Genomic DNA, 57,671 nt, shown 5'->3' with positions numbered 1-57,671 from the left:
TATAAGGGATTATCCAGCTGAAGGAGAAGGTGAGACTAACGTATTAGAACTCGTAAGGCTTGATTTACAAGATGTGAAAATAACTGATATATGGAAAGGAGATGTTGAAATAGAGGTAGGAAAAGGAATAAATGACGAAGTAGAAAGCTTTAGAATAAAGGAAAAGTTAGGCGGGTACTACTATAGAATTGGCTTTAGGATTCCCGGTACTAAGCCCATTAAGAAATTGTCAGAATCAGAGTTATTCTAATTTTTAATTAATTTTTATCAAATAATAATAATTATTTCAATATTTAACAATATATATGTAGCAATGTGTAATTCACGTAAAATCTATCTCATAGTGAAATATTACTTTAGAGTAAACTTATTTTATAAATTATCGTGATAGATATCTATATAGCACGAATATTGTTTCCAAATAATGACAAATTAAGATAAAAACTACGTTTTGTTTCTTCAGAAATTATATGCTAATAGTGACAGAAAAGTTTATAATTCATGTACTAATCTCATTCATAAGGCTGATTAATATGTTTACAAAGAAATGGAAAACATCAGAAAGAATATATGATGTAATAAGGGAAAGAAGCGTGAAGATCAAGGTTTCCGATGGGATATCGTTAGATTGTGATATTTTTAGACCTAATACTGAAGGTAAATTTCCTGTTATTCTTTCGGCACATCCCTATGACAAGTATGGTCAAACTGAACCTATACAAGTAGGAGGATACTCCAACGTAGAAAAGGCAATAGAGGAACGAAGAAGAGGTACATTAGAAGCTGGAGATCCCAATTTCTTTGTACGAAGAGGATATGTCCACGTCATTCTGAATGTGAGAGGAACTGGTGATTCAGAGGGCTATTATGAGTTCTTAGGGCCTAGAGAAGTTCAAGATATATATGAGGTTATAGAGAGGTTAGCTGAATTTCCTTGGTCTAATGGAAATATAGGTACTTTCGGTGTGTCATATTTTGCAATGATTGCCCTCGCTGTAGCAGCAAAAAATCCGCCTCATCTCAAATGTATTTTTGCTCCATGGGGAAGCACAGATCCGTATAGAGATATGTTTTATCAAGGTGGGATATTAGCCGGGAAGTATGTAGTAGATTTTGCTAAATTTTTACAGGAAAGTAATACTAGAGTTAATAAAGAGTTTTCCAGGGATGAATTAGAGAAGATAGACGCTCTTCTTAAAGATCCAGATATCACTGCTCTCCCTGAATTAAGGGAAGCGTTATTAAATCCAGAAAAAGATCTTAACCCGTTTATAGTAAAGATTCTAATTCACCAATTATATGATGATTTCTGGAGAGAAAGAACTGTAGATCTTGAAAAAATAAGAATTCCCTCATATTTAGGCGGAGATTGGGCCAACTATGGTTTTCATCTTCCTGCAGCTTTTAGGGCATGGGATAAAATACGTGCACCTAAGAAATTAACTATTGGTCCACCTTATTTTTTGGATAGGCCAGTTTATCAACTTCAATACGAGGCATTAAGATGGTTTGATTATTGGCTTAAGGGTATTGACACTGGAATTAATGAGGAAAAACCCATAAAAATATTTGTTATGGGCTCTAATAAATGGAGAGAATCAGAAGAGTGGCCTCTTCCAGAAACTAAATGGGTACCCTTCTATTTACATGAAAGGGGAATTTTAAGTGAGCATGAATTTTGGGATAATGAGTCCTCAGATTCTTACTTTGACTCTCCTTGGGCTAGAGGTTATGCAAAGTACGTTACGCCAAAATTCGTCGAAGAAACTGAGATAGTAGGCCCTCCAATTCTAGAATTATTTCTATCAACAACGGATAACGAAGTGTTGCTTTCCATAAGGCTATTAGAAATAGACGAAAAAGGTAACGAAAGGGTATTAACTGGAGCGTGGTTAAGAGGTTCACAGAAACAAATTGATGAAAAGCAATCTACACCATGGTCATTTTATTATAAGCATGAAAATAGAGAGCAACTTGAACCTAATAAAATATATAAATTTAAGATAGAAATTGTACCTACTGCTAATCTTTTCAGACCTGGAAACAGATTAGGACTATTAATAAGTAGCTCTGATCCTCCTAGTTCTCCTTATGAAGCCGGACCTACATCACGTCATATAAAAAGACAACGCCCGTCAAGAATTACCTTATATCATGACAAAGATCATCCATCGGCATTATGGGTTCCTATAATATCAGGTAATATAATTGGCACTTACTTATCCATGTTTTAGAATATCAGTTTTTATTTAATATTTAAATTCTACACCCTGAATGTGCTAGAGTTCCTCAGAGATTTCATCACTCTGCAACTAGGTCTAAGTAATACCGTAAAGTCAGAACTTGTTTCATGTTATCCTTGTTGCAATCTGTCCATTAAGCCTCTAATCTAAAATGGTATTGATGACATTGCAGTAACTTTCAATGTTTGCCTTCATCCAAATAATTTGGATATTATGAAATAAATATTTATTATTTTTTATATGTTATATAATATTTTTGCGTTTTCACCTAATATTTTTTCAATTTGTTTTGAAGAAAGATTTGCTGGTTTAGCTATATTTTCCATAAATAGATTTAAATATTCAGGAAAATACTGGGCTTCAGAAGCATGAGGGTAATCTGCCGCAAAGACAATGCTGTTTTCTAATTTCATTTTTTCAATAATATATTTTATGATTTCTGCAGGTTCATCAGATTCAAGGCTAACGTATATATTACCTTGCTGAAGATATTCGGAAGCTAGTTTCTTCAAATAAGGATAAGGATCTATACCAAATCTTTCCAATGAATATTTCCTCAGTCTAGGACTCTCTATTGCTTCATCTAGCCACCATATCCAATATGGCAACCATGAAGCACCAGCCTCACATAAGTGAACTTTCAAGGTTGGCAAACGTTCAAAAAAGCCTTCTCCTATTAGACCCATCAATGTTATCATCATTGCATATGGATGGCCTACTCCCCTTACATAAAGGTATTTATTAAATAGGAAAACCCAAGGCAATTCTGAACTTGTTGGAGTAATATGTACTACTATTGGCATATTAAGCTCTGATGCTTTTTTAAAAAATGGAAAGTAATCTTCATGGAAAATAGGTTTTAATGCTACGAAGTGACCATCAGAAACAAATGATGGGACTATAACTCCCTTAAATCCTAATTCTTTAGCTCTTTCCATTTCCTTTATAGCTAGATTAACATCTTGAACAGGTACTACTGCATTAGCGTAAACTCTTTTAGTGTACTTAAGTCTAGAAGCAACATAATCATTATAAGCCCTAGCCATAGCGTAGGCCCAATCTTTATCACTCATAAATGGAACTATTAGGCTTGAAGTCGGATTTACAATTTGGATATCAACCCCCATTTGATCTAAATCTGCCAATCTTCCATCAATATCGTTAAGCGAAGCGTCTTTTGCTTTCAATTTAGGACTTGTTTTGCCATAAAATTTGTTAAACGTATGATCTATTAAGCCTCTAGCTTCACCTCCACCAAACCCAAATGGTCTTGTATACATTTTTCCGTCAATGATCCAATATCTAGTTCCACTCACTTCATCTCTTACAATCATAGGCAACCTGTATTTTTTATCCAAAAATTTCTCAATATCTTCAGGATTCTCAACTATATGAGATTCCGCGTCTATAACTATAAATTCTTTGAGTTCTTCCGGCTTACTCATCATTAAGTATATTACTTTGCTAGCATTTTTAAACTTTGCTTATCTTGAAGTTTAAACCGCCCAAAGATCTCTAAAATATTAGAGCTAACTACCTTAACTATACCTTAATAGTTAAGCTTAAATCTTAAATTCCTAAAGATTCGAATATGGTGGAAAAACTCCGTTTAACTCTAGCTTGTTGGAGTTACGATAGAACCATTGCGTTATATGATGGAACCGTAAAGCCAGAAGGACTAGAACTAAATTATCTACCGTTATGGCCTCAAGAGACATTTTATAGAATGTTAAAGTATAAAGAATTTGATATTGCAGAGCTTTCCTTTGGCGCTTATATAGCGTCCTTTTTTGAAGATAAGCCCTTCGTAGCTATACCAGTTTTCCCCTCTAGGTCATTTAGACATAATAGTATCTATGTTAACGTAAATTCTGGAATAAGAGAGCCACAAGATCTAATAGGAAGGAGGGTAGGAGTTCCGGAATATAGACAAACTGCAGCCGTATGGATAAAGGGTATATTAAGCGATATGTACGGGGTTAAGCCGGAATCTGTAACATATTATTCTGGACCACTTGAAGATCCCTCAAGAAGGAGAAAGTTCTTCACAGTCCTAGCGGAAACTGATGTTTTACCCAAATATAAGGAAATTAAAGTAGTTAAAATATCTGATGGAAAGAATTTATCTGACATGCTGGTTAATGGTGAGATAGATGCATTATATAGTGCATTAGTTCCTAGCTCCTTTAAGACTTTCCCAGATAAGGTAACTAGATTATTCAAAAATTATAGAGAACTTGAAATTGAATATTATAAAAAGACTAAAATATTTCCTATAATGCATGTCATTGTAATAAGAAGAGATGTATACGAAGAGAATAGGTGGATAGCCAAGTCCATATATAAAGCCTTTGAAGAATCAAAGAACGTTGCATTTGAAAAGTTTACTATAGCTACTGGAACGTTACATTACTCACTTCCATGGCTTTTTGATCATTATGAAGAAACTGTTAAAATCATGGGTGAAGATTATTGGCCCTATGGTTTAAAGAAAAATTATTATACAATTGAAACCTTTATTAGATATATGTATGAACAAGGAATAATACCCACATTAGTAAAGCCAGAAGAATTATTCGCTAAAGAAGTTACCGATACTTAAAATCTTAAGCGTGAAAACATGATTCCCTCTGAAGAATTGGTAGAGTTAGTATACAAAGAAGCTATGCTACTAGATGAGAAGAGATATGATGAATGGTTAGAATTATTTACCGATGATTCCTTTTATTGGATTCCTGCATGGGAAGATGAGGAGAATATTGTAACTGATCCTGACATCGATGTTAGTATTCTCTATTTATCCACAAAGAGAGAAATGGAAACATACGTGAAAAGAATAACGAGTGGGAAAGCACCAGCATACAATCCTCATCCTCGTACTGTGAGAATGATTTCTAACATTATTGCAGAATTTAATGAAATGGACAATTCGTGGAAAGTAAGATATAATTGGACCTTGTATATTTATAGGAATTTATATAAAAGATTGGAGACTTATGTAGGAGTTACGGAAATGGGGATAATAAAAGATGAAAATGGAAAACTTAAGATAAAATACAAGAAAGTAAATCTCATTAATGATTTTATAGAAAACGGAATTTTACTCCTAATATAATTCTTTACTAAGATTTATCAGAGTTTAGTTTGTTAGAAGCAAAGATCACTAATGCCTCCTATACTAGTCAAAATTATATATGATCTCCATTTGAGGGTATTTTAAAGTTAAATTTTAATATGCTTATATCTTTACCAAACTATGCAAGAAAAGGTAAGTTTCTTAGAGATAAAGAATGAGTTTTCAAAAGTAAGGATCTCGATAGATTTCAGTGGAAATAGTCCTAGGTTCAAAATTGAGTGCATTACAAGTGGGATTACTAGATATATAGATCCATTGACCATGGAAATTTTAATGCAGATACCAGATAATATCCTGGAGAAATATATTTATTCGCAAAACGAAAGATAATAAATAGGTAACTTTGGATGATAAAGAAGGTTGAGTTTATAAAGGCTAATATACCTTTAGAGAAAACAGATCCATTGCAATCTTGGTACAATCAATGGAGTTCACAACTTTTCGTTAAAATAACGAATGATGAAAATATCATTGGATGGGGAGAGATATTAGCAACAACTGCAAATTCTAGAGATATTTACATAATTTTAGGTCAAAAGATCTCTAGAGCAATTTTAAATAAAGATGAAGAAGAGATATGTGAAATAAATGATTTTCTCTTTAAGATCTTAGAGACGGGAAAGGGTGCAGTATCATCTGGAGTAATTTCTGGAATAGATATTGCCTTATGGGATTTAATGGGTAAGAAATTGGGAAGACCTATATATAAGCTCTTAGGATATTCTGGAAAAGATACACCTAGATATATAGCATTATCTCGATATGGGAATATTGATTCTTTAAGAAAGGCAGTAGGAATATTCATTGAAAGAGGTTTTAAAATTATAAAAATTCATGAACATTATAATAGGGCCATTGATGCAATGAAAGAATTAAGGGATATTTATGGTTACTCCCCAAAAATTATAGTGGATTTAAGCTCATCTATACCTAGCCTTGAAAAAGCAAAAGAATTGTTTAATTCTATATCCAAATATGAGCCTATGTGGATAGAGGAACCATTAAGGCAAAGTGATAATTATAAAGCCTTAAAGAAGCTAAATGAAATAGTGCCAATAGCAGGGGGCGAAAATATTTTCACAATAAACGAGTTTAAAAGGGCAATAGAGAGCGAGGCATATACGTATTTTCAGATAGATACAACCAAAATAGGTGGGATAACTGAGGCAATTAAAAGGATCAATTTAGCTAAGTTATATAATGTAAGTCTGTCATATCATCATAGACCAGATAATGGTTGGATAGGTATCTCCGCTAACTATCATGTATCGGTAACTGCACATGATAGTTTCTTACTTGAAACGCCCCCTGACGATCCTTTTAGATATTTTAGGATAGAAGGCAAAATTGGTACAGATTATCTCCAATTCAAAGGTTTAGGCTTAGGAATACAGCCGAAGGAAGATATTCCAAAGGAAGAAGAAGATCAAGATTTTGTGGTATATCAAGAACCCTGAATATAACTATCGAAATTAAAAATCTAATTCTTCCCCAAATACTATCTTAGCCCACCACTTATAAAATCCCCTATATCCCGTATCGTCTGTTCCATGACCTATCATCTCAGCGTTAACTAATTCCAATATTTCATGATACCTAAAATCTCTATGTACACCCCTTGATAAATCATTATACTTGCCTTCTTTTTCTTTTACCTTATAACCCTCCGTAGCTAACTTTAACACCTCGAGATCATCGGGGGTTCCCATTCCTGCAGGACCATAGAATCTTAAGGAAGCTCTTAGTTCCTTCTCTTTGTACTCTTTAGGAGCATTCTTGGGCAAATAATAATACGAGTAGACTTCAGTATAGTTAACCTTAACCGGTCTTATAACTCTAATTGTTGGGCCAGGCGACGCTACATCGAAGACTATAACATTAGGAAAAATTGCTAAATGGAACGTTATTTTAGACGCCCATTTTTTCTCTATTTCGGTCAAATTTCCGTTATTATTGAGATACCAAGGAGACCCTTTCTCATCGACTTCGTAGATTTCGTATTCTCTGAACATAAGATCTACTAAATGCCCCTTACCTAAATAGAGCGATAAATCTTTAGATCGTAAATCTATTCTTCTTCCAGGATTATGTCCTACTGCTTCGAAGTAACTTTCGTGAACAAAGGGTGCATGATAATGGTCTACAGCATTTTCAAATGCTAGTTTCCAATTTATAGGTACTCCATATTTATGATAGCCTCTTAAAACCTCAATTCCACCTGGAAACTTTTGTGCTATTAATCTCAATAACTTACCTGCCTCTCCAATATAATTTTCGAATTCAGGTACATCAGAGGACAGAGATCCAAAAATGAAGCCATAATAATTAACTAACTGAGGAATTTTAAGTAATCCTAATTTCTCCATATTAAACTGCTCTGGATATCCATCCCTATCAGGTACTCCTAATAATCTTCCATCATTGGAATAGGTCCATCCATGATATGGGCATCTGAAGAATTTTGAATTCCCTTTCTCTTGTCTGCACACAAGCGCACCTCTATGTCTACATCTATTAATTAGTCCTAGTATTTTTCCTCCCTCTGTTTTAACTAATATTATGGGGATTTCACCTATGTAGGTAGTAAGATAATCATTAGGAACTTTTAGTTGCGACTCATGACATAAGTAAACCCAACTTTTATAAAATATCTTGTCCATCTCGAGATTAAATAAGTAAGGGTCCGTATAAACCTCTGAACTAAGCTTAAAGAAAGCTTCTTGTTTATCAGCCTTAATATAATCTTTGATAGATTTTTTACTATCATTCATCTTATTATCATATGTTTAATGTGTTATTAAAAAATTAACTACTTGCAAGCAGAGTGTGTTAATAGTGTCGTCACTAAGATATAAATTGTTGTGCTTGTAGGAAATTCCCTTAATCTATTATGAATTTTAGCCCCAAAACTATGAACTTAATTTTTTCAAAAAGTTTGTAACATAATAACGACACTCTTTACATCTGCTAGCTAGATAAAGGCATTAAAAAAGGAATTGGAAACATTATGGATTTCTCTAATCTAAATGTACAAGTATAATCCTAATTTTATATATACAATTACAAGAATAATGAATAGAAGGAGTTAAAAAGTAGCGTTTTTAATATTAGTCTTCTTCATAATAATTGCGATAAAGGAGCATTTCCTAATAGCTTTATTAAAGAACCTTTCATAAAACCCTCGGGTTGCAGTTATTATGAAAAGGTATATCAAGCATAATCTTCTTTAAATCTGGAAATAGATAACATTATATCTAATGAAGAAATATTTGATTATAGGTGAGTATTGATGAAGGCTCTAGTAATTGAAGCACCAAATATGGTGGAAATAACAGATGTAGAGGAGCCAAAAATAGGCCCGCATGATGTTCTAATTAAGGTAAAAATGGTAGGAATACATCCTCAAGATTATTATATGACTAAAGACCTTATTGTTCAAGGGCATAAAATATCTCCTATTCCACATATTCCGGGAGAGGAAGTTGCAGGGATAGTAGAGAAAGTAGGAGATCAGGTTAAGAATCTAAAAAAGGAAGACAAAGTAATAATATATCATAGAATCCATGACGGTACTTGTGATATGTGTATCTTAGGGAATGAGCAATTATGTAGAAACGGTGGGAGATTTGGCATAAATGCCAATGGTGGGCTTGCGGAATACATTGCTGTCCCAGAAAGAAATGTAATAAAAATTCCTGAAGAAATAAGCTGGGAAGTAGCGGCAAGTTTACCAGCCTCTGCTTTGACACCATATCATGCATTAAATAAGGCTGGATTAAGAGCTGGTGAGTATCTAGTAGTATTTGGGGCTTCTGGGAACACGGGAATATTTGCTGTACAATTAGGGAAAATTTTCGGTGGTATCGTTATAGCGGTTTCGAGAAAGAATAGATCATGGTTAAAGGAGTTTGGTGCAGACTATTTAGTTAATCTTGATACAGTAGAAGAGGAAGTCAAGGAAATATCTAAAGGAAGAATGGCTGATGTTGTAATAGATTCTGTAGGTGTTGCCACATGGAATAAGAGTCTTAGAGTAGTAGGTACATTAGGGAGATGGGCAACATTTGGCGCGCTAACAGGTGGTGAATTTAATGAAGAATTTGTGAAAATATCCCCCATATATCTTTATAGGTTCGAGAGAGCGTTAATTGGTGTTCGCGGAGGTAAAAAGTCTGAACTTTATACTCTTATCAATTTAGCTAGTAAATTAAAGGTTAGAATTTGGAGAAAATTTAAATTAGAAGAAGCTTTAAGAGCGCTTGAAGCTATAGTATCTCCAGAAAGAGATGGTAGAGTTTTCGTTGAAGTGTAATGAACAATTTCCTTTTTCCCTTACTTCTTACCATATTACTATTTGAGTTCATGAATTTTATATATATTATTTGTTTCATATTTAGGAAAATTGTGAGGAAAAATATAAATAGCTGGAAAAAATGAAAGATTATATGATGATATAAATGAGTAAATCCAATAAGGAAACTCCATCTTCAATCAGTCCTAAAGATGTAAGAAATGTTGCAATAGCATCATCTATAGGAACATTTATTGACTTCTATGTATTTATCTTAGCCGGTGTTGCATCAGGTACCATATGGCCTTCCCTATATTTTCTACAAGTATCTAAAATAACTGGTGTTGCGATTGCTCTTTCGTTTTTGAGCTTTGGCGCTGCTTATGTAGTAAGACCAATTGGTGGAATGATTTTTGGACATTTTGGTGACAAAATGGGTAGAATGTCGACGTTAGTAGCAACTCTTATAGTAATCTTCATAGGCACTATAGGAATGGCACTAGTTCCACCATATAGAGTTTTAGGAATATTTGCACCGATTTTATTGATTTTATTTAGAATAATTCAAGGCTTAGGTTTTGGTGGTGAATGGGGTGGGGCTTCAACATGGTTAATTGAATACATAGCAGATACTAAGAAAAGGGGATTCTGGTCTGGAATTTTAGGGGCTTCTGCATGGGTAGGAATAGGTTCTGCTGCGGTATCCTTTGGGATAATGTATCTAATCTTTCCACAATCATTTATAGTAAGTACTGGTTGGCGTATTTTATTTGGTATTGGTGCAATTGCAGCAATTATTGGAGGTATTATTAGAGCAAGGTTAAGGGAATCTCCCGTCTTCGTAAACTATATATCTAAACGTAGACCAGCTAAGCTACCATCCTTAGAGATATTTAGAGCCTATGGTGGACGTATTCTTCATGCTGCAGCCTCTTATTTTCTTGGAGTATCTGTAACTGGGGTTGTTATAACTCCTTTTACTCTTCAGTATTTACTGGCTTCTGGTAAGCACGTACTACTTGGAATTCCTACTCCAGCTTTTATACTTTTAATGTTAGGAATAGGAGCATACTTTACAATAATATCCGCTTTTTTAGGTGGATGGGCTTCTGATAAGATAGGTAGAAAAACGGTTATTGTTATAAGTTCAATAGGCGTTGGAGTATTGACTTATCCATATTTCTTATTAATAAGCACGCTAAACGCATATTCTATAATTGTTGCTTTGATATTAATTCAAGTTTTTCAAGGTCTTTCGGTAGGATCAATTGGTGCGTATTTCGTTGAGTTATTTCCTACAAAATATAGATATTCAGGATCTGGATTGTCTTTTCAATTCGCTGGATTTTATTTAGGTGTGGCTACAGCATTTATAATTCCACCTTTAATAGCAGGAGTCCCAATCACACATGCAGTTAACGTAATAGCAGGAGTCCAAATAGCTATTGCTTTAATTTCTCTAATTTCTGTATTATTTCTTAAAGAAACAAGAGGAATATCTTTAGAAGATTAACAAATATTTTTATTAATTCCTTCAACTCCATTTTTCTCAAAAATTAACTGAATGAAGAAGTTCGATATAATATCTGAGTGTAAAAGTACCAATAACTCCTCGAATTTATTCGATTATTTTATATTCCATTTCTCTGCTTTATCTGATAGTAAAGGAAAGAATAAATTTATAAGCTTTCATAACAATAACTTAAAACATGGGATCTAAGGATGTGAAATCTAACAGAGATAGATTTATTGTTACCATTGCAGCAGTAGTAGGTACACTAATAGATTGGTATGATTTCTTTATTGCAGCAACGGCTTCTGCTACAGTATGGCCCATTGTTTTCTTTTCTCATTTACCTACATCCATTGCCGCAGGATTGTCTATTGCAGCCTTCGGAACTACATATCTTACTAGACCTATAGGGGCTGCAGTATTTGGAAATTATGGTGATAAGTTAGGTAGGAAATCAATGATGGTTATAACTATGGTTATAATGGGTATAGCGACTTTTGGGATAGCTTTTACTCCACCTACAACTTCAATTGGAATTTTGGCTGTAATTTTACTATTTTTGTGGAGAATAATATTTGGGATAGGATTAGGTGGAGAGAACACAGGAGCAACTACCTGGGTTATAGAATTTCATCATAACTCAAAATATAGGGCATTTTGGACGAGTCTAGTACAAACTACCGCACCTATAGGAATTTCAATTGCATCCATAGTATTCTCTTTGGTTTCAGCATCTACTGGAAAGAATTTTGTAACCTTCGGCTGGAGAATTCCCTTTATTGCAGGAGGTATCGCGCTAATAGTTGGTATATTAATAAGAGTAATAGCATTTGAGAGTCCCATATTTGACCAACTGCTTAAGAAGGAAAGGTTAGAGAAAACGCCATTACTTACCTTACTTAAAAAATATCCTAAGCTAGTAATCAAACTGGCCTTTATACAAAACATAAATTTAATAGGTCTCACCTTCCTTGTAGAACCTTACTCATTAATATACTTAGGTAGTCTAGGTATAGCGAGAGAATTCTCTACATTTGCACTATTTTTAGGGACTGTAATTGGTGGAATAGTACCTACTTTCATTTTAGGCGGTATTCTCGCGGACAAGATAGGAAGAAAGTTAGTGGCGTTTATCGCTGCCATAGGTCTAGCGATATTCACATATCCCTACTTTCTATTACTGTCCACTAGAAATTCCATTTTAATAGTGATCGCCATGACGTTAATAAATGTATTTATTCAAATGGCATTTGGTGTATATGGAGCTTTAGGCACGGAACAATTTCCCACAAATGTAAGATATTCTGGCTCAGCACTTTCATATCAACTTGCAGCCTTCATAATAGGACTTTTCATAACCTTTTGGGAGCCTTTCCTTATTTCGGCCAGCCATGGTATTATTAGTGCAACACCATTTGTGTCAATTACCGCATCAATCCTTTCAATAATTTCCGCCTTATTATCGTTAACGTTAATAGAAACTAAAGGAAAAGATTTATCCGCGTAAATCTTCAATAATTTTCCAAAATTCGCTAGGACAACTTTTAAATTGGGCAATAGTGTAAAAAGTTATAATGACTAAAAAAATTAGATCTCTAATCATTAGAGGAGGTACTACCAAAGGAGTTTTCATTAGAGGGGAAAATCTACCAAGCAATGTAAATGAAAGAGATGAAATTATCTTAAAAATATTTGGCAGTGGAGATAAATGGCAAATAGATGGCGTAGGTGGGGGAAACCAATTCTCAAGCAAGGTAATGGTAGTCTGGCAATCTAAAGATCCTAACTATGATCTCGAGTACATGTTTGGACAAGTAGGGTTGGGAGAGAGATTTATAGACTGGAATGGTGTAGACGGAAACTTAACTGCTGCCATAGCAGTTTATGCATATAATGAGGGACTAGTTAAAAGTGTAGATGAGACGTTTGTAAAAGTCAGAGCTTTTAATATAAATACGAGAAAAAGTATAATAATGAAATTTAATAAAAGAAAATACGACGAGGAAAAGAAGGTTAATGTAGAGGTAGAGTGGATAGATCCTTGTGGTTCTTTTTTTAATAAGGGATGTTATCCCACAAGCAACGGTACAGATGTAATTAATCTTTTAGGAAAGAACTTCCAAATTAGTATTATTGATGCTATAGGACTGATAATATTGATTAATGCTCGTGATATTGGTCTAACAGGTTATGAAATGCCAGGTGAAGAAAATCAACAATCGCTAAAAATCATAGAGGAGGTGAGAAAAACAGTAGGAGGAAAGTTGTTAGGATTGCTTTCTCCATTATTTCCATTACCTATAATATTTTCTGCTCCAAGAGATTATTACACTATAAATAAAGAATTCATTGATAAGGACTCCTATGATCTTTCAGTAAGAGTCATCTCATTAGGTGAAATACATCATGCGTTATCGATAAGTGGAGGTGTGGCAGTTGCTATCGCTAGCTCCTTAAAAGGAAACATATTAGATGGTCGTGTTAAGTCGAAAAATAAAGATTTAATTAGACTAGCTCACCCAAAAGGCATCTCAGAATTTCAGATAAAGAAAAATGAGAGGGGAGAAATTAAATCTGTTATAGTAAATCGTGAGTGTAGGACGCTAATGGAGGGCTATGTTTACTATTAATTATACAGTAAAAAGGAAAAATTAATATACCGTCTTTTCCTCCCTAATAAATAATAATGTAACAAATGATACGGCTGCTATTATAGTTCCTAAGGCACCGGCGTATATCCATGCGCTTAATACAGTTGCATGTGTAAATGCTAAAATTGATGGAAATATTACTCCGGTTGCAATACCGGTAAGAAGTCCTCCAAATTGATAAGCTAGTCCAGAACCTGAATATCTATATTTAGCGGGGAATATTTCAGTAAAAAATGCCGGTAAAGGTCCTTGACCGAAAAATCTGGGTAAATATATTAGTAGTCCAGCTAGTATAAGTAGTAATGGATTTCTAGTAAAGAACAGAAGCAAATATGGGTAGATAATTAAAGCTGTTATACCGCTAGCTATTATCATAACTTTTTTTCTTCCTAACTTATCAGAAGCAATCCCACCTAAAAAGGTTGAAATTCCACCTAAAATAGCGGAAATCCCAACAACTAATAGCATATAACTAGGTGTAGTCAGGCCAAAAAGCGGACTTACTTTAAGTGCAATAGCCAGTTCAATAGAATAAGGCAATACTAATAAAGGATCATATACTGTTACAAACCACCAACTAAAGGCTAACATTATTATCTTTTTCCACTGTAATTTCAATATTTCAATGGATGGCAAACGAGCAATATCTCTTCTTTCTTTAAGTTCATTAAATATTGGACTTTCGAGTGTTAAGTATCTTATTATTATTCCTATAACTACAATTATAGCACCAACGATAAATATAACCCTCCAACCCCAACTAAGGAATGCAGAATGATTTAAAACAGAGGTTGCAATGCTGAAAGCCAATGCAGAAAGTCCTATACCATAAGATACTCCGGATTGCAATAGCCCGCTCCAAATTCCATATGGTTTGCCACTTTTCATACCGAACTCCATCAGCCATGTCGAAGCCCCACCCCATTCGCCACCAAAACCTAAGCCTTGAATTGTTCTCAGTACGTTTAGCAAGATGACCGAGATTAGCCCTATAGAAGCGTAAGTAGGAAGAATTGCTATCCCAAAACTACCAATAAACATGAGTACTAACGTTACGATTAGATTAGACTTTCTACCATATCTATCTCCAAGATGTCCAAAGATTAAACCACCTATTGGTCTTACAAGATATGCTAAGGCTACTGTGACTAAGGATAGAGCTAGGGCAATACTAGGCACTTTAGTTATAGGCCCATAAAAAATTGTAGACCAGACAAGACCTGCGGCAGTTGATGATGCTAAAAAGTCATAATATTCAAACATAGTTCCCCAGGTAGCAGCTAAGCTTACTCTCCTTATCTCCTTCAAATAGTCATCAGAGGGCATACTGTTAATCACCCTTAATTTGTAATATTATGAATAGATAACTCGATTAAAAAGTTTGTGGAATGTTCTAAAATAACCACAATATTTGAAAGTTTCTATATAATTATGCTAATTCTTCATTTTATTATTTTGTTAATACCTTGTAAATATAGTCTATTTCTTAGTAAGTGCGAAGAGAATAGCTTTTGTCAACATAAAATATAGCCAGTTAAACCCCTTAACTTACTCATTCCCAAAATCTCCCATTAAGTTAATATCCCTTTTACTCCTTTGCAACTCCTACGATTGCAAACTCAAGCCTATTAGAGGCGAAGCATATGGTTTCTCTGTAAAGACATATCGTTTAATAAATATGTATCCCAATGACGACACTTTGATTTTATTTAACTTAAAGACGGATGTTAGTTATCAACTGAGGCTTTATCTTGTACATCAGATTCCCTTGATAGAAGATCTATTATTTTTCTGAAAACCTCAATATTAACTAACGTTAGATACTCTAACTGTAGAGGATCCAAAAATACTTTAGTGCCGGTAGTTGGTGAGAAAATCTCTAATCTAACACCATTTTTCGTACCTACTTTCCTTACTAAAATATGACTAAATTCATTACCTATTTCAATATAACTACTTAATGGTTTATATTCATCACTCATTTTTATACACCTAGTATAAGTTAGAAAGAGCATGAACCGGAATTACGGGTAAATCCGGTATAATCAGTCTATATGCTAGTTTAACGCCATTATTATCATTTCTTAAAACGTCTTCTCTTTCATAAGAGAATATTTCGTATTCTGGAGTTTCTCCCATAAATGACGTAGGTCTATGTCTTAAGAATAAAACGTTTGAATATACTTTTATTTCATTGCCCTTTTGCTCTTCTATAAATACGCTTGATACGATATGTCTATATAATGATTTTGGAGTTTCACTCCAAGAGAATTCATTCATTAACTTCTTAACTCTAGCTTCTAATGAACGCTTATTCTCGAGCATTAATGGAGCTTTTAGATCTATACTAGGTATTCCCTCAGCCCAAACTCTTCTAGCCATTATATATTTAACATCATCAGTTAGAAGTTTTAACCAATCCTCGAATCTATAATGATCTAACAAGTAAGTTTCGTAATTAATGAACTGTAAAACCTCGTAGTAAACCTCATTTACCATACTTCTCAGCCCCCTTAATTATAGTCTCAGCCCACTTTATCCAAAAACTTTTAGCACCATGTTCTGTTACCTCATAGTAGATACCAATTTCATCTCCATGTTTCCACACAAAATCTCTAATTGGATCCCTATGAGAGCCCAATAAGTATGGCAAATTAATTTCTCTACCGGTCTTCGAAGCTGACAAAGAATTTTGAGTTATTGTTATCCAATTTTCGATATCGTCCATTTCAAACATGCCACTAGGTCCAAATGCATGTAGATAAGCCCAATATGATCTCTCCTTAGCTTCCTCTGATGCGACCTTTTCAACCGCAAAGAAGCTTAATATCTCAGTCTTTGATTCACTTATCGGTCTCCATATCTTAAAATGAAGCCAAGGTGTGGGGAATCCATATGGAAAATCCTGAGTAATTGTTTTAGGATTGAACGAACCCATGGGATGTATTAAAAATGAGAAATTAGGAAATATGTTCCATCTCATTGAAGACGCAGCCATAGAAAATACCTCGAATTGTTCTGGTGTTAGAACGTTTTTTATATGATCTAATACTTTGGGATCCCACTTTTCATAAATATAGGGATATCTGAAGTGCGAAGCTTTTTCTTCTTCAGTTATTGCACCTCTCATTCCACCACTATGTCCCTTTAAGGATACAAACTGAATTCCTTTCTGTGATATAGTCTTTCCTTTCGGCCCCATTAGGGGTAATCCTAGATCTACTGCGGATTTATGCGTATAAGCAGTATGATAACTATCATGAGCAAAATTTTCTGCTCCTAACTTCCAATTAAAATTACCTACCCATCTTTGTGGGGTATAAACTTCAAGGTCTTGTTTCATTACTATATCAGTATACCAAGAGAATTCGCCTAGATGATCTTTTAATGATTGCTCTGGGTCTATGCTACCGAAAATAAAACCATTATACACTTCAGTCTTAATTTCTATTAACCCATGCTTAGATTTGTCCAGATTTTTCCCATAACCCTCCTCTTCTAATGGAACACTTATTAGTTCTCCCATATTTGAATAGGTCCAAAAATGATATGGACATCTAAAATAAACAGCGTTACCTTTTTCGGCTCTACATATACCCCTGCCTCTATGTCTACATAAATCTAAAAATGCACGTATCTTATCATCTTCACCTCTCACTACAATGGTTGAAATATAAGGACCTATATATCTCTTTACGTAATCTCCCTTAGCCGAAATCTCAGATTCATGAGCTAAAAAATTCCATGTCCTAGGAAATAAGAATTTTAGCTCCAAACTAAAAATATTAGGATCTGCTATTAATGAAAGAGGTAAAACGTTATCTTCTCTCAGTAGATCAATTGTTCTACCTATTTTTTCTAAAAGGTCTTTTTCATTCTCGCCAGCCATCATTTATGTAATCACTGAATAAACTTTATTATGATGTGGTTTAAAAATTTTTAAAATAGGCATCAGCCTTTAATCCTTACTATGTTAACATATTCCTATTATTTAAATTTTTTAATGTTAATATAACTTTTCTCTGTATTTTCCTAGTGCCTTATACGTTGGCGCATCAGACTGTATAAATAGTATTGATGGTTCTTTTCCTTCATTATATATCTTATACTTAGCCCATGGCGGTAATGTTAAGAAATCGTACTCCTTCAAATTATATTTTCTTTCTTCATCGCCTAAAATCACTGTAGCTTCACCCTCAATTGGGAACATTACAATACTTTCTGTAGCTTGAACTGGTCTAGTTTCCATTCCCGGTTTTACTAGATTAAATCTTAAGCTCATTGTAGGAAATGCTGGCCCACCAGTTTGAGGATTAATTAGCTCTAATGATATACCGTAATGAGGACTTCCGTTACTCTTTTCAGCCAGTCTCATTAAAGTTTCTCTCGTTTTCTTATATGGATAGTACCACACAGGATTTATTTCTTGCTTAGGTTCATGTAATGGGATGTAATTATATGAATACTTACCCTCAATATCAATCTCAGTCCCTATTACATCTTGTAAAACCTTTCCCTCAACATCTTTAAGAAATGAGTACCATTCAACACCTAACCAGAAAGTTAACGGAGCATCTAAACCATCATACCAGAACGCATAATCATTACCAAAATTACCATGATCATGCCATGTAAACGCTGGAGTTAGTACCACATCGCCTTTTTGTATTCTGATCCTAATTCCATTAACAGTAGTATATCCACCTTCCGGTGGAAATTCTAAGCCAACCCTAAACGCATGTGTTAAATGTCTATGAGCTGGAGGTTTGTCTTTAGGCCCTATTATTTGTATACCTGCGTACATAGTTGGTGTTGCAGGAGCTGGGAATTCTGGTGCTAATCGCTTTATGCCGGGATTTTCCAAATGTATTGTAACTCTATCAGTCATTTCTGGATCAATTACTTCTCTAACTCTAAATGCCAGCTTCTTTAGATCTTCATACTTCCACATATAAGTTGTCATAAAGGGTTTAGGCTCACTATAAAATACTGGATAATTTGAATATCTAGGATCGAAAGCTGTCATATAAGTGCCTAAAGAATTTTTCTTTAATTCATCAAGTACTTGTTTTAATTTTTCCTCTCTAGGCATTTCCATTATCTATCACCAAATATAAAATTATATTTTCTAATATATAAATCTTTCCATGAAATCGTTTATATAAAATTAATATTCATTATTTAAAGATTAGAAAAAGCATATATTATAATGGAATATTAATATAAACTTCAAGTTTCGATGCATTGGAAGATATGAAGAGAGAATTACGTTTCTGCAGTCTAACCATGATGACATTTATATGTTATACAAAAATACAATTATGTAGAAGTTAATATTTATAGATTATGCTAATACTACACAAAAATAAGAATCCAAATAATCTAATAATTTATATTTAGGCAAAATAGTGAAAGAAGACAGTAAAGGTTGAGGAGAAAACTCTAAATTATAAGACTTTTTTGGAAGGTCTAAACTACATTTACTAAAATGATAATATTGAGCTTCCTATTTAGTTAGATTATGAAGAGGAGCTAATAATATAGCAGAGAGTGCTCTTGTATAGTTCTCTCATTCAAGTTTTTTAGAAAATTTGATTTAAATTAAATAAAAATGTTTCTATTAAAGTAATAATTGCCTATCCATATTCTTCCCTATAAACTCCTAAGAACTTGAAAAGTGGGGAATCAGAGTACTTAAATATTAATGCTTTAGAATTAGTTGAATTTTCTATTGAGTATCTCTTCCATGACGGTATCACTATAACATCATGCGGTTCCGCGCTTATTCTGTCTGTATCTTCTACATTAATTGTAACATTACCCTCAAAAACAATGAATACAGCATTTTCTACTCTCCTTATAGGCTTAAGGATTTTGTTAGAGGGCAAAAGAATCATACTAGCCGAAATACTGCTAAATAGTGGACCCCCGTTTAATGGATTTATATATTCCACCACATACCCATTGTAAGGATCCATATTTTCTTTAGAACTTAATGTCGTTAATGCGTTTATTACATCTTCAAAGGGATAATAAACTAGGGGATTGTACGTAGTGTTAAACTCTTTAACGTAACTTGGATAACTAAGTAAAATAGGTCTAACTGACTTTCCAAATAGTTTATTAGCATCTTCTCCACTGCCTCTTAAAGACTTTCTTATATTTTCCTCCTCTTCTTTAGATTCTGGAGCTTCGTAGAACATACCACCTAAAAATGCTATAAGTGGGGCATCTAAACCTGCAAACCATATTAGGTCAGAATTTCCATCATTTCCATGTTCATGCCAAACCCAAGGAACTTGAAAAGTTAGATCACCTTTATGTAATTCTATCCTATATCCATTAATTACTGTATATGCTCCCTTTTCTGGGGCTTCTAAAATGAATCTAAAGTTAACTGCGGTATGTCTATGATAGGGAGCCTTTTCCCCAGGTTTAATCAACTGAAGCCCACCATATAGTGTTGGAGTTATACCCGCACTTCCTACTATAGGAATATCCTTAAGAGCTGGGTTAACGAAATGAATTGTTCGTCTCTCGGCTTGCTCTGGTGTTAGATATTTAGATAATTCATAAAGTAGTTCTTTCGCTTCTTTATATCTCCAAGCCCAAGCTATAGCTACTGATTCGGGTACTTTAGTGAAAAGTTGTCTCTTACCATATTTACCTGCACCTTTACCAAAAGTAGTAAAATACGTTGCCATGCCCTTCTTATCCATTATTTCAACTAATTTATCTAATTCAGCTTTCATGTATTTTTTTGAACAAATTCGTGAATATAAATTTATCTGCTTTATGTGCTTTGTTGAATCCTTCAATTTTCTTAGATACTAAGCTCATTGATTTTTCTTAAATTCGAAATCAGCGTTGATTTAAAAGTAAATTCCACATTAACTTGGATAAAAATTGAAGTAACCCACAAAGCAATTGCAACGTAAAACTTATACTTGCTTATAGTCTAAAGGGCAACGACATTTCTAAAATTACACAAAAACCTTTCCTTATATTGGGGAGAAAGTCTTGCCCTTTAAACTCTCAGGGAGTATAATTATTTACAGTGTAGCACACTTAAATTTCAGTGAGCTCTTAGTATTCACTTTAAAGTTCCTTTCTAGAGCTCACAAATTGTTCACACTGAATCTTTTTGATTATTTGAAAGCTAGCTTGTTATAAAGGTTTATTATAATGGAAGAATGTTAATTAAACATGGACAGCAAGATAATAGATGTTCATTCCCATTTTTATCCTAAAGTTTATATAGAAATATTAAATAAGAAAGGCTTTATAAAATATGAAGAAAATAAAATAATAATAAATTGGGGTAAAAGAATTTCTCCTGCTGATTTTAGGTTAATAGATATAGAAGGGAAATTGCAAGATTTGAAAAAACTAAAATACGAACTTTTCTCCCTATTATCTCTTTCAGCGCCATGGACCTACATTCTCCCAAGAGAAGATGAAATAATCATTGCGAAACAGGTTAATGATGAAATTGCTAAGATTGTAAATAAGTATCCAGAGTATTTTGGTGGATTAGCAACATTACCCTTAAATGATGTAAATGCCTCGATCGAAGAAGCAGAGAGAACTATAAAGGAATTAGGTCTTAATGGTTTTATAGTAGGTACTGGTATAGGGAATAAGACTATCGCAGATGATGAGTATAGACCATTACTTAAAAAGATTTCGCAGTTAGGTAAGCCGATTTTTATACACCCTGGTACACTACCATTAGACATGATACTAAATGAAGGAGTAGAGGCTATATTAACTAGCTTTATCTTCGAAACCACATATGTAATAACGAAACTAGCTTTAACTGGAATTCTAAGAGATTATGGATTAACTGTAATAATACCACATGGTGGAGGATTTATTCCTTATCAAATTGGCAGAATTGATTTAGGTTCCGCCTCATATAGCTTAGGTAAGTTTAAGCCTAGTGACGATCTTAAGGAGTTTGTATATTACGATACAGTAATTTATACTAAGGAGTCATTAGAGTTATTAATTAAGGTAATAGGAGAGGACCATATAGTATTTGGGACTGATCATCCATTTCCAGTGTCAAAACCAGAGTTATTCTTGAAATTGATTGAGGATGTAATCAAAAATAATAATACGAAAGAGAAAATTTGGAGAACCAATGCAAACAACATATTTAAATTACTTAAGTGATAGAAGTATTATAGATCATTATGAAGCTACTAAATTTTTCTCCAAAAAATATGGATACTCCTAAATTAGGTGTAGTATGGTCAAATAGTAGAATTTTAGACGTTAAAGAAGCATATAGGAATTTGCGTGAAGCAGAGCCACCATCTTGGTTCTCAAACGTAGATAAGACAGTAAGTGGTGGTGAAGATGCCTTGGAATTGCTTAAGAAGTTTATTAGTAGTCTAAATGAAAATAAAGTCGAGGAGTTTCTTTATGATTCAAATAGTATAATATATTACCCACCAATTCTTAAACCCAGTAAAGTTCTTAACATGAGCGTTAATTACATTACTCATGGAAAAGAGGCTCAGTTAAAAGAATTACCAAAAGAACCTTTTTTATTTATTAAATTGCCCACGTGTCTTATAGGACATAAACAGTCTATAATAATCCCAAAGTCATCTAAGGAAGTTGATTACGAAGGAGAATTAGCTGTAATTATAGGCAAAAGGTGTAAAAATGTAACAAAATCTGAGGCATATAGGTATGTAATAGGTTATACTATATTTAATGATGTTAGTTACAGAGATAGGAGATTGCATCAAATGATGAAGGAGTTTGGGATCAATTGGCTTCATGGGAAAAGTCTAGATAATGGCAGTCCAATAGGTCCATGGTTAGTTACAAAAGATGAGATAGAAGATCCTCATAGCTTACACTTAGTTACGATTGTCAATGATGAGATAAAGCAGAATGATAATACCAGAAATATGATATTTAAAATTCCAGAAATAATAGAGTATGCTTCTAACGATATAACACTCTATCCGGGAGATATAATATCTACCGGTACACCTTCTGGCGTTGGATTAGGAACCGGGAAATATTTGAAAACTGGAGATATAGTAACAGTTAGATTAGAGAAGATAGGAGAGTTACAAAATGATGTAGTTAGTTAATAGACTTATTCATATATTTTAATTAACTATATATAATATACTTAATTTGATATAAAGTGGAAATATTTATACAAAGCGTTATCTCTTCTCCTTTATAGCCTTAATTATAAATGATAAGAATAGCACTCGCCCTATGATTTACCAGTGTCTAAGATTGTTAAAGACTAAACGTAATAAGGCCTTCTAATAAGTGCCACAGAAGGTATAATGTGAAGGATGTTCCAGAATATCCTTATATATCTATGATATCCCGATATATAGACTGATTATTTGGAAGCAGAGCTTGTTTTTGTATGAAGATTAGAAAACGTGGGTGGTAAGCTTCAATGGTGAGTGAATGCTCATAATGTTTGTAAATCCAGAAGTAGGTTTTTCAGTTATGATAGCTACGTCTCTTCCCATCTAGATTGAAGGTGAAAATGGATATCTCAAAGCCATATTTTCCTAAAACCCATTTTCTAAGGTAGTAGTATCTCGTTTTCCAGTATGACTCTCTATACTCCCACGGTTGCAAACTTAGGTTTGTTAGAGACGGAACATATAGAGCCTAGTAAGTGCGAAGGGAACATGACATTTGTCAATACAAAATATATCTGGTTGCTCTCATTATCTAGCTAGTTTTCAATATCTTAAGTTAAAACTAATCCTCTATCGCACTCAGAAATTTCCTAACTGATCCTACTCCGCATCTTAAAGAGATGAAGGTTCCTTTTAGTGTTTGCCGTTTCCCCTAGATTTAGGTTTACATCTCTCATTTGGTAGATAGTCGAGGCTCTATATGCTACGCCTCTTATAGTCTATTTCATAATACTTGCAAAGGAGTTATATTTTATGCTAATTGCAAAAAAGTATATACATTAACCTTTAATTCATTAAAAATTAAAATATATAACTATAGGAAAGTTTAAATATAAGTTTAGTAAGAATAATAACGAGATAATATATGGAGAAGATTCCTGCTAATAAGTTAGCTAAATATATAAGTTTAGCTTCAATAGGAACTCTAGTAGAGTGGTATGATCTATTTGTAGTAGGGGTCGCTGCATCGTTAATATGGCCTACTCTATTTTATCCTAAGGGAATTGGAGCTGCCGCATTGGCCGCTTCAATCTCAACTTATGGTAGTATATATTTCACTAGACCAATTGGTGCTATAATATTTGGACATTTTGGAGATAAAATAGGGCGTAAAACGATGTTAATATGGACTTTATTATTATCTTCAATCGGGATGATAGGTATGGCTTTGACTCCACCATTTGTAAGTATAGGACTATTAGCACCAATCTTAATTTTAATATTTAGATTGATTCAAGGTATAGGATTAGGTGGAGAGTATGGTGGCGCCGCGACCATACTTATTGAGTATACTGCTAATACAAATAGAAGAGCCTATTATAGCAGCTTTCTACAAGCTACAGTACCCTTGGGAGCTCTTTTTGCGATACTCGGTTTATTTCTAGGAAGAACATATATGACAGCAGCAGAATTTGCTACCATAGGGTGGAGAATATTATTGGGAATCGGGGCTGTTGCATTAATTATCGGTGGTTTTATCAGATATGTTTTAATGGAAAGTCCATTATTTCAGGAACTTTTAAAGAAAAAGGAAATTGAGAAAGCTCCAGTCACTACAGTTTTGAAAGAAAAGTGGAAAACAATGATTCTTCTAGGTCTCAGTTGGGCATATATCGTAACTATTTTCGCAATTATTTACTTTCCTACTGGATTAAGCTATATGGCATCACTAAAAATATCATTAGGTATAATATATTCAGGTCTTTTTGCAGGTGCAATAGGGGGCATAATAGGAAATATAGTTGGAGGACGTCTTGGAGATATTATCGGAAGAAAAAAAGTAATGATAATTAGTGCAATACTAACAGCAATATTCTCATACTCTTATTTTCCTTTAGTGGGAATTAAAATTGCAACTAGTATTATTTTAGCTAACTTTCTATTAAACTTTAGTTACTTCCTTGGTTATGGGGTGGTTGCAGCTTTCTTCACGGAGCATTTTCTTACTAAGTATAGGTATACCGGTGCTGGTTTTTCATATCAAATAGCTGCAATAGTTACTGGTATATACACTTCATTGCTTCTTCCTACAGCAATAGTAGTTTCAAGGGGTATTATAAGCGCTGTCCCTTACATAATCGTAATGTCTATTTCGTTAGTAATAATAGCCATCCTATCCTTAATTCCATTGAAAGAGACTAAAAATATTAGCATTTCATAATTTTTTATTATGAAAAGTTACATAAAATATTAACTTACAGCAGTCTATGATTTTAATCTAGTTTAAATATTTTCATAAATCTTAACTTTATATTCGAAAACTATTTCAGCAAATCTGGACTAATATTTTATATCTTCTATAAAGTTGCTTTTAAAATTTAAAAGTTTCTCAACAATTGCGGAATTCATGAGATATTCAAGGGAAATCACATAAGTGCTGTTAATGATTAATTACTGTTTTTCATACAAACTTATTAGATTTAAAATCAATCTTATCATCATGTACTACTCAAAGTATCCATATAAATTGGTTAACATTAGGATTTTACATAGTGGTTGTTGGACAAGTTTTATAGATGATAATTTGGTTAAAAGTCTGGGAAGATCCTATCAGCCAGAAGATGGTACCATAAGATCTTTAGTGATAGTTAACGCAAGGTCCATGAAAGTCTTGATGAATTTGAAAAATGAGGGTAAGATAAAAGACATAATAAATATACATAAATATGGGAATAATTATATAGTTGATATAATTCAAGATTATAATAATTCTGTACTATCTATATTAAATAAATACGATACAGTAGTTTTAAATACCGTTAAGACAAAAAAGACAGAGCTTTGGAGTTTCGTCACCTATGAGTATAAGATTCCTAAAATAATTAACGATCTTAGCAATATAGGTATAGTAGAGAAGGTCAAAATATCAGATTATGATCCCAATGAAAAAGCACTTAATTTAACTCAAATAGAACTGAAATGTCTTATGATAGCTGCTAAAATGGGTTACTTTGATTATCCTAAAAAGGTTAAAGCTAAAGAACTAGCTCAAAGTTTAGGAATTAAGGAATCCACATTCATATATCATTTAAGAAATGCTCAAAGAAAGATAGTAACTAAATTGCTGAATGAACTAGATGCTGTTTATATTTAGTGAGCTTTCTTTTCACTTTCTAGTTTATTCCAATAAAGCAACAATAACTAAGTACCTTAATTATTATTGGTCTCTTACCTCTTATATTAGATAAAACTCCTCCAAATAGTTAAAGTGTAGTATTAACAACGACGTCTTGGCTTATTAGAACATGATAACTAAAATAAATATTACGAAAGATAGAGATTTTCATTATAATCAATACATTTTGGTATGTTAAGAGCTTATATACTTGTCACGATAGATAAGATTTATGGAATATTTAGAAGAAGTAATGGGGAGATATGTGAATATAAATGGCTTAAACATCTATTACGAAACTGTAGGAAATGGATCCCCAGTAATTATGTTACATTTAGCCGGATTTGATGGTAGAGTATATAGACCAACAATTCCATTTTTTCTACAGAGATATAGGCTAATAATATTAGATTTACCTGGACATGGTAAATCAGATCCTTGGCCAAAGTGGCAAACGCAAAGAGTTTCACTAGAATACTATGCCAATATCATTGTTAAGTTAGTAGATAAGCTCTCCTTAGATTCGGTATCTGTTGTGGGTACTTCAATAGGAGGTGATTTATCACTACTGTTAGGTGTTAAACTAGGCTATAGGGCTAAGGCTATAGCTTCTGTAAATGGGGCTGGTAGAACAAGAACATTTACCGAAAAAGATATAGAAAATTCAAACAATTTAGATGTAGGAAGGACTCTTAGATTTGCAGGAGAATACGCTACTAAAAAGGTTGTAGAATATTTAACGTGGATAAGAGGTCAAAATAGAAATGAGATTTTAATTAATGATTTATACGCGTGGAATAATTTTGATATCATGGATGATTTACCTAAAATTGAGGCTGAGGTACTCTTAGCTAGGGGAGAGTTCGAACCATTAGTTACAGAAGAGATGATTAAAGAAACCGCATCAAGAATTAAGAGAGTTAAAGTTGAGACAATAAAGGGTGTTGGTCATTATGCTCCAGCTGAAAACCCAGAAGAATTCGCTAAGGTTATAGTTACATTCTTAGATCAGGTGATATAAGTGTTTTTCATAGTAACTGTAACACAATAATTCAATTAACCCTTCAGATTAGATTCTTACTAATGCTTTTTGATCAGCCTACATTACAAATTCAATGAAAAACGCTATACTATCCCAAAAAGATGATCGATTAAGAACAATAATCCTAAACATGTTTTATATAAGGGAATCAGATGAAAATTCATAACCTAAGCTATCGTCTCTCGTCAACCTTACAATTCATATAATAAATCTAGGAACTTTACTGTAAATATATCCTATGTTTATAAATGAGGCGATAAATTTTACTATTCATGAGTAGTGGAAGAACTAAATATCTCGTCATAGGACTAATTGCAATGTTGTTTAACTCAACATATCAATATTCATGGAATGCATATGAACCATTAATAATGAAAGATTTAAACGCAAACATAGTGCAAGTTGAGTTAGCATTCACTCTTTTTGTAATTTTATCAACGATGACCCAAATATTGAGTGGATATCTTGCTGACTTATATGGACCTAGACTGGTAGGGATACCCGCTTCACTATTAATGTCATGCTCCTTAATTTTAAGCTCTATCGTATCTAATATTAATCTCTTTTATATAACCTGGAGCCTGGGAAGTATAGGGGTTGGAATTCTCTTTGGTTTGTCTCTTAATTTAGCTATAAAGTGGTTTGAAGATAAGAGAGGTTTAGCTTCTGGTCTAGTTTCAATGGGCTTTGGAATAGGGGGTGCAATTGCAAATCCTTTCATTTTACACTTTACGACATATAGAGAACCTATGTTACTAATAGGAATTTTAGCACTGGTTACAGTACCCATTTTATACGTATTTGCCAAATATCCAAAGAATGTTAAAGGAAGGGATCCAGTAGCTATAATTAAAGAACGTAACTTCTGGTTAGTTTACTTATCTTTTAGCCTAATAGCTGTACCTTTACTTCTCTCTTCTTCATCCTTATCTGTTATAGGTAGATTTATGAGTTTGACAAAGTATTCCACTTTAATAGTACTCTTTCCCACAGCTAATGGTATCGGTAGACCAATTATTGGATTTATATCTGATAAAATAGGAAGAACAAAAGGAATTATACTTATTAACGTGCTAATGATACTGGCAGTTATATTACTTATTATTTCGATTTTTCAATCATTAATCATGTTATTATTTATTGGCATAATTTTAATAGGTATGATGGGTGGAGCTTCATTACCCATATACATGTCTTTTATAGGAGATTTGTACGGGGCTAAGTTTTCAACCTCAAATACCGCTATACTTTATACTGGAAAAGCCATATCTGGCGTACTAGGAAGTACTACATTTATAATATTATATGTAAATTATGGGTATTTTAGCCTTTACTTTATATTACTTCTTACATTTGTTTCACTTATATCGATAATGATAATAAGGATATCACACAAATAGAGTCTCCCCGGATTTGAATCTATATTCACTTTAAAATTAAAAGATAAAATAAAAATTCTATTGTAGAATATGAAGAATAACAATATCTGAAATAAAGAATCTAATCGATTTAAATTTCCAATTATTTGATTATAAGTTGTATTTAAATTAGGTTCTCATGGAAAACCAGCACCACGCAAATTGTGTAATAGTACAAAATAAATAATTATTATTCTCTCATAACCCTATTTTCTAATCTACCAATTTTCTCTATATACCCTACCATCACATCTCCTTCTTTTAGAAATTTTCCTGTTCCTAACCCAGTCCCTGAAGGAGTTCCAGTTGATATTACATCTCCTGGATATAATGTTATCCCCTTAGAGACATACTCTATTAATTCTGGAATCTTATGTATCATACTGCGGGTATTTCCTTGTTGCCTTATTTCACCATTAACTTCTAATTTAATAGTTAAGTTATGAGGATCTGGTATTTCATCTCTAGTAACTAGATATGGCCCTATTGGCGACGCAGTATCTAGATTTTTAGCATATAACCAATTTATATTATATCTAGGCGAAGAATGTTTTCTTAAATCTCTAAAACTAACATCATTAAAGATCGTGTATCCAGCTATATACTCATATGCCTCCTTTGCGCTGATGTATTTACCTTTTTTTCCAATTATTACTGCAAGTTCTATTTCATGATCAACTTGTGATGAGACTTTAGGTATTAATATTGGTTGCTTATGAGCTACTAGTGTATCTATCCTCTTCATGAAAATATAAGGCTCTTCAATTGATGCAGAACCTGCTTCCTTACCATGCTCATTATAATTAACTGCAACACAGAATATTTTTTTCGGCTTAACAACTGGTAAAAACATTACACTATCTTCATCTAAAAGACCTCCAGGCAAATTATTGTCTAGTTTCTTGAACTCATTAACTAACTCATTAACTAATTTAAGTGTAAGTGAGCCTCCTTCAAGAAGCTTAGTCAGGTCTGTTAGCCAATCCGGAGGGGTTCCATAAAGGTATTCATATAAGTAGGCTAAATCAATTATTTTACCGTCCTTATACACTATTCCTACTCTACTATCCTTGGGACTACCTCTATAAAACGATAGTAACCTCATATATATCTTTCTTGCTCATTAATTTTTAAGATTAGTTATAAACTTCACCTCTAATATATTTGATAATAATGACAGAACATCCCAATAAAGTTTTTATAAAGAAAGCACCACACGCTTTTCCTCTAACAAAGCTGGGGGAGTCGAGAATTTATGGGTCAAAGACATGTATCCCTATTATATTCTTAGTGATCATAATTGCTTTGTGGATTGCTTCAATTTTTATCTAATTTAACGTTAAGCTTACTTTTAAATCAAAGCTTGATTTTGAATTTAAGAAAAATTGATGAGCTTAACATCTAAGGAAATTGAAGAATTCAACAAACCAACGTTAATAAAAATCTTTTTTATATTAGTTTATGCTAGAATGCTATGATAGAGATGATCCCTCATGTCGATGTGGGCTATGCTAAAAAGGGTGGAGATGAAAATGGCAGAGATGTGAATCTCGTTCCGTTAGGCTCGAAGGAGTCCCATGACCCCCTGCCATTAATGGGTGATTAAGGCTAAGCCCCTACACTTGATCATGAATGAAAATAGAATGATTGAAATGAACGTGTAGAGACAAACGGTAGTTCACTGAATCGTGATATCTCAATGTACGACATAGCCTAAAGTCAGCAGTATCAATCATTTCATCAAAGTTTAAAAAATGGCAGTGTATATTATTAATTTAGACTCTATAATGAGTACCCCAATTCGAATAGTAAATTTCAGTATACTCCATAGAGATGGATGGTCTCCAGAAACTAGCAAATATGAAATCACTGCTGAATCCTTAAATAAGACCTATAACAGAGGTGCGTTCTCCTTTTATTTACTTATTTGGGGTTCTGATGCCAAGAGATTTATTGAAGATATAAGAAATAAGCACCAAATTCTAAATATAGAAGTATTAGGGGTTACCAAAAGATTCGGTATCTTGAGATTGGAACACAAGAGTAATAACACTATTACAAATCTTGTAAAAAGATATAAAGGGATAATATTATCTGAAAGAATAAGTAACGGAGTAGAAAAATGGACTGTAGGAATAAACGCTAGAAGTTTGAAGAAGTTTAAAGAAAAGCTTGCTGAATATGGAGAAATAGTAAATTACAGTGAGAAATCACCAAACGAAATTATTCCTCCCCCAGTCTTAACTGAAAGACAAATAGAAGCATTAAAGATAGCCTTAGACAAGGGATATTTCGATTATCCTAAAAAAATAAGAGGGGAAGACATAGCTAAATTATTAGATATGAAAACTCCCACTTTAGTATACCATCTAAGAAATGCTGAAAAATCTATTCTCGAGTTCTATCTAAATAACTTTATAAATGATTAATATACTAAAACTCAAGGATAATATCGTTATTATGTTACAAATTTTTTGACGAAAATTAAGTTCGTAGTTTTAGGCTAAAATTCATAATAGATTAAGGGGATTTCTTACAAAATATAGAAATTTATACCTTAATAACGATTCTATTATAGTCTTTTTCATAGTAAATGCGAAGGGTAGATGATTTTATCGATACGAAGCACATCTTATCGCTTTCATTATATAATTCACTTTTAACATATTGAGGTAAAACTGTCCTTTACAACTAATTATGAAAAAGACTATAACTTAGGTGTGGAATAATTTCTGAGATATAATTTTTAATACTCTTTCGCAAGGAAAGGCATTAATAGTACTTGCTTGAAATTTACGTAGTATTTACATTATTCAACTCTTCTATCCTATAAAACTGACCTCCTCACAGCCCTAAATGGTAGACCCAAAATCGTTTAATTAAATATAATAGTGATAGATTAGTAAATGTTTACTATCTTATATATGATAATATATATCGAAAGAGAACGATTCTATCTAAATTTTTGTGAAATTAAAGTATTTCCCTCTTATTTTTCTAACATTTATAAGCAAATATGAAAAACTGTACGGATTATAGTACTGTTTCTTAAGTAATATATGAATACAGGAGTATTTAGTGAGATTTTTACTTTAAATTTCTATGGTTACTAAGGAGTTATAAACTTTAATTGTTTAATTGTTATAACATTTGGATATAGATTATACCTAAGGATAGATTTTGGATCTACCGTTCAAGATGGAATAGATTGCTAACTTAAAAACGCTCTCAATTTATTCTCATCCTCTAATATTTCAGTAAGCTCTTTTAGGAACTTGGCAGCTGTATGTCCATCCAACACTCTATGATCAAATGTTAAACTTATCCACATAACATAGCCAATTGAGATACTATCATCTATTACTACTGGTGCCTTTCTTATCCTACCTACTCCCAGTATGGCGGTTTGAGGAGGATTTATAATTGGTGTAAATGAATCTATATCATACATTCCTAAATTACTTATCGTAAACGTTCCTCCTACTACTTCGTCAGGATTTAACTTATTTTCTCTAGCCTTATCCGCTAGTTCATGACTTTCTTTTGCTATTTCGGTAATTGGCTTAATATCTGCATTCCTTATTACTGGTACTATTAATCCTTGATCCAGAGCCACAGCTATTCCTATATTAACATCCTCAATTATCTTTATTTGATCACCCTCTAGTGTTGCGTTTAGATATGGATGATTTCTGATGAGTTTAGCTACTACTTTAACTAGAACATCTGTATAAGTAATTTTCATGTTATACTTAGACTCTACCTCATTTTTTATTTTAACTAATGAATTTGCATTAATCTCAATACTTAGTGTTACCTGGGCCATTGTCTGGAGGCTCTGAACCATTCTTCTACTTATTTCTTGCCTTATTGCAGTCATTGGTATGACTTCTTTAACTCTAAGACCAGTGGCAGTGAATTTCACTCCTTTTTCAATATTTTCTAACTCTTTAATTACATCATCTTCTGTTATCATGCCCCCGGGTCCAGTCCCCTTTATTTTACTTAGATCTATTCCTTTTTCTTTAGCAAGCCTTCTAGCCCTAGGTGAAGCTCTTACTTCACTTATTGCCTTTGCCTCTTCGGCTCGAGTTGGTTGTCCTTGTTGCTGTTCAGCAACCAAAGTGGGTTTATTAGTAGGTAAGGACGGAGGTTTTTCTCCAATTTCACCTATGTACGCTATCATTTGACCAACAAGTACTTCTTCACCTTCTTTGGCGTAAATCTTAAGTAAGATACCACTAACTGGTGCTTTTACTGTAGTTGTTATTTTCTCAGTTTCTATTATTACTAAGTCCTCTCCTTCTTGAACTCTATCTCCCTCTTTTTTCTTCCATTGAACTATTTTCCCTTTAGTCATGGTTAAACCTAACTTTGGCATTAATACTTCTTTGCCCACCTTAATTCACCCATCTCTTCCCTATAATAACTGTTTATATAATTTAAAGACTTGGATATGTTAACTAAGAGAGGACCATCTCTATCTATTCTAATCATTACCTCATCTTTAGAGTTCACTACCATTTCCTTTTCTCCGTCAAATGCAATAACGTAGTTATCACTAGGTATGTGCACCTCTTGTCCGAGTTTAAGTATATTAATTCCGTCTATGAATACTTCTTTTACCAACCCTGGTGCAAATGCTGCATTAACCCTAATCTTACCCAACCCGAATTTCACCATTAAACCTAAATCATCTTGAAAAGTTATGGGTCTAATGAGACTAGCTATTGAAGGTATTCCAACATCTCCCAATTCACCCTTAGAGATAAAAGCATACTTTAATGAGTATTCGTTCCATATAGCTCTAGCCCCTACATACCAACCATCCATAAAAGTTAAATCTACTAATGCCAAATTTTTAAATTCATTATTAACAAAAAGCTTTATGGTCTTTATTCTTTCAACTACATTTGAGATACTATTATTACCCTCAAGGAGAAGCCCCAAGATCATTCCTAAAACTGTTGGTTCGTATAAGGCACCTAAGACGTTATTTGTTCCTAAAGAGAGACCGAGTATTGGCACCTTATCTCCTACTCCTTTGTATACTGCCCGGAGAGTACCATCTCCACCAGCACTTATTATAGCACTTACTCCATTCTCTATCATATATTTTGAAGCATTAATAGTATCATCTGCTGTATTCTCTATCCTCATATCCAGAGTCCTTAACTTAAATTTGACATCGTCCTTAATGTCACTTATTATATCTAAGGAAATTCCGTAAAAGTCCGGCATAAATACGACTTCCTCGATAGAGCTGGTTATATTTAGCCCATAAAGAAAACGCTTTATTGCATCTATTTTAGCGTAATTAGAGACAAAGGTAGCTTTTGCAACTAGCCTTCTAATGTCTCTCCCAGATTCTGGGTTAATAATAATTCCTATAGTTGACAATTAAAATTTACCCCAGTATGGATTTAACTGTATTAATAATCTTTTTGGAATCTGGCAATATATATTGCTCTAAGGGAGGACTGAAAGGTATAGGGACATTAGGAGTGGTTATTCTCTTTATTGGCGCATCCAAGTATTCAAAGGCTTCATCTGCGATTATGGAAGAAACCCATGAGGCGAAACCACATCTGTCATAATCCTCATCCACAATTACAACTCTCCCTGTCTTCTTAACTGATTTAATAACAGTTTCCTTATCAAAAGGAACTATCGATCTCGCATCGATAACCTCTACACTTATACCTTCCTTAGATAGTTGCTCCGCAGCTTCTAAGCTATGCCATACTGTTCTGGCTATTCCAATTACTGTTATATCGTCTCCTTCCCTTTTTATATCTGCTTTACCTAGAGGTATAGTGTATTCTTCCTCCGGTACTTCACCTTTTATCCCATATAACACCTTATGTTCCAAGAATACTACCGGATTATCATCACGTATTGATGAGACCAATAAACCTTTAGCGTCATGAGGAGAAGAGGGTACTACTACTTTTAAACCAGGTACATGAGCGAAAATTGAGTAAAGAGTTTGTGAATGTTGGGCTGCAGCACTTATTCCCGCACCTATTGGTGCCCTTAAAGTAAGGGGAACTTTCAATTGCCCTCCAGACATATACCTTAATTTAGCCATTTGATTATAGATCTGATCCATTGCCACTCCAAAGAAATCTACAAACATTAGCTCTACTACTGGTCTTAAGCCAGCTAATGCAGCACCTACTGCTGCACCTATAAATCCAGCCTCAGATATCGGAGTATCGATAACTCTATCGGAGCCAAATTTCTCTATTAAACCCTTGGTTACTCCAAACGCGCCCCCATAAACACCTATATCTTCTCCTATTAATATAACTGAGGGATCCCTTTCCATTTCTTGCCTTAAAGCTTCAGTTATTGCTTCAGTAAACGTTATCTGTCTCATTTACATATCACCCTAGTACGAGTTATCTGTAAAAACGTCAGTTAGAGCCTCTTCCACTTCTGGATATGGACTTTCCTCAGCGAATTTCAATGCTTGCTCTATTTCAGTTTTAGCTTCTCTGTCTATCTTATCCAATTCCTCTTGATTTACGATATTATTTGAAACAAGTTTATCTCTAAATAGAGTAATTGGATCTCTTTTTCTCCACATCTCTTCTTCCTCTTTATCCCTATAAACTAGAGGATCTCCCTCAAAGTGCCCGAAGAACCTGTAAGTCTTACAATGTAATAAGGATGGACCTCCTCCTTTTCTTGCTCTATCAACAGCTTCTTTAGCCACCTCATAAACTGCTAATACATCCATACCATCTACTTCTACAGCGGGTATTCCAAAACCTAAAGCCCTCTCCACGTAACTTTTAACAGCGGAATGTCTAGGCTGTAATTTAGCTGGAGCTAAACTTCTAGTCGACATCGCATACATGTTATCTTCTACTACAAAGATCACTGGAAGTTTCCATATGGCAGAGAGGTTTAAAGATTCCAAAACTACCCCTTGATTCATAGCTCCATCTCCAATAAACGCCGCAGCTACACGATCTAAACCCTTAAGTTTAAACGCTAATGCCGCACCTACTGCATGAGGAGCTCCTCCACCGACTATACCGTTTGCACCTAACATACCTTTACTATAATCAAAAATATGCATTGATCCACCTTTTCCTTTACACACTCCGGTTTTCTTACCCATTATCTCTGCTAGCATCCTCTTTACGTCTAAACCCTTAGCTATACAATGCCCATGCCCTCTATGTGTGCTAGTTATATAATCATCATCTCTTAGCGTGCTCATAACTCCTACAGCTACAGCCTCTTCACCTACATAGAGATGAACAAATCCCGGAATCTTGCCAGTGGCGAAGAGCTCTTTAGCAGTAAGCTCATGATATCTAATTAATAGCATCTTTTTATACATGTCTAATAATTTATTTTTAGGGATATCTTGAACCATTATCTCAATAAAAATATATTAAAATTGAAGTATTTAAATGTTAACAAAATAGCTATGAGTGGGCAAAACGCCGTTGTTGCAAGCAATTTTAGATTTGCGGTTATCGGAAAATCGTTAAACTTAAAGATTCCAATGAATAGTTATGAGAAAATTTATACTTCTCTTTAAGTTAGTAACGCAAATAATGGGGGCTCAAATTAGAAACTCTAAAATTTTTATCGATATTTTCATAAAGATCATTAATTCCTTGAAATTTCTCTAAAAATACTGCTATTTGATAAATCGTAAAATACGTTTTTTGTTGTTAAGTAGTGAGCCCATCCTAAAAATTCATATAAAAAATTTATTTATAGGGATCCGCTTTCAATCTCTAAATGGTGCACAACATATTATAGTGTAGTTATTGGCCTATAAATTCTGGGATTAACCTTTTACCCAATAAGACTAGGGCAATGGAATACTTGACTATGTCCTAACTCGTAATATAAAATAGGTTAATAATGAAACTATGAGTTCCCACAGAGCAATGAACATTTCTTTACCCTTTACTTTGGAGTATATTTAAAGCCTCAGTAATGGCTTCTAGATAAGAAGGATGAGGCATAACAAGATCTATAGGATCCTTTAAACTTATTTGGTATCGTATTAATACTGAAATAAGAGAAATTACGTCTTCAGCATAAGGCATGAATGCTACTGCTCCAATTACTCTATTATCCCTTTCGCATATCTTCAAGAATCCCTCACCTTCCCTTTCTACTACTGTTCTGGTTAAATTTAACGTGTTAAAAGTAACACAGTTGCCATTAGTAGTCCCTACATAGGCTATTTGGGGGTAAATGTATATAACCTTAGGTATTCCCTCTATGAGGAACTCTCTTTTTTCGCCTAACATGTTTTTCGCAGCTATAATACCAGCATATATGGCTTCATGTGCAGTAAATGTACCTATTATATCTCCTGCTGCATAGATATTGGGAATTTGAGTTCTCAAATATTCATCAACGTATATGTACTTCTCATGGGGGATTTCCTCAAATCCTTCAATATTTGGTTTACGACCGAAGGTTACAAATACAGCATCGCCCGAGATCGTTTGGTTGTCTTCAAGGGTAACAGACGTTTCATCAATTTTAGAGATCTTTTTACCTAAGTATAATTTAATCCCGATATTTCTTAGAAAATTTGTAACTACCTCAGAGAGTGTACTATCAATGTTTTGTAAAAGTAAATTGTTCTTGTCTATAAGATGTACCTCCTTACCCAGTTTCTTCATCATCCAACCTAGTTCTATTCCACCTGCATCTCCTCCTACTATAACCACCTTATTATAATCCTCATTAGTATAGGCTAAATCCTCCGTGAATTTTACCTTTCCTAATCTTTCTCTTCTGGTTCCGGTTGAAACTAAAACCTTATCAGCCGCAAGTGAAGTATTTGATGCGTGAACCATAGATGATCTTAGAAAGCCATTAGCGTGAATGACCTCTATCCCATGACTATTTAGCAAGTGTTCTAAACTCTTACTTATAGTATTTATTGAAGCTAATGCATACTCTCTGAACGTATTTAAACTCATATTGGATGCTTGCCTAGATATGATAAGCTGGCTTAGTATGGATTTTGTGGGTATGCACCCGTAAAGTACGCAAGTACCCCCCAGTTTTTCTTCCCTTTCTATAAGTGTAACTTTTGCATGCTTGGATAAGGTTAATGCTGAGTAAACTCCTGCTGGACCTGCACCAATTATTACAACTTTCATAATATTATTCTTCAATTTCTCGAATATAAATACTATACGATATCTTCGCCCTCTTCTTCCTCTACTTTCGCTTGTTCATTCAATATTATGATTGGATCATTCTTCCGTTTCTTTATCGTTATTGTTCCTTCTTTTTCCAATTCGGCTAATAGCTAATCACAAGCGAATTTCACTTTAGACCTAGTAATCTTTCCTCCATTCTTCCGTAAAACTCAAAGACTCTATTTTTATTGTCATTATAATTTTTCATAATAGTAGATATAAAAAATTGGTTTTATTTTATTATTATGCCCTGCACATCTTATACGCGCATCTTGTAACACATGCTAGCTCCATCTCAATAAACGCTGTGTATTTTGTAGTAACAAATGTCACTTCCCCTTAGCATTTACTAGGTACTGCACGCTTCGTCTCTTACAGACATAAGTTTGTAACCGTGGGAAGAAAAAGACTATGGTTCTTCATTTTATATAATATTCTGGATTTTTTGGAGAATTTCGCTTTACTGTTATTTTTATATTAAAATATCTTAAATCCCTTAATTATTACAATATTTTTATTGCTTTTTTAGATAGTTCGAAAAACCTCTTAGTCTCATCTTCGTCCTCTAAGTGGATTTCAACTGGTGCGTCAAAAGGTAAATTGTAGGAATCCATAGCTCTTAATAGGATTGCTTCTCTTAACTTCTTTCTCTCTTTATTGTTTAATTTCCTTTTTATTATTATAAGTATATCGATGTCGCTGAGCACTGTTATCCTATCTTCTGCAACACCACCTATAATGTAAACTTCAGAGTTAGGCTCCAAATCTTTAGTAGCCTTAGCTACTTTCTCAGCATACTCTCTCCACCTCTTTAAATGCGAAAATCTGAACTTAACCCAACTTGACAATCTTTACCACCTCCTCCAAGAATTTTACTATAATTTCTGTGACTTCAATTAAGGGTTTTAAATCCTCACTTTCGTATTCGATGCTCTCATACCTGGAATCTATGTAAGCATCCTCAATAGCTATCAACTGTTGCCTATATTCTGCAATTAATTCGTTAATCTTTTTAGCTAAATCTTCATATGCGTTTTCCTTAAGTAGCTTTGATAAATAGCTTATCAATTCTCTTATTCCATGTCCTTCATACTCCTTTCCGAAAAGTTCAAAGATAACAGCTTTAACATATAATTGTAATGCTTGCTCCACATGAAAGGCACCTATATCATAATACCCTTCGTTAAGATCTCTTTTTGCTTCATCTAAAAAGCGTAACGCTCTCTTTTTAAGTAATCTAACCCTATTTCCACTCACAAGTATAGTTGGAAATAGAGGGAAAATAGTTTTTTATGAAAAATTGAGGGAAGCTTAATATGTAGCATTTAGCGAAGAATTCCTATACTCTATAATTCTTTATAAGTAGTTACGTGAAAATCTATCCTTCTTTAATAAATATCGAATATAAACGTGTCCAAATTAGATATCTTTAATGAATCGTATCAGTATATAGGTAACAATTTTGTTAATTCAGTATAAATCATAAATAGTATAAATCTAGTTTCGATTCACCACAAGATTTATCCGTTAGCAAGGGGATTCAAGGATACACTGATAGTTGTATACTTGCTTATAGTCTAAAGGGCAACGACATTTCTAAAATTACACAAAAACCTTTCCTTATATTAGGGAGAAAGTCTTGCCCTTTAAAGTCTCAGGGAGTATAATTTGTGAAAAAAGTGTTAACACGATTAAGGATGTATTCCCTACATGAACCGTCTTTACTTAATTGAATTCGTCATAATTTTTGAAATATAGTGAATTTACAATGAAAAGTCAAATGTCCTAAACTAGATTTATGCTTTAAATGATTTATACTGAATTAACAAAATCGTTGACCACACTCCAAAATTGAGACGTAAAGCTTCTTTGAGGGGTAGCCTTTTATTTGAATATTAGTTAATGATTTGTTTAACTTCTTCCTTAGGATGTTAATCCCGTTGATCTTCCTTAAACTCAAAATCATATATTAGATTAAAATAAGTTTAATGCTGACTTTAATAAAAATTTAAGTAACTTACTAAGTATAATTAATAATATTTGATTTCAATAAACTTTCATTCTGAGGCACAAGTTCTATAAATATGTGCATCATTTTCAAAATCTTGTCTTTAAAGTCCTAACTATACCGTGTTGGCTAAAGAGAATTGAAGTATACCATAATAACACTTTAAAATTTCATGATATAATACTCTAAGCATGGAGGAACTAATTAAAAAGGCTAAAGAGTACGATATTGATATTAACGACTTAATAATTGACGCTATTTCAAGGAAAGATCCTAAGGAGGCAATTAACTTAAGAATAGAGCTAGCAAAGAAATACATTGCAGAAACAGAGGACTATTTGAAGAAAGGTGATGCGGTACAAGCCTCGGAAAAGGCTTATAAAACTGCTGAAGAGATCGTTAAGGCACTAGCAGAGAAGTTCAACATTCCGGAATATCAACAAGCATTGAAAGAGGGAAGGTGGTATACTTATTGGCTAGCTTCAGCAGTTAATAGGCTAGCTAAAGATTTAGGAGATTGGGTTTTAAACGGTTGGAATTCCGCCTATATTCTTCAAGTATGGGGATTTCACGAGGCGAAGCTTTCAATTGCAGACATTACTGAACATTTAAGAAAAGTTAAGGAAATGTTGGATAATGTAGTAAATATAATAGGGAAATAGTTTGTTTAGTAGTCTATTCAAACTGTTAGTAATCTGGTAAAAAACTTAGTCTTCAGACTATTATTAATTAAGGGGAGAGGCGTGATATACAAGGCCTCCTAGAAGAATTGTGATAAATACTGCACTCATCCATTGAAAAACACATTAACAGCTTCCTTAATAACATCCTCTAGTCCATCTCTCAAAATATCATCAGTGTTAAAAGGCCTCTTCTTATAAAACCTACAAGGATCTATGTAGGGAATTTTCAACCTCTTCCTAGCTATTCTTCAAGCCGTTACGTCACTATGGGAATCTCTTTTTTCTTGAGATAAATGATAAAACTAGTTAAATTGAATTAGATCGATATTATGCAAATTTCTTTTGAAAGGTATAATAGTGTTTTCCTTGTGTTATTAATGTATTGTAACCCGAGCAGGGGTAGGTTTTTAACCTACTTCTATTAGTTCAATGTGAAATTACAAGGATCTATTCTTTCTTTGAAGTCCTTATCTGCTGATATTATCTTAGCATTACATTTCTTTGAAATTATATAATGCAACGAATCATAAGGCGATAGTGAGAGATCTCTTGTAGCCTCTATTACATCTTCTTGCTTAAAATCTATCACCCTTATAGGCAAGGATAGTATGGCCAAGATCTCATCTTCAATATCCTTAACTCCTAATTTCCTTAACGCATTAGCTACTTCCAGTAGAATTACATTGTCTATAATTGCTTCAATCTTCTTTTCATAAATTTCCTTTATTATATCTTGGCAACATCCACCATACTTTTTATCATTTATTTTAGCATAAACGAAAACGTTACTATCTATAAAATAGTTCATTCCTCACCCAACTCATCCACCTTCTCTGGTGAAATTTCTTCCTTCATTTCCTCCTTACCAATAAGGACTTCCAATGGATTCTTAACCCTTTTAACCTTCCTCCTCAATAGAATCTCATTGTCATTTAGTGCAATAACCTCAAATTCTTCATTAGGCTTCAAATTAATTTTCTCCCTAACCTCTTTCGGTATAGTTACCTGGAATTTCTCAGTCACCCTAACCATGGTAAAGTATACGTATACGTAATATTTAAATCTTTTATACGGGTACCGTCTTCATGAAGTATTGTTAAAAACACTACATAAATACCTCTGCTCACCTACACATAATTAGGCTTTTTACTATAAGTGATCAAGATATATTACAATCCCTGGTTATAATATCACCGTAATAGTTATATGGAACTAACTCCCTTGGAAGTGAAAGTTCCTACATGAGTCGTTCATATTTCCCACCATCAATTAGGAATTTCATTTAGTGAGCAGTCATGGCAGTCAGAGAGCCCTCACTTGAGGGAATCCATTATAGAATGTCTCAAGATCCCGTAAAAGAGAGCAGGAAAACGATGGTAGTTGCTCCTCCCTCAGTCCCATTAAGCATCAATCAGGCTGAGAAGCTTTATTAAAGTTAGTAAAAACAGTTTGGGGAAAAAGGAGGTATTTAAATATAGGATTCCATCTTGACGAAGCTTTTTGCCCCCAAACAAATTTTATAATCCCTAAATTCGCCTATTTCTCAGTATCTCTCCGCTAAATTTAAGATAATCCCCTCTAATCCACTTGGCAATTATTATGAAAAAGACTATATAGGTTGTTGTGGAATAGGCATTTATGGATATTGAAAAAATGATTAAAGCGCAAAATGAGGCTAGGCAGGTGAGGAGGAGTACTGCCAATTGGGAGTTTATTAGAAGTCTTCCTCCTAAGCTTAGAATAGCCCTAGAATACTACATCGAAACGGGTAATTTTAGAGAAGCGGCTAGAATGGCAGATATGTCCGTAGACGAATTCCTATACTTCTCTAAAGATAAAGCGAACATATATGATATGTCTTAATATCCTAAAATAAATTATGAGAGATAAGAATAGTTTGATCTAAAGGATAGCAACTCTTAATAGATCTGCTGTAAGATACCTAAAGTTCTATGAGAGTGGGGATAACGAAATCATCAAGCTATAAATTTTCTTCCCAATATTCAAAACGTATATAAGTATATCGGTTTAACGTCTTCTCTTTATGAAGATTAATTAACCTAATTTAGCAGTTGTTCTAATTTTCCTCGGTAATACAAAATTCCCGGCACTACCGATAAGGTTTTTAGTTTAGTGTTTAGTTAATTAAAAATATGAGGATAAACTCCTCAGATTAGTTGAGATGTGTTTAGTTAATGCACTAGGTTTAATGAAAACTTTTAAGTTACGTTAAAGTAGAACAACAACTGCTAATAAATATAATCGTTATAGAAGCAGGGGAGATTAAAAAGAAATATGCTATAGCACTACCAGACTGTTACGTTATCGCAACTGCCGATTATTTAAAAATAAAGGCGTTGTTTAAAAAGGAAAAAGAGATAACTCAAATTATAGATAAGTTGAGAAAAGACCTTGGTAACCTTGTCAATTTTATAGATGAAATTTAGCGGGCTGTGAATAAAGAGAGAAATAAAGGACAGGAGACGTTATCCAAGTTGATTAAAACGGTAATTCATAAGTAATATCAATAAGAAACTAGATAAGATAATATTATGTCAAAGTTACTTTCAACCCAGAAGGAACTCCCAATCAAGGTAGATAAATCCTTCCATACACATAGAGACCTTTTTCTGAACCACAAAGCTTTAGAGACTATTAAGGATATTATTAAGTGGTGAAGTCAAGTATGAGAGTTGGTTTCATAGGGCTAGGCATAATGGGAGGGTCCATGGCAATGAGGATACACAAGGCTGGATTCCCATTAATAGTCTATAACAGAACGAAAAGTAAGACAGAACCCTTCGCAAAACTTGGCATACCGATTGGAAATACGCCAAAGGAAGTGGCTGAGAAATCAGATGTAGTAATAGACATGGTTACCGATGCACCAGATGTTGAGGAAGTACTCTTTGGACCTAATGGTGTAATTCACGGATCACATCAAGGCTTAATAGTTATTGACATGAGCACAAATTCACCAGAACACGCGAGAAATTTCGCCGAGAGATTAGCCAAGTACGGTGTTGAGTTCTTGGATGCACCAGTTACCGGGGGTGATAAGGGGGCAAGGGAAGGTACATTAACGATAATGGTTGGGGGAAAGTATGAGGTTTTTCAAAAGGTTAAGCCCATATTTGAGGCCATGGGAAAGACAATAGTTCATGCAGGGGAAGTGGGCAATGGGCAAATGCTCAAGCTATTAAACCAGACAGTTGTTGGAATAAATATGTTGGCTGTAGCTGAAGCAATGGCCTTAGCCAAAAAGGCGGGAATAGACATGGAAAAGCTTTTCACAGTACTATCAACTGGTGCAGCAAACTCCTTTACCGTACAATACTACATGCCGAAAATGATGAAAGGGGATTTTGAGCCCGGATTTAGAGCTGCGCACTTAAAGAAAGACCTAAAGTACGTATTGGAAACAGCTAATAGGTTAAATGTACCTTTACTTGGTACAGCACTAACACTGCAACTTTATAATGCCCTAGTAGCTAAAGGATTGGGAGAAAAAGGTACACAAGCGCTCATAAAGGTATATGAGGATTTTTCTTAATAAATACTTCAGTGTTTTTCAAAATATATAGTAATTTACAGCTATATAGTCGATGAAGAGTAATAACATAATATAGAAGGCACTATATGCTTCGCCTCTTATATAAAACATATTAGTCACACTACTTTAGGCACTAAGTTCAATGATTAGCATATTGAAATATAAAATTTATAGCTTAATAATAACACTCTCAAACAACACTGATTTAAGATAGGGAATAGAGTTAGACAAATCTAATGAAAATTTTATAATTAAGACAATCATTCTTTAAAAATGTGATAGATTTCCATCTGAAATTTTATTTGATTTATCGAGAGAGGAAATCATTACTATAGCAGTTATTCTAATTTCCCTCGGTTATACAGGATTTTCAGCACTACCGATGAAGTTTTTTAATTCTGTATCTGGTTGATTGAAAAGTGCTAAGTCCGAGAAGAAGCTGGACATTGCCAGAGTGATTTCATTAAATCCTTCAATTCCTTGGCTGGAATACTGAAGATGAAGGGATTGAGCAGAAAGGTGGAGGAGTTTCTCCCGTTCGTTGAAATACGTTTAGGAGGTGCACTAGCTTTAATGAAAACTTTTAAGTTAAGTTAAAGTAGAACAAACTGTTCTCCTTACCTCTTTGGTGCTTTGGGCTAGTCTTCTCAGCCTCCTCCAAGGCCATTTTCTCGATCTCCTTGACCGATTTGTTTAATAATGCGTTTTCCGGAAGTATATTGGGGACGAGTGTGAGGTTTTGTCCGAGCTCCTTCATGGCATCACTTAGTGGAGTGCCGTAGAGGGCTTTCTCGTCGATAGTTATGAGTTCCATGATATTACCTCACGCTCGTCCCTTATTAGTGTTACCGAAAATGTAGAATCAATTATTCTTATCTAGTTTTAGAGAAACAAATTGAATTCGCAATGGATCCGTGAATCGCCCGTTTATGTAAGGCTAGGAAGAATTGAAGAAATAAAGAATATAATCTCTAATATAGAAGAGATAGCAGGGAACTTAAAGCTTGTAGGAGAACATGCAGATGCTGAGAAGAAAGAATTTACCGGTAATTTCCCTCAAGTCTTTGTACATGCTGAAATTATCAACTTAATTAAGGAGATTGTGGGGAATAAGAGTAAAGTAACTTGATTAGTACTGAAAGTAAAGAGTTAAATCTTCAAACAGAAATTCCTTAGCTTTGCATCTAATTATGAAAGCATTAATAACCTGAGATTTTCATATTCCTCTTTTACTCTTAGGAAATCTGTGTCTTTAGTTACAAGGGTTAAATCTCTATTGATAGCTTGAGAGGCTATTAATATGTCAAAAGATCCTATTAGCATTCCTTTATCTCTCAATCTTTTATAAATCCTTGAGGCTATCAGAGAATCTTTTAAGGTAACGCTTAAAATTTTAAATGCTGATAAAAAATCTAATATTTTATTTTCATTAATTTTACCTAATAATATCTCATATGCACTTAATGAGCTAACATAAAAATCTTCAGCCTTATCTAGAATTTCCTTTGCCTTTTTGTTTCCTTTCAAATACTCAATAATTGCTGAGCTTTCTAGCAATATCTTCATCAGTTCTCTTCCTCATTTCCTCAATTTCTTTAGCTAACTCCCTTGCTTCTTCCTCATTAAGAATCCCAAAGTATTTTTCAATCTTTTTCCTTCTCACACTTAATGATTCCTTTATCAGTTCTTCAATTACTTCACTAAAGCTTTTATCACCTTTAATCTCAAACAATTTCTTATATACATCATCCCTTATCATTATGGTTTTCATAATATACTATATACATGCTATAGGTAATAAGCTTATTGGGGAGTTGTTAGAAAGAAAAAGTCTAATGGGTATTTTTGGAGAGTGTGGAGATAGTGTCGTCATTAGGGTATAAATTCTTGTATTATGAGTATTACTTATGGGTAGGAAGCCTGTAATTAGGCAAGATTTAGCTTGTCCTTCTTGCGGTAGTCATCACGTTGTTAAGTGTGGTTGGGTAGGCAGAAGTTTTTGTGTAGTGTGGTAAGCGTTTTTTGGGTGATGCTTCTAGGCATCATTATCATAAGAGGGTTAGGGAGTTGGCTTTGAGGATGTATTCTAATGGTATGAGGGCTATTTCTAGGATTCTTAATGTGCCTTTGGGTACTGTGTTTACTTGGGTTAAGCGTTATGGTAAGAGGAGGTATGAGAAGCTAGTGGGATAAGGCTAAAGGGTCTGTTAAGGGTAAAGTTGTTACTAAGGTTGTTGATGAGATGTGGACGTACTTGTACAGAAACACTAGGGCCTTCTACAAGTGGGTGTTTACTTGTTATGTGTACACTAGGCTAGGGTTATACATAATTTACTCTGTGGATGATAGGGATGAGAATACTTTCAGTGAGATTAAAATGTACTTGCCAGATGATGGGTGAGTGATGATTAAAACGTTTACTTCTGGTTAAAAAACCACACGATTGTCTCACTGGTTAACCCCAACGAGGGGCTTCATTCCTCACTAAGGGATAGGCTTATACGTTTCAAGAGGGCAACAAAGGCAGTGAATAGGAGCATAAGCATGATGAAGTATTCTATAGCCCTAGTCTTATGGGAGAGAAGACTAATCCCAGAATTTATACCCTAATGACGACACTATCAATCGTTGCACTCAATAATTCCTATGAAAACTTATCTTAACATTTATATCAATTCCAAGATAAATAACAAGTATTACAGTTTTAATATAAAATATTATGATTTTGGACATAATTTTTTAAAAACTATCTAACACTAGGATTTTACGTAAAATGCTATTCACACTAAGTCTTTACGCGATGTAGTAGTGAGATTACTTTCTTACTCTTGCCTACCCAATCAGCTCAATAAAAACCTGTATAAGGGGACGAGTTTTATCTTCTTACCCTCCCTTTCCTCTTCGCCTTCAATATCGTAAGTGATCACTATTAACTCCTTAACCCGTAACATTTCCTCAGCTTTTAGGAGAGATCTTATCTCCCTCTCTTCGATCTTATCTGAAGCGTAAGTCACTTGCAGCAAACGCGAGTTAATTTCGTCATAAAAATCCACTTCGAAGTCCTTACCTTTAACATAATATAGCCCTTTTAATTGGTTATCTCTGAACAGCTTTAAAGCGACTAAATTCTCTATAATCCTCCCCTTATCCTTAGCCCTCACAGCTACTCTCGAAATCATGCCCGGGTCTACTATATATACTTTCTTATTAAACGTCAGTCTCTCTCTAGGCTTCTCACCGTATCTAGGTAAGAAATAAATTAGGTAAGCGTTTTCGAGACCGAAAGACCATAAGTCTATCGTTTTTTTATCGACTCCGATCACTTTCGCCAATTTAGAAAGGGAAACCTCCGTCGAATAATACGAAATTAAGCTCTTCGAGAAGTCTTTAAACTTCTCCAACTCCCTAATCTTATATCTGAAGACCACGTCTTTAAATAATATATCGTTATAAATTACGTCAATCTGATCCTTACCTATTATTAATGCTTCCGGAAAACCTCCAACCTCCATATACTTCTCTAACTCCACCTTTACCTCAGCTATTCTCTTTGTAGACAGCGGAACTTCTTCGTTCATCTTCTTAAACCTTAAGTATTCTCTGAAGGAAAAAGGGAAGAGTGTGAAGTCAGAATGTCTACCGGTAAGTGAAGTTGAGAGTTCGCCCGATAACATTCTTGAGTTACTCCCGGTTATTATTATCCTTTTAGTCTCCCTTAATCTAGAAACGAAAAGCTCCCATCCCTTAACGTTATGTATTTCATCAAAAACTAAATAACTTACGTCATTACCGTAAACTTCATAAATAGCCTGTTCTATGCTCTTTAGATCTTTAGTAGTTAACCCGTAAAGGCTTTCATCGTCAAAGTTCAAATAAGCGAATTTTACGTTTAATCCCTTCATTAGCATTAAGGATAATGTGGATTTCCCAGACCTCCTAACTCCAAGTATTGCCAAGACGTTAGGGATGGCTAAAAACCTCGAAATATCTCCTACTTCCCTCTTAATGTAATTCATTGATAACTTTTCCTCTACCAATTCCTTCTGGTCCGCTACTATCCTTTTAGCTTCTTCAACATTCATTTGTGGAATATACTCCACTAACATATTTTAAACTTTGTGGAATATACTCCACTAACTTGATGAGTTTAAACTCTACTTAACGAGGTGTCCAGGTTAACTAAACAGCTAAAGTTTACGGACATTTCAAGGTTAATTAACGCGTCTCTTTATAGCAGTTATTTTACTTTCCCTCGGTAATACAAGATTTTCAGTATTACCGATAAAGTTTTTAGTCTAGCGTTTGGTTGATTGAAAAGTGCTAAGTCCGAGAAGAAGCTGGACATTGCAAGGAGCGAGCTCATTAAATCCTTCAATTCCTTGGCTGGAATACTGAAGATGAAGGGATTGAGCAGAAAGGTGGAGGAGTTTCTCCCGTTCGTTGAAATACGTTTAGGAGGTGCACTAGGTTTAATGAAAACTTTTAAGTTACGTTAAAGTAGAACAACTGCTACTTATGAATACTTTACGCAATATTTACTATCACTTTAAGATAGATAATAGGATTTAATAACTTTAATATAGAAGTATTATAATCTTGAACACAATTCTTTTTTAACTATCTAACCCTAGGATTATCCGTAAATGTTATTGCTAATTAGCCTCTCCTGTCTAATGCCTTGAGTACACCAGCCCACTCCTCACTACTAACACTAGATTTACTCATTTTAGCCTCCGTAGCAACTCCTACGGTTACAAATTCGAGCTTGTTAGAGGCCTAGCATATGGTGCCTATTATGAAAAAGAGTAAAGCTAACAATTGAACTTTACGTCCAAGGAAGTCAATGATTTGACCCCAGTAAGATCTATATTACTCATATCTTAAACCAATATGTTTTATATAGGGAGTGAGATAATTAGCGTCGCCGTGTTTAGTATAATAACAACAGTTATCTCTTCTCTTTTTCCTCTAATTTCCTAAACTCCAATCTGATCTCACCAAACCCAATACCCCTACTTCTTCCTATACCCAAATAAGCAGACGCTAACAAATACCTCAAGGCTCTCCTCTTTAACTTTTGATCTGGAATATCGAACTCAATCCAACCCATAACACCCCTAGCCTTCCTCAAATTACCCTTACTATCCTCCCCAATGGCAACGGTAACGGGGTGTAGATCATACCCCATAATTCTAGATAAGGCATTGGAAAGAACGCCAAGCTTGAATGCTCTGACCTCAACTTCCTTCTTCCCAATCAAGTTACAATATACGTTATAAGCATAAGCCACAATTAATCCAACAGAAGGCAAAGTCGAGTAACCCGCATCAACCCTCTTATACCTTTCAGAAAGGGAGGGAGGAAGCAAAACCTTAGACGAAAGTAATGTGGGGGAAACAAACCTCACTCTTATATTATCGTTCATGTGCTTTTCAACTTCTTCCTTCAACTTCTCAACTTCCACTATTTCCACACTCTCGATCATTATGTGAAATTTACCGTAAACAGTTTCGAAGACACCCTCCGTAACCTCAGGCAAAACGTTAGCTTGTGTAGAAAATGCTATTGTCGATGAAAGCCTGCTTCCCTTGTTTATAGTCTTCAAGTTTCCGTTAGTCTGGAAAATCCTCCTCTGATTGAAACCAAGATGGGATATAAAAATCGGTTTGTATTTGTCCCTTGATGTGATCAACTCCTTTAACGAAGGGAGTAATTTTCCACTTTGTATTAAATATTTCAACACCTTAGATGATGGAGTAGGCAAAATAACGTCTTGTAGAGGGATAACGTTATATCCTATCTTAAAAATTAATGGCACTATCCTTCTCCCCTTATTAACTCTCCGTTAACGTATGCTGAAATCAACTTCAGATCTCTAATCTTTTCATCATTGGAGTCTAAGTTCATAATTAAGTCCCTATTGGCGAAATATAGTAAATCCTCGAGCCTTTTAGAACCCGTTAAATACTCATAAATGTAATTAGCTAAAACGATATACCTTTCTCTCATATTACTACTTATACTTAACGCATTCCTAGCTATTATCTCTAACCTTTCACTCAATAGATCCCTCTTTTCCAGTAATTTAGTTAAGTCTATGGAGAAGCCTCCATTTATTGTGGTTGGGTTCTGCCCAACAGCATCAGACATGGTATAAATTCTTACCACATTTACGTTGGGATTAGTAACACTACTTACCACCTTTCTAGCTATCCAGAGTGCAAAGGCAGTCTCAGGCTTTATGCCGGGTACAATTCCGTTAACGTTTTCAATTAAACTGTAGAGAATACCCCTCGTCGGAGTAAACACGTTTACTCCTACGTATTCACCCTCACTAACCTTAGCCTTCCCTAGCCTAGTTAAAACCCAGCCAGCAGCAGCTATAATTAAGTAGTGTGGCTCTACCTCCAGTTTCACCCTTCTAGCCCTCTCCACCATTCCCGGTGATCTTCCAAACTCGTAAAATTCTGGCTTTACAAAGGATGGCGCACTTACTTCTTCGCACTCCTTCACTTGTGAGAAGTTCTTAAAGACATTAGATAGCGAAGCGGTTGTGGGAAAATTATAACACTTTAACGTCTCTGTCCAAGGATTCTTGTCATTTCCGCTTAAAGGTAAAATTACATTTGACGTAGAGGTCTCCCCTTCTTCTCCCTTTTTCTTTTTCGCCTTACTTCTCCTCTCCGCTGCCGCATCTTCATTACTTTTAGCTATCTTATAAGCTAAGTTCAGTACATTCCTTAATTCGTCATCGTCTATTTCCACTTTATTATTATATATAGTTGAATTCTCTGCTTCCGTTGCCACCTGAATTATGTAATTATCTCCAAATATATTATAGAGTGGAACCTCCATTTAACTCACCCTCCAATATACGGACAAATCTGGTTTTACTTCTATTATTTCGAACTAAACTACTATCTAAATTATCCCCCAACATTATTGGGGCTAAAAAAAGATTATACAACTTTAAATATTTTTCATTCTTCTTAGAAAACGCATAAAGCATATCGTGATAGTCATCAAAAGTGTAATCCCTAACTTTTAAGCTCTTGGAAATCACACCTCTTAGGTTTTCCAGCAAAATACTCCCGTACCTATTAAGCTTTATCATCCTTTCATCAAACTTATCTGGGAACTTATTCAGTGAATAATCAGATATCCCCCTAATTGCGTTCAAGTGATTTAGAACAGCTAAAGTTAACAAAGACTTAATCTCCTCAGCTTTCTTAAAGTCAATAGGTTCATAATCATTATAGAAAAATAGAGCCGAACCAAGTTCATGATATATGAAAGAAGAGTTACTCTTTAGGGGATTACAATTATCGTCAAACTGACTCTGATAATACTCCCCGGCTTTTCCCATATCGTGAAGGACAACAACGTCCTTAACTATTTCCTTAACAACGTTTAGATCAAGAACTATTCCATATCTTTCCAACCTCCTCGAGATAATCTTATAATAAGACTCACTTATTTTACCTCCTAGAACCTTATAAGAACCAATGGCGTGATCGATTAAACCTTGTTTCTCATAAGCGCAAGGCTTTATCAATACACACCACCTATTTCACTATTATAATCTTGAATCCTAACTCCTAAAATATCGTTCTTCAACATTTCCAGTTGAAGGCATCTTCTGTTATACAATTTAACATTACCATTCCCCACTAGAGCAGAACTTCCCTTGCTCTCTATTATTTTAATTGCCTCCTCCTCAGTTAAGGGTATGGCGTCATTGACGTCATTACTGTTTGGTGGGAACCCCAATATAATGCTGGCGTTTCTAGTTATGGAACAAATCTCCTCGTATAGTGACTTCACCCTCTTCGAGTCCACGAAAACGGAGTTGTCTATTACAGATAGATCCCTTGCTAGCATTGAATCAATCACATCAGTGTAATCCCTTTCAATGAGCAAGTTCTCATCAATGGTTTTCAGTTCCCTTACTCTTTCTAAGGTCTCCTCAACCTCCCTCTCATCATAGACCTTTCCGCTAAATGGGAAAACGTAAACCTCACCCTCTAACTTCCCTTTTCCTCCCTTACCGTACCTCGCTACCCTACCGGCCCTTTGAATCAGATTATGAGAGGGAGAAGCTTCAGTTATTAAAACGTCAAAAGAAGTATCAATACCGGCCTCTATAACCTGAGTTGAAACTACCAGCTTTGCATCGTTTATCTTGTTAACTTTATCTATCCTATCCTTTCTACTGAACTTACTGTGAATGAGAATAGGAGATAATCCCCTTCCCTTTAACTTCTTATAGGCTTCAATTGCCCAGACTCTCGTGTTGTAAACTAGAAGAACCCTCTTACCTTCCTTTACCTTTCCCTCAGCAATTGAAATGCCCTCTTCCTCCTTCTCTAATACGTTAACGTATAGCTTTCTATCGATTTTGAAATCAGTCGCGTTAACAACCTTCGCGTTTTTACCTAACTTATCCATTATAGCCCCCTCCAACCCCTTATCTATGGTAGCGGAAGTAACTATTATTGGAACACCCGCATCCCTTAAAACCTCTAAAGCGGCAAGTCCAGCTCCTAAACTTTTACCATCCTCACCCAATAAGTGAAATTCATCAAATATTACAATACTACTATATATTAACGCCCTAGGGAACTCATAATGAGAACCGTAATTTTTAAAAATTGACTTAAAATCAACAGTAGGTAGTTTAAACAAATTTAGAATGAAGGTATCCAGAGTCGTAACATTAACTTTCTTCATAAAAAAAGGGGAATCTTGATAATCCATGTCTTGAGCTCCAATACTCTTAGTGTAAATTATCCCTCTATCAGCGTAATTTTTCAACTTTAGATACAAATCCTGAACAATAGCCCTATATGGCAATACGTGAATAACCCTACTACCTAAGTCAATATCGCTACTAACGGCATTAGCTAGGATCATAGTTAACGTTGTTTTACCGTAGCCAGTGGGGGCCTTAAGTACAACGCTATGCCCGTTTTCCAAGTTATTTAAAGTATCCTCAATACCCTTCCTCTCCTCAAAACCGTGACGAGTAATGAAATCGTTATAGAAGTCAACTAAAGACGACATATTCCCCACCAACCTCATATGCTTCCTTAGCTTCAACTTCAACCTCCTTGCTAGCTAAGGGATAGGTGGTTATCGGTAAAATGTACCTTATTGAGCCTCCCTCCTTTCCCCATATATAACCGTTCTCTTCCCAGAAAGTAACGTATTCCAAAAACTCCTTCTTACCTACTACCTTTACAGTATCTCTGAAATAATATCTAGTTTTAACCCTACCTGAAACCCTCTTAGCCTCCCCGACTTCAACGTTCTCCACACTTACCAAGCACTCCTTACCTCCTATCCTAGTTATACTCCAGCTGAGTTTTTCCAACTCCTCCTTACTCATGGAGTCAGTTACGTAGACCACAACTAACCGTCCGTTAGGCATATACACTTTACCAGTAGGGATTACTCCGTAAATGTATCTCGGATTCTCCCTCCTCTCCTTACGTTGAAAATACGATATAACGTTTCTGATAATGTCCTCAGTGTAAGCTCCCTCAGACTCCAATCGAGCAGTAGCCATAACGTTCCTAAAATTATACGCCGGACTACCGTAAACCTTACCTAAATTAGCATTATCCACTCCCCTAAATTTACCGTAAGATAAAGCCCCAATCAGTGTGGTAGGAGGTGGTAAATAGAACCCTGGCTTTGCCTTAGCAGCTGAGGGCTTAACTACGGAAAACCCCCAATGAAGTTTTAAAAAAACCTTAGAGTAGATCAAAACTACCTTACCTCTCTACTCCTTTAATTTAATTACTAAGTCCTCAACACTTGACAGTACTGTAGCCCCTTCACCAACTTCTATACCCTCGTTGTTAATCACATAGACCTTAGCCACATTTCCGTTCAACACACCTTTAGCCTTCTCTAACCTCATAACAGTGGTCTTAATGTAATTATCGTCATGTCCAGGCTCCGGTATGAATGGGAAATCAGTCTTCGTCACTACTAAAGACATCAACTTCATGGATGGCAAGAACCTAGACCTCTTCCCTCCGAAATTACCCGATAGCAAAGAGTAAAGGGCTTTAATTGCAGCATCAATCCTTCGAGCCTTTTGCCTCTCTAACTCCTCTTCGCCTTCAACCTTTTCCCCCACAGTAGATGGAACTGCTATTAAATCTTCGTCAAGTTCAAACGAAAACGTGTAGAGGGCAGAGGACACTTCTACGTTGAAGATAGCTTGAGAACCTTTAACGGGCTTATTTGAAAACCTAACGTGAAATTGCGCTTCTAATTGTGCGGGTATTTCGTCTCCCCTTAAAGCCGGTATCATATAACCTAGCTTTATCCTTGATGTCCTTCTCACCGGAGCACTTCCAGCGTACATGAAACCTCCCACATCAGCAACAATGTCCTTAAGCATTACTTCTATCTCGAACCTCCTAGCATCGTTGTAATCCTTAGGCTCCTTTATCCCTTCAATCTTTAAGGACTCATCAGTTGAGAACTTTATGAACTCGTATTGAGATGATAAATTACCCACTGGCAATCCCTCCTTTTTAGCTATATCCACTAGGCTTGCCTGATAGGCATGAGCTAAGGCTTCTCCGGAAATCACTGGAACGTACCTAACTAGGTAACCAGTTGAAGTCTTCAACACAACCGGAGCGGTTCTGTGCTTAGTTAAGTTCCCTATGCTCTCAACACCGTTCAGCGACTCTAGGTTTATTAAAAACCTAACTGAACCGCTTATCATTTCTCCTCACCGCCACCTTGTTCCCTCTTAGTACCTAACTTAATCCTATTCGCTATACTCATGGCCAATGCACCTGCCTTCCTAGCGTAGTATACGTCTTCCTCAATCATCCTAAGAAAATCTTCTATATCTTGGTTAGTTGGTAGATAGCCCACTATCGTGTACTTCCCCTCACTTGAAGTTACGTTAACAGCAGGGTATTCCTTTCCTTGAATCGTAGTTGTAGTACTCACTATCTCACTTCTATCAATACCCATCTGTACAATCCTTTGGACATCATATAGAACCTTAGTCACAGCCTCTTTAGATAGGGCGTTAGCGAATCTATCCAGTAGTGTTGGAGACTCGCTATAGAGGAACCCTACAGCCAACAAATTAGCCACCCTCCCTATGATGCCCTCCTTCTCTTCTTTTACTTGTTGTGCCATACTATTCTCTTTATTATCCCAATATATAAACCTTTTTATTTCTTGTGAGCGAAAAGCTTTTTCATAAAGCTGGAAAAATTAGGATCCGTAAATTTTCAACAAAAGCTCACCCTTCATAGTTAGTTTATTGGACTCATCAATAAATTTCTCCTTCCTCAACTCGTTCAACCTCCTCCAAGTGGTAGTTAAGGGAATTTCCGTGCTCTTGCTTATTACATTAGCAGAGGAATAACCATCCTTAATAGCCTTTAATATTGTCAAGTGATCCTTAGTTAAGGATAGGGAAGGAAAAGTAACATCGCTTACCTTAAAATAGTAAACCTTAGTTAAGTCCTCAGTCTCTATCTCAACAATAGCGTCTATTCCGGTCAATAAAAAGGCAGAAAATACTGCTAAAATCATTAGTCTCATACCTCCGCTCAAGTTAACCGTGAAATCTTTCCCTGCATAATTTATAATAACTTTTCCAACTTTCTCCACAATATTTTCAAAGTCTCTAGGGTCAACTTCAACAACCTCATAAGGAACGTTAACCGTTTTCAGGAAATTGGTGAGGGATACCAAAGCTTTTTTAGCCTTCTCTTCCTCAAAACCCCCAACAATAATGACTTTTTCAATACTCTTACCTTGCCTCATTAATGCGCGGTACTGAAACTTCTCATCAAAGCCAAGTGTTAAGACTAGTATCATACCCTAAATACGAAAAATAAAGTATTAAATTTTTCTTGTAAAGGGAAAAAGAGTCTTCTGTATTACGTTTACCAAATTCCCTAAAGATTTTTATCGGGTAATTTACAATTTTTATATAACAAGTGACGGATCATCAGGGAAAAATACAAGTGTAAAAATTACAGGAGGATCTGCCAAGCACAAAACCACAAGATGGGTAAAGAGCAGAAGGAAAGGATCTTGAAGGAGTACTTGAATAGGATAAGCATGAGGGCAATAGGAAAGGTTGAAGGAAAAGCGTTAGCCACAGTGTAATAAAGAGGAAAGAGTAGAGGCATACGTTAATCTACTAGTATTATAAGAGTAACTAAAGGGCTTTACTGCAAAGATCACGGCACTTGATGAGAGTTGGACTTACGTTAGGGTTAGGCACGACCCGAAGAGGGTAGACTTGTGGATATGGAATGCTTTGGCAAATGGTTTCCTCTTCTTCGCTATTGGCAATAGGGGTTATGAGACTTTTAACTTTCTTCAGAATTCCCTACCTAGGAGTGAGGTATATTATACTGATGCTTACAACGTTTATCAAGTCCTTGATAACCACGTTGTAGGTAAGGAGTATACTTATACTGTGGAGAGTTATAATTCTTACTGTAGAGCTCATCTAGCTAGGCTAGCTAGGCATACTAGGGCTGTTAATGGGAGTGGTAGGATGGTTGATTATAATCTTTCCTTGTTGAACGTCATTTACCCCACGTATTTTCAAGGGATAGGAACGATAATCTTTCAATTCTATAGTAGATTAACCCATATATCGGAAATGGTGGTTTGACTTATTCCATATCGTCCTTTCAATTCTATAGTAGATTAACTTGGGTTGTGACGTAATTCTCCAGCTCGGTGGATATAATCTTTCAATTCTATAGTAGATTAACATTCAACATAGTGCAAATTTAATTGGAGGATTTCTATTTCTTTCAATTCTATAGTAGATTAACCGGGACCAACTACCGTGCCAGTAGCGGCGCTACCTGATGCCTTTCAATTCTATAGTAGATTAACTATACGTTCCTAACTACCACAATACCTGATACTATTTCATCCTTTCAATTCTATAGTAGATTAACTCGGCTTTTCCGGGACTTATAAAAGTTACAGTATAGCTAGCTTTCAATTCTATAGTAGATTAACGAAGTAGAAATAGATGAGGAAAACACTTACGCTATGATTGACTTTCAATTCTATAGTAGATTAACATGAAGTAACTAAGGGCTTAAGGGAAAGGTTCAGGTTTACTTTCAATTCTATAGTAGATTAACTTTCTTAGGGTTTTGGGGTTGGTTTGTGTTAGAACTTTGCTTTCAATTCTATAGTAGATTAACTCTCCAATCCCCATACTTCTCTTAAGTATTTCTCACTCTTTCAATTCTATAGTAGATTAACAGAGGATCAGCTAATGAAGTTGTTTAAGGGAGAGACTGACGCTTTCAATTCTATAGTAGATTAACACCTGAGCCATATCTCGCTACGTAGTAGACGTAAGACGTCTTTCAATTCTATAGTAGATTAACCCATAATATGCCCGTTAAGCAAAAGAAGGCTAAAAAGGAGCTTTCAATTCTATAGTAGATTAACAAGAAAGCAAATGGAGCCTATTGATGAAGCTCAAGCAATCTTTCAATTCTATAGTAGATTAACAGGGAGGAAGCCCTTAGAGTGTACGAGTTGCTGAAGAAGCACTTTCAATTCTATAGTAGATTAACAAGAAATGGAAGAGTTATGG

The 57,671-nt window shown here is 34.6% G+C and carries 53 protein-coding genes, 4 pseudogenes and 1 CRISPR repeat array (2 of these 58 only partly in view); of the genes and pseudogenes, 26 read left to right on the top strand and 31 right to left on the bottom strand.

Going from position 1 to position 57,671, the window contains the following annotated elements; translation table 11 throughout:
• Together J5U23_RS08720 and J5U23_RS08715 are read left to right on the top strand one after the other, a co-directional pair.
• On the top strand, window positions 1-250 hold the 3' end of the coding sequence (locus J5U23_RS08720; protein ID WP_218265905.1) for an acetoacetate decarboxylase family protein. The gene continues 533 nt to the left of window position 1, outside the view; the window shows 250 of its 783 coding nt (coding positions 534-783); its start codon lies off the left edge, out of view; its stop codon occupies window positions 248-250.
• Window positions 251-479: 229 nt separating this feature from the next.
• Entirely contained in the window at window positions 480-2,234 is a 1,755-nt protein-coding gene (locus tag J5U23_RS08715; RefSeq protein ID WP_218265904.1) for a CocE/NonD family hydrolase, read from the top strand.
• 245 nt (window positions 2,235-2,479) lie between these two features.
• On the opposite strand, the gene J5U23_RS08710 is transcribed toward J5U23_RS08715, so the two are convergent.
• A complete protein-coding gene (locus J5U23_RS08710) occupies window positions 2,480-3,691 on the bottom strand; it encodes an amidohydrolase family protein (RefSeq protein ID WP_218265903.1) in 1,212 nt (403 codons plus the stop codon).
• 143 nt (window positions 3,692-3,834) lie between these two features.
• On the opposite strand from J5U23_RS08710, the gene J5U23_RS08705 reads away from it, so the two are divergent.
• The 4 genes from J5U23_RS08705 to J5U23_RS08690 all read left to right on the top strand — a co-directional run bounded on the left by J5U23_RS08705 (window position 3,835) and on the right by J5U23_RS08690 (window position 6,836).
• Complete coding sequence (locus J5U23_RS08705) at window positions 3,835-4,845, top strand: substrate-binding domain-containing protein (protein ID WP_218265902.1); 1,011 nt, start codon at window positions 3,835-3,837, stop codon at window positions 4,843-4,845.
• 18 nt (window positions 4,846-4,863) lie between these two features.
• Complete coding sequence (locus tag J5U23_RS08700; protein WP_218265901.1) at window positions 4,864-5,358, top strand: aromatic-ring-hydroxylating dioxygenase subunit beta; 495 nt, start codon at window positions 4,864-4,866, stop codon at window positions 5,356-5,358.
• Between the two features lie 141 nt (window positions 5,359-5,499).
• Entirely contained in the window at window positions 5,500-5,709 is a 210-nt protein-coding gene (locus tag J5U23_RS08695; RefSeq protein WP_218265900.1) for a hypothetical protein, read from the top strand.
• A gap of 17 nt (window positions 5,710-5,726) precedes the next feature.
• On the top strand, window positions 5,727-6,836 hold the full coding sequence (locus tag J5U23_RS08690; RefSeq protein ID WP_218265899.1) for a mandelate racemase/muconate lactonizing enzyme family protein: 1,110 nt from the start codon (window positions 5,727-5,729) through the stop codon (window positions 6,834-6,836).
• Between the two features lie 15 nt (window positions 6,837-6,851).
• Here the strand turns inward: J5U23_RS08690 and J5U23_RS08685 are convergent, their stop codons facing one another.
• Complete coding sequence (locus J5U23_RS08685) at window positions 6,852-8,150, bottom strand: aromatic ring-hydroxylating oxygenase subunit alpha (protein ID WP_218265898.1); 1,299 nt, start codon at window positions 8,148-8,150, stop codon at window positions 6,852-6,854.
• Window positions 8,151-8,668: 518 nt separating this feature from the next.
• On the opposite strand from J5U23_RS08685, the gene J5U23_RS08680 reads away from it, so the two are divergent.
• The 4 genes from J5U23_RS08680 (at window position 8,669) to J5U23_RS08665 (ending at window position 13,813) form a co-directional block, all read left to right on the top strand.
• Complete coding sequence (locus tag J5U23_RS08680; RefSeq protein ID WP_218265897.1) at window positions 8,669-9,691, top strand: alcohol dehydrogenase catalytic domain-containing protein; 1,023 nt, start codon at window positions 8,669-8,671, stop codon at window positions 9,689-9,691.
• A gap of 145 nt (window positions 9,692-9,836) precedes the next feature.
• Window positions 9,837-11,183, top strand: coding sequence for an MFS transporter (locus J5U23_RS08675; protein ID WP_218265896.1), 1,347 nt, complete (start codon window positions 9,837-9,839; stop codon window positions 11,181-11,183).
• A gap of 196 nt (window positions 11,184-11,379) precedes the next feature.
• On the top strand, window positions 11,380-12,690 hold the full coding sequence (locus J5U23_RS08670; RefSeq protein WP_218265895.1) for an MFS transporter: 1,311 nt from the start codon (window positions 11,380-11,382) through the stop codon (window positions 12,688-12,690).
• A 67-nt stretch (window positions 12,691-12,757) separates the two neighbouring features.
• Window positions 12,758-13,813 carry a PrpF domain-containing protein gene (locus J5U23_RS08665; RefSeq protein WP_218265894.1) on the top strand — a complete coding sequence of 352 codons (1,056 nt, stop codon included), beginning with the start codon at window positions 12,758-12,760 and terminating at the stop codon, window positions 13,811-13,813.
• Window positions 13,814-13,834: 21 nt separating this feature from the next.
• On the opposite strand, the gene J5U23_RS08660 is transcribed toward J5U23_RS08665, so the two are convergent.
• The 6 genes from J5U23_RS08660 to J5U23_RS08635 all read right to left on the bottom strand — a co-directional run bounded on the left by J5U23_RS08660 (window position 13,835) and on the right by J5U23_RS08635 (window position 20,586).
• Complete coding sequence (locus J5U23_RS08660) at window positions 13,835-15,160, bottom strand: MFS transporter (protein ID WP_218265893.1); 1,326 nt, start codon at window positions 15,158-15,160, stop codon at window positions 13,835-13,837.
• Between the two features lie 401 nt (window positions 15,161-15,561).
• Window positions 15,562-15,816, bottom strand: a complete 255-nt coding sequence (locus tag J5U23_RS08655; RefSeq protein WP_218265892.1) for a hypothetical protein — start codon at window positions 15,814-15,816, stop codon at window positions 15,562-15,564.
• A gap of 10 nt (window positions 15,817-15,826) precedes the next feature.
• On the bottom strand, window positions 15,827-16,333 hold the full coding sequence (locus J5U23_RS08650) for an aromatic-ring-hydroxylating dioxygenase subunit beta (RefSeq protein ID WP_218265891.1): 507 nt from the start codon (window positions 16,331-16,333) through the stop codon (window positions 15,827-15,829).
• On the bottom strand, window positions 16,323-17,726 hold the full coding sequence (locus tag J5U23_RS08645) for an aromatic ring-hydroxylating oxygenase subunit alpha (RefSeq protein ID WP_218265890.1): 1,404 nt from the start codon (window positions 17,724-17,726) through the stop codon (window positions 16,323-16,325). Before J5U23_RS08645 ends, J5U23_RS08650 begins: the two co-directional genes overlap by 11 nt.
• A 114-nt stretch (window positions 17,727-17,840) precedes the next feature.
• The gene (locus J5U23_RS08640) at window positions 17,841-18,932 is read right to left on the bottom strand and encodes a cupin domain-containing protein (RefSeq protein WP_218265889.1); all 1,092 of its coding nucleotides are present in this window, start codon (window positions 18,930-18,932) and stop codon (window positions 17,841-17,843) included.
• Between the two features lie 538 nt (window positions 18,933-19,470).
• Complete coding sequence (locus J5U23_RS08635; RefSeq protein ID WP_218265888.1) at window positions 19,471-20,586, bottom strand: cupin domain-containing protein; 1,116 nt, start codon at window positions 20,584-20,586, stop codon at window positions 19,471-19,473.
• A 454-nt stretch (window positions 20,587-21,040) separates the two neighbouring features.
• On the opposite strand from J5U23_RS08635, the gene J5U23_RS08630 reads away from it, so the two are divergent.
• From J5U23_RS08630 to J5U23_RS08605, 6 genes are all read left to right on the top strand, one after another.
• The gene (locus J5U23_RS08630) at window positions 21,041-22,012 is read left to right on the top strand and encodes an amidohydrolase family protein (RefSeq protein WP_218265887.1); all 972 of its coding nucleotides are present in this window, start codon (window positions 21,041-21,043) and stop codon (window positions 22,010-22,012) included.
• Between the two features lie 20 nt (window positions 22,013-22,032).
• Window positions 22,033-22,950 carry a fumarylacetoacetate hydrolase family protein gene (locus J5U23_RS08625; protein ID WP_244988765.1) on the top strand — a complete coding sequence of 306 codons (918 nt, stop codon included), beginning with the start codon at window positions 22,033-22,035 and terminating at the stop codon, window positions 22,948-22,950.
• Between the two features lie 943 nt (window positions 22,951-23,893).
• Window positions 23,894-25,189 carry an MFS transporter gene (locus J5U23_RS08620; protein ID WP_218265886.1) on the top strand — a complete coding sequence of 432 codons (1,296 nt, stop codon included), beginning with the start codon at window positions 23,894-23,896 and terminating at the stop codon, window positions 25,187-25,189.
• 279 nt (window positions 25,190-25,468) lie between these two features.
• On the top strand, window positions 25,469-26,122 hold the full coding sequence (locus J5U23_RS08615) for a helix-turn-helix domain-containing protein (protein WP_218265885.1): 654 nt from the start codon (window positions 25,469-25,471) through the stop codon (window positions 26,120-26,122).
• Between the two features lie 253 nt (window positions 26,123-26,375).
• Window positions 26,376-27,164 (top strand): alpha/beta fold hydrolase, encoded by a 789-nt coding sequence (locus J5U23_RS08610; protein ID WP_218265884.1) that lies wholly within the window; start codon window positions 26,376-26,378, stop codon window positions 27,162-27,164.
• A 293-nt stretch (window positions 27,165-27,457) separates the two neighbouring features.
• A complete protein-coding gene (locus tag J5U23_RS08605; RefSeq protein ID WP_218265883.1) occupies window positions 27,458-28,585 on the top strand; it encodes an MFS transporter in 1,128 nt (375 codons plus the stop codon).
• 208 nt (window positions 28,586-28,793) lie between these two features.
• Here the strand turns inward: J5U23_RS08605 and J5U23_RS08600 are convergent, their stop codons facing one another.
• The gene (locus J5U23_RS08600) at window positions 28,794-29,708 is read right to left on the bottom strand and encodes a fumarylacetoacetate hydrolase family protein (protein WP_218265882.1); all 915 of its coding nucleotides are present in this window, start codon (window positions 29,706-29,708) and stop codon (window positions 28,794-28,796) included.
• A gap of 378 nt (window positions 29,709-30,086) precedes the next feature.
• Here J5U23_RS08600 and J5U23_RS08595 point away from each other — a divergent pair, with 378 nt between their 5' ends.
• Complete coding sequence (locus J5U23_RS08595; protein WP_405048883.1) at window positions 30,087-30,209, top strand: hypothetical protein; 123 nt, start codon at window positions 30,087-30,089, stop codon at window positions 30,207-30,209.
• Window positions 30,210-30,357: 148 nt separating this feature from the next.
• A complete protein-coding gene (locus J5U23_RS08590; RefSeq protein WP_218265881.1) occupies window positions 30,358-31,032 on the top strand; it encodes a helix-turn-helix domain-containing protein in 675 nt (224 codons plus the stop codon).
• Between the two features lie 782 nt (window positions 31,033-31,814).
• Here the strand turns inward: J5U23_RS08590 and J5U23_RS08585 are convergent.
• The 7 genes from J5U23_RS08585 to J5U23_RS08555 form a co-directional block, all read right to left on the bottom strand.
• Window positions 31,815-33,002: a dihydrolipoamide acetyltransferase family protein gene (locus tag J5U23_RS08585; protein WP_218265880.1), complete on the bottom strand. Its 1,188-nt coding sequence runs from the start codon at window positions 33,000-33,002 to the stop codon at window positions 31,815-31,817.
• The gene (locus J5U23_RS08580; RefSeq protein ID WP_218265879.1) at window positions 32,984-34,003 is read right to left on the bottom strand and encodes an ATP-NAD kinase family protein; all 1,020 of its coding nucleotides are present in this window, start codon (window positions 34,001-34,003) and stop codon (window positions 32,984-32,986) included. Before J5U23_RS08580 ends, J5U23_RS08585 begins: the two co-directional genes overlap by 19 nt.
• Window positions 34,004-34,010: 7 nt before the next feature.
• Entirely contained in the window at window positions 34,011-34,985 is a 975-nt protein-coding gene (locus J5U23_RS08575) for an alpha-ketoacid dehydrogenase subunit beta (protein WP_218265878.1), read from the bottom strand.
• Window positions 34,986-34,997: 12 nt separating this feature from the next.
• The gene (locus J5U23_RS08570; protein ID WP_218265877.1) at window positions 34,998-35,996 is read right to left on the bottom strand and encodes a thiamine pyrophosphate-dependent dehydrogenase E1 component subunit alpha; all 999 of its coding nucleotides are present in this window, start codon (window positions 35,994-35,996) and stop codon (window positions 34,998-35,000) included.
• A 538-nt stretch (window positions 35,997-36,534) separates the two neighbouring features.
• The gene (locus J5U23_RS08565; protein WP_218265876.1) at window positions 36,535-37,758 is read right to left on the bottom strand and encodes an FAD-dependent oxidoreductase; all 1,224 of its coding nucleotides are present in this window, start codon (window positions 37,756-37,758) and stop codon (window positions 36,535-36,537) included.
• A gap of 545 nt (window positions 37,759-38,303) precedes the next feature.
• The gene (locus tag J5U23_RS08560; protein WP_218265875.1) at window positions 38,304-38,648 is read right to left on the bottom strand and encodes a nucleotidyltransferase domain-containing protein; all 345 of its coding nucleotides are present in this window, start codon (window positions 38,646-38,648) and stop codon (window positions 38,304-38,306) included.
• On the bottom strand, window positions 38,632-39,057 hold the full coding sequence (locus J5U23_RS08555; RefSeq protein ID WP_218265874.1) for a HEPN domain-containing protein: 426 nt from the start codon (window positions 39,055-39,057) through the stop codon (window positions 38,632-38,634). Before J5U23_RS08555 ends, J5U23_RS08560 begins: the two co-directional genes overlap by 17 nt.
• Before the next feature lie 942 nt (window positions 39,058-39,999).
• Between J5U23_RS08555 and J5U23_RS08550 the strand changes: the two genes are divergently transcribed.
• Entirely contained in the window at window positions 40,000-40,470 is a 471-nt protein-coding gene (locus J5U23_RS08550; RefSeq protein WP_218265873.1) for a PaREP1 family protein, read from the top strand.
• A gap of 94 nt (window positions 40,471-40,564) precedes the next feature.
• On the opposite strand, the pseudogene J5U23_RS15835 reads toward J5U23_RS08550, so the two are convergent.
• The 3 genes and pseudogenes from J5U23_RS15835 to J5U23_RS08540 all read right to left on the bottom strand — a co-directional run.
• Window positions 40,565-40,739, bottom strand: a pseudogene (locus tag J5U23_RS15835) (IS630 family transposase); the annotation flags it as partial.
• A gap of 173 nt (window positions 40,740-40,912) precedes the next feature.
• Window positions 40,913-41,299 (bottom strand): type II toxin-antitoxin system VapC family toxin, encoded by a 387-nt coding sequence (locus tag J5U23_RS08545; RefSeq protein WP_218265872.1) that lies wholly within the window; start codon window positions 41,297-41,299, stop codon window positions 40,913-40,915.
• Window positions 41,296-41,523 (bottom strand): AbrB/MazE/SpoVT family DNA-binding domain-containing protein, encoded by a 228-nt coding sequence (locus J5U23_RS08540; protein ID WP_218265871.1) that lies wholly within the window; start codon window positions 41,521-41,523, stop codon window positions 41,296-41,298. Before J5U23_RS08540 ends, J5U23_RS08545 begins: the two co-directional genes overlap by 4 nt.
• A 263-nt stretch (window positions 41,524-41,786) precedes the next feature.
• Here J5U23_RS08540 and J5U23_RS08535 point away from each other — a divergent pair, with 263 nt between their 5' ends.
• The 3 genes from J5U23_RS08535 (at window position 41,787) to J5U23_RS08525 (ending at window position 44,044) form a co-directional block, all read left to right on the top strand.
• Window positions 41,787-41,924, top strand: coding sequence for a hypothetical protein (locus J5U23_RS08535; protein WP_218257847.1), 138 nt, complete (start codon window positions 41,787-41,789; stop codon window positions 41,922-41,924).
• Window positions 41,925-42,129: 205 nt separating this feature from the next.
• Window positions 42,130-42,354, top strand: a complete 225-nt coding sequence (locus tag J5U23_RS08530; RefSeq protein ID WP_218265870.1) for a hypothetical protein — start codon at window positions 42,130-42,132, stop codon at window positions 42,352-42,354.
• 823 nt (window positions 42,355-43,177) lie between these two features.
• Entirely contained in the window at window positions 43,178-44,044 is an 867-nt protein-coding gene (locus J5U23_RS08525; RefSeq protein WP_218265869.1) for an NAD(P)-dependent oxidoreductase, read from the top strand.
• A gap of 613 nt (window positions 44,045-44,657) precedes the next feature.
• Here the strand turns inward: J5U23_RS08525 and J5U23_RS08520 are convergent.
• Window positions 44,658-44,858, bottom strand: a pseudogene (locus J5U23_RS08520) (IS256 family transposase); the annotation flags it as partial.
• An 81-nt stretch (window positions 44,859-44,939) separates the two neighbouring features.
• Between J5U23_RS08520 and J5U23_RS08515 the strand changes: the two are divergent.
• Window positions 44,940-45,173 carry a hypothetical protein gene (locus J5U23_RS08515; protein WP_244988764.1) on the top strand — a complete coding sequence of 78 codons (234 nt, stop codon included), beginning with the start codon at window positions 44,940-44,942 and terminating at the stop codon, window positions 45,171-45,173.
• Window positions 45,174-45,232: 59 nt separating this feature from the next.
• Here the strand turns inward: J5U23_RS08515 and J5U23_RS08510 are convergent, their stop codons facing one another.
• Together J5U23_RS08510 and J5U23_RS08505 are read right to left on the bottom strand one after the other, a co-directional pair.
• The gene (locus J5U23_RS08510; RefSeq protein WP_218257830.1) at window positions 45,233-45,610 is read right to left on the bottom strand and encodes a type II toxin-antitoxin system VapC family toxin; all 378 of its coding nucleotides are present in this window, start codon (window positions 45,608-45,610) and stop codon (window positions 45,233-45,235) included.
• On the bottom strand, window positions 45,576-45,815 hold the full coding sequence (locus J5U23_RS08505; protein WP_218265868.1) for an antitoxin VapB family protein: 240 nt from the start codon (window positions 45,813-45,815) through the stop codon (window positions 45,576-45,578). Before J5U23_RS08505 ends, J5U23_RS08510 begins: the two co-directional genes overlap by 35 nt.
• Before the next feature lie 136 nt (window positions 45,816-45,951).
• Here J5U23_RS08505 and J5U23_RS08500 point away from each other — a divergent pair.
• Window positions 45,952-46,654, top strand: a pseudogene (locus tag J5U23_RS08500) (IS1 family transposase).
• 230 nt (window positions 46,655-46,884) lie between these two features.
• On the opposite strand, the gene J5U23_RS08495 reads toward J5U23_RS08500, so the two are convergent.
• Window positions 46,885-48,126 carry an ATP-binding protein gene (locus J5U23_RS08495; protein ID WP_218265867.1) on the bottom strand — a complete coding sequence of 414 codons (1,242 nt, stop codon included), beginning with the start codon at window positions 48,124-48,126 and terminating at the stop codon, window positions 46,885-46,887.
• A 228-nt stretch (window positions 48,127-48,354) separates the two neighbouring features.
• Between J5U23_RS08495 and J5U23_RS08490 the strand changes: the two genes are divergently transcribed.
• Entirely contained in the window at window positions 48,355-48,540 is a 186-nt protein-coding gene (locus J5U23_RS08490; protein WP_218267564.1) for a hypothetical protein, read from the top strand.
• A 452-nt stretch (window positions 48,541-48,992) separates the two neighbouring features.
• On the opposite strand, the gene cas6 is transcribed toward J5U23_RS08490, so the two are convergent.
• From cas6 to csa3, 8 genes are all read right to left on the bottom strand, one after another.
• Window positions 48,993-49,862 (bottom strand): CRISPR-associated endoribonuclease Cas6, encoded by an 870-nt coding sequence (cas6, locus tag J5U23_RS08485; protein WP_218265866.1) that lies wholly within the window; start codon window positions 49,860-49,862, stop codon window positions 48,993-48,995.
• Window positions 49,862-50,899, bottom strand: coding sequence for a type I-A CRISPR-associated protein CsaX (csaX, locus tag J5U23_RS08480; RefSeq protein WP_218265865.1), 1,038 nt, complete (start codon window positions 50,897-50,899; stop codon window positions 49,862-49,864). The genes cas6 and csaX overlap by 1 nt, the downstream gene beginning before the upstream one ends.
• The gene (locus tag J5U23_RS08475; RefSeq protein WP_218265864.1) at window positions 50,880-51,599 is read right to left on the bottom strand and encodes a CRISPR-associated endonuclease Cas3''; all 720 of its coding nucleotides are present in this window, start codon (window positions 51,597-51,599) and stop codon (window positions 50,880-50,882) included. The genes csaX and J5U23_RS08475 overlap by 20 nt, the downstream gene beginning before the upstream one ends.
• Window positions 51,596-53,107 (bottom strand): CRISPR-associated helicase Cas3', encoded by a 1,512-nt coding sequence (gene cas3, locus J5U23_RS08470; protein ID WP_218265863.1) that lies wholly within the window; start codon window positions 53,105-53,107, stop codon window positions 51,596-51,598. Before cas3 ends, J5U23_RS08475 begins: the two co-directional genes overlap by 4 nt.
• Entirely contained in the window at window positions 53,091-53,813 is a 723-nt protein-coding gene (gene cas5a, locus J5U23_RS08465) for a type I-A CRISPR-associated protein Cas5a (RefSeq protein ID WP_218265862.1), read from the bottom strand. Before cas5a ends, cas3 begins: the two co-directional genes overlap by 17 nt.
• A 15-nt stretch (window positions 53,814-53,828) precedes the next feature.
• Complete coding sequence (gene cas7a / locus J5U23_RS08460; RefSeq protein WP_218265861.1) at window positions 53,829-54,791, bottom strand: type I-A CRISPR-associated protein Cas7/Csa2; 963 nt, start codon at window positions 54,789-54,791, stop codon at window positions 53,829-53,831.
• On the bottom strand, window positions 54,788-55,219 hold the full coding sequence (gene csa5 / locus J5U23_RS08455) for a type I-A CRISPR-associated protein Csa5 (RefSeq protein ID WP_218265860.1): 432 nt from the start codon (window positions 55,217-55,219) through the stop codon (window positions 54,788-54,790). Before csa5 ends, cas7a begins: the two co-directional genes overlap by 4 nt.
• A 78-nt stretch (window positions 55,220-55,297) precedes the next feature.
• Window positions 55,298-55,909, bottom strand: a complete 612-nt coding sequence (gene csa3 / locus J5U23_RS08450; protein ID WP_218265859.1) for a CRISPR-associated CARF protein Csa3 — start codon at window positions 55,907-55,909, stop codon at window positions 55,298-55,300.
• A gap of 135 nt (window positions 55,910-56,044) precedes the next feature.
• Here csa3 and J5U23_RS08445 point away from each other — a divergent pair.
• Window positions 56,045-56,662: pseudogene (locus J5U23_RS08445) on the top strand (IS1 family transposase); the annotation flags it as partial.
• A 9-nt stretch (window positions 56,663-56,671) separates the two neighbouring features.
• Window positions 56,672-57,671: direct repeats of the CRISPR family, unit length 24 nt; unit sequence CTTTCAATTCTATAGTAGATTAAC; it runs 6,015 nt beyond the window's last position.

Source organism: Saccharolobus shibatae B12 (assembly GCF_019175345.1).
Lineage (GTDB): Archaea > Thermoproteota > Thermoprotei_A > Sulfolobales > Sulfolobaceae > Saccharolobus > Saccharolobus shibatae.
Note: the sequence above shows the minus strand (reverse complement) of the source record. Positions and strands in the feature narration are given on the sequence as shown.

Coding starts and splice junctions, on each gene's coding strand:
- J5U23_RS08575 (WP_218265878.1), bottom strand. CDS start 34,985: ATGAGACAGATAACGTTTACTGAAGCAATAACTGAAGCTTTAAGGCAA.
- J5U23_RS08690 (WP_218265899.1), top strand. CDS start 5,727: ATGATAAAGAAGGTTGAGTTTATAAAGGCTAATATACCTTTAGAGAAA.
- J5U23_RS08495 (WP_218265867.1), bottom strand. CDS start 48,126: ATGAATGTTGAAGAAGCTAAAAGGATAGTAGCGGACCAGAAGGAATTG.
- cas7a (WP_218265861.1), bottom strand. CDS start 54,791: ATGATAAGCGGTTCAGTTAGGTTTTTAATAAACCTAGAGTCGCTGAAC.
- J5U23_RS08525 (WP_218265869.1), top strand. CDS start 43,178: ATGAGAGTTGGTTTCATAGGGCTAGGCATAATGGGAGGGTCCATGGCA.
- J5U23_RS08665 (WP_218265894.1), top strand. CDS start 12,758: ATGACTAAAAAAATTAGATCTCTAATCATTAGAGGAGGTACTACCAAA.
- cas3 (WP_218265863.1), bottom strand. CDS start 53,107: ATGTCGTCTTTAGTTGACTTCTATAACGATTTCATTACTCGTCACGGT.
- J5U23_RS08680 (WP_218265897.1), top strand. CDS start 8,669: ATGAAGGCTCTAGTAATTGAAGCACCAAATATGGTGGAAATAACAGAT.
- J5U23_RS08550 (WP_218265873.1), top strand. CDS start 40,000: ATGGAGGAACTAATTAAAAAGGCTAAAGAGTACGATATTGATATTAAC.
- J5U23_RS08710 (WP_218265903.1), bottom strand. CDS start 3,691: ATGATGAGTAAGCCGGAAGAACTCAAAGAATTTATAGTTATAGACGCG.
- J5U23_RS08610 (WP_218265884.1), top strand. CDS start 26,376: ATGGAATATTTAGAAGAAGTAATGGGGAGATATGTGAATATAAATGGC.
- J5U23_RS08570 (WP_218265877.1), bottom strand. CDS start 35,996: ATGGTTCAAGATATCCCTAAAAATAAATTATTAGACATGTATAAAAAG.
- J5U23_RS08645 (WP_218265890.1), bottom strand. CDS start 17,726: ATGATGGCTGGCGAGAATGAAAAAGACCTTTTAGAAAAAATAGGTAGA.
- J5U23_RS08605 (WP_218265883.1), top strand. CDS start 27,458: ATGAGTAGTGGAAGAACTAAATATCTCGTCATAGGACTAATTGCAATG.
- J5U23_RS08635 (WP_218265888.1), bottom strand. CDS start 20,586: ATGAAAGCTGAATTAGATAAATTAGTTGAAATAATGGATAAGAAGGGC.
- J5U23_RS08620 (WP_218265886.1), top strand. CDS start 23,894: ATGGAGAAGATTCCTGCTAATAAGTTAGCTAAATATATAAGTTTAGCT.
- J5U23_RS08540 (WP_218265871.1), bottom strand. CDS start 41,523: ATGGTTAGGGTGACTGAGAAATTCCAGGTAACTATACCGAAAGAGGTT.
- J5U23_RS08705 (WP_218265902.1), top strand. CDS start 3,835: ATGGTGGAAAAACTCCGTTTAACTCTAGCTTGTTGGAGTTACGATAGA.
- J5U23_RS08675 (WP_218265896.1), top strand. CDS start 9,837: ATGAGTAAATCCAATAAGGAAACTCCATCTTCAATCAGTCCTAAAGAT.
- J5U23_RS08565 (WP_218265876.1), bottom strand. CDS start 37,758: ATGAAAGTTGTAATAATTGGTGCAGGTCCAGCAGGAGTTTACTCAGCA.
- J5U23_RS08590 (WP_218265881.1), top strand. CDS start 30,358: ATGGCAGTGTATATTATTAATTTAGACTCTATAATGAGTACCCCAATT.
- J5U23_RS08545 (WP_218265872.1), bottom strand. CDS start 41,299: ATGAACTATTTTATAGATAGTAACGTTTTCGTTTATGCTAAAATAAAT.
- J5U23_RS08640 (WP_218265889.1), bottom strand. CDS start 18,932: ATGGAAATGCCTAGAGAGGAAAAATTAAAACAAGTACTTGATGAATTA.
- J5U23_RS08650 (WP_218265891.1), bottom strand. CDS start 16,333: ATGGTAAATGAGGTTTACTACGAGGTTTTACAGTTCATTAATTACGAA.
- J5U23_RS08685 (WP_218265898.1), bottom strand. CDS start 8,150: ATGAATGATAGTAAAAAATCTATCAAAGATTATATTAAGGCTGATAAA.
- J5U23_RS08595 (WP_405048883.1), top strand. CDS start 30,087: ATGATCCCTCATGTCGATGTGGGCTATGCTAAAAAGGGTGGAGATGAA.
- J5U23_RS08630 (WP_218265887.1), top strand. CDS start 21,041: ATGGACAGCAAGATAATAGATGTTCATTCCCATTTTTATCCTAAAGTT.
- J5U23_RS08505 (WP_218265868.1), bottom strand. CDS start 45,815: ATGAAAACCATAATGATAAGGGATGATGTATATAAGAAATTGTTTGAG.
- J5U23_RS08615 (WP_218265885.1), top strand. CDS start 25,469: ATGTACTACTCAAAGTATCCATATAAATTGGTTAACATTAGGATTTTA.
- J5U23_RS08600 (WP_218265882.1), bottom strand. CDS start 29,708: ATGAGGTTACTATCGTTTTATAGAGGTAGTCCCAAGGATAGTAGAGTA.
- J5U23_RS08670 (WP_218265895.1), top strand. CDS start 11,380: ATGGGATCTAAGGATGTGAAATCTAACAGAGATAGATTTATTGTTACC.
- J5U23_RS08510 (WP_218257830.1), bottom strand. CDS start 45,610: ATGAAGATATTGCTAGAAAGCTCAGCAATTATTGAGTATTTGAAAGGA.
- J5U23_RS08700 (WP_218265901.1), top strand. CDS start 4,864: ATGATTCCCTCTGAAGAATTGGTAGAGTTAGTATACAAAGAAGCTATG.
- J5U23_RS08655 (WP_218265892.1), bottom strand. CDS start 15,816: ATGAGTGATGAATATAAACCATTAAGTAGTTATATTGAAATAGGTAAT.
- csa3 (WP_218265859.1), bottom strand. CDS start 55,909: ATGATACTAGTCTTAACACTTGGCTTTGATGAGAAGTTTCAGTACCGC.
- J5U23_RS08695 (WP_218265900.1), top strand. CDS start 5,500: ATGCAAGAAAAGGTAAGTTTCTTAGAGATAAAGAATGAGTTTTCAAAA.
- csa5 (WP_218265860.1), bottom strand. CDS start 55,219: ATGGCACAACAAGTAAAAGAAGAGAAGGAGGGCATCATAGGGAGGGTG.
- J5U23_RS08660 (WP_218265893.1), bottom strand. CDS start 15,160: ATGCCCTCTGATGACTATTTGAAGGAGATAAGGAGAGTAAGCTTAGCT.
- csaX (WP_218265865.1), bottom strand. CDS start 50,899: ATGGAGGTTCCACTCTATAATATATTTGGAGATAATTACATAATTCAG.
- J5U23_RS08535 (WP_218257847.1), top strand. CDS start 41,787: ATGGCAGTCAGAGAGCCCTCACTTGAGGGAATCCATTATAGAATGTCT.
- J5U23_RS08530 (WP_218265870.1), top strand. CDS start 42,130: ATGGATATTGAAAAAATGATTAAAGCGCAAAATGAGGCTAGGCAGGTG.
- J5U23_RS08625 (WP_244988765.1), top strand. CDS start 22,033: ATGAAGCTACTAAATTTTTCTCCAAAAAATATGGATACTCCTAAATTA.